The 54,914-nt window shown below is 38.0% G+C and carries 52 protein-coding genes and 1 pseudogene (1 of these 53 cut by a window edge); 15 read left to right on the top strand and 38 right to left on the bottom strand.

The features are described from left to right. Positions 1-174, top strand: a 174-nt coding sequence (locus NMM19_RS03430) for an LPXTG cell wall anchor domain-containing protein (protein WP_254730016.1), incomplete at its 5' end; no start/stop codon positions are given. A gap of 156 nt (positions 175-330) precedes the next feature. On the opposite strand, the gene NMM19_RS03425 is transcribed toward NMM19_RS03430, so the two are convergent. The 9 genes and pseudogenes from NMM19_RS03425 to NMM19_RS03385 form a co-directional block, all read right to left on the bottom strand. Beyond that, positions 331-2,238 carry a glucosaminidase domain-containing protein gene (locus NMM19_RS03425; RefSeq protein ID WP_254730009.1) on the bottom strand — a complete coding sequence of 636 codons (1,908 nt, stop codon included), beginning with the start codon at positions 2,236-2,238 and terminating at the stop codon, positions 331-333. A gap of 215 nt (positions 2,239-2,453) precedes the next feature. Next, the gene (locus NMM19_RS03420) at positions 2,454-2,879 is read right to left on the bottom strand and encodes a hypothetical protein (RefSeq protein WP_254730007.1); all 426 of its coding nucleotides are present in this window, start codon (positions 2,877-2,879) and stop codon (positions 2,454-2,456) included. Further along, positions 2,854-2,991, bottom strand: a complete 138-nt coding sequence (locus tag NMM19_RS08385; RefSeq protein ID WP_254730014.1) for a phosphodiester glycosidase family protein — start codon at positions 2,989-2,991, stop codon at positions 2,854-2,856. Before NMM19_RS08385 ends, NMM19_RS03420 begins: the two co-directional genes overlap by 26 nt. Continuing rightward, positions 2,977-3,564: pseudogene (locus NMM19_RS03410) on the bottom strand (glycosyltransferase family 2 protein); the annotation flags it as partial. The pseudogene NMM19_RS03410 and the gene NMM19_RS08385, both read right to left, overlap by 15 nt. A gap of 266 nt (positions 3,565-3,830) precedes the next feature. Further along, positions 3,831-5,573, bottom strand: a complete 1,743-nt coding sequence (locus tag NMM19_RS03405) for an LPXTG cell wall anchor domain-containing protein (protein WP_254730005.1) — start codon at positions 5,571-5,573, stop codon at positions 3,831-3,833. 124 nt (positions 5,574-5,697) lie between these two features. Further along, positions 5,698-6,195 (bottom strand): YkgJ family cysteine cluster protein, encoded by a 498-nt coding sequence (locus NMM19_RS03400; protein ID WP_254730003.1) that lies wholly within the window; start codon positions 6,193-6,195, stop codon positions 5,698-5,700. Positions 6,196-6,285: 90 nt separating this feature from the next. Then, positions 6,286-9,936 carry a helicase-exonuclease AddAB subunit AddA gene (addA, locus tag NMM19_RS03395; protein ID WP_254730001.1) on the bottom strand — a complete coding sequence of 1,217 codons (3,651 nt, stop codon included), beginning with the start codon at positions 9,934-9,936 and terminating at the stop codon, positions 6,286-6,288. Continuing rightward, on the bottom strand, positions 9,933-13,184 hold the full coding sequence (gene rexB, locus NMM19_RS03390; protein WP_254729999.1) for an ATP-dependent nuclease subunit B: 3,252 nt from the start codon (positions 13,182-13,184) through the stop codon (positions 9,933-9,935). Before rexB ends, addA begins: the two co-directional genes overlap by 4 nt. Positions 13,185-13,324: 140 nt before the next feature. Continuing rightward, positions 13,325-13,996: a CPBP family intramembrane glutamic endopeptidase gene (locus NMM19_RS03385; protein WP_254729997.1), complete on the bottom strand. Its 672-nt coding sequence runs from the start codon at positions 13,994-13,996 to the stop codon at positions 13,325-13,327. 181 nt (positions 13,997-14,177) lie between these two features. Here NMM19_RS03385 and NMM19_RS03380 point away from each other — a divergent pair, with 181 nt between their 5' ends. Beyond that, positions 14,178-14,987: a Cof-type HAD-IIB family hydrolase gene (locus tag NMM19_RS03380; RefSeq protein WP_254729995.1), complete on the top strand. Its 810-nt coding sequence runs from the start codon at positions 14,178-14,180 to the stop codon at positions 14,985-14,987. Between the two features lie 48 nt (positions 14,988-15,035). On the opposite strand, the gene NMM19_RS03375 is transcribed toward NMM19_RS03380, so the two are convergent. The 6 genes from NMM19_RS03375 to glmU all read right to left on the bottom strand — a co-directional run bounded on the left by NMM19_RS03375 (position 15,036) and on the right by glmU (position 20,718). Then, positions 15,036-15,296 carry a SemiSWEET family transporter gene (locus NMM19_RS03375; RefSeq protein WP_178894989.1) on the bottom strand — a complete coding sequence of 87 codons (261 nt, stop codon included), beginning with the start codon at positions 15,294-15,296 and terminating at the stop codon, positions 15,036-15,038. Between the two features lie 46 nt (positions 15,297-15,342). Beyond that, positions 15,343-17,634 carry a DNA helicase PcrA gene (gene pcrA, locus NMM19_RS03370; RefSeq protein WP_254729993.1) on the bottom strand — a complete coding sequence of 764 codons (2,292 nt, stop codon included), beginning with the start codon at positions 17,632-17,634 and terminating at the stop codon, positions 15,343-15,345. A gap of 120 nt (positions 17,635-17,754) precedes the next feature. Continuing rightward, positions 17,755-18,450, bottom strand: a complete 696-nt coding sequence (locus tag NMM19_RS03365) for a 5'-methylthioadenosine/adenosylhomocysteine nucleosidase (protein ID WP_254729991.1) — start codon at positions 18,448-18,450, stop codon at positions 17,755-17,757. A 10-nt stretch (positions 18,451-18,460) separates the two neighbouring features. Continuing rightward, positions 18,461-18,772 (bottom strand): cell wall synthase accessory phosphoprotein MacP, encoded by a 312-nt coding sequence (gene macP, locus NMM19_RS03360; protein ID WP_016465808.1) that lies wholly within the window; start codon positions 18,770-18,772, stop codon positions 18,461-18,463. A gap of 11 nt (positions 18,773-18,783) precedes the next feature. After that, entirely contained in the window at positions 18,784-19,329 is a 546-nt protein-coding gene (locus NMM19_RS03355; RefSeq protein WP_254729989.1) for an NUDIX hydrolase, read from the bottom strand. 9 nt (positions 19,330-19,338) lie between these two features. Then, positions 19,339-20,718 (bottom strand): bifunctional UDP-N-acetylglucosamine diphosphorylase/glucosamine-1-phosphate N-acetyltransferase GlmU, encoded by a 1,380-nt coding sequence (gene glmU, locus NMM19_RS03350; RefSeq protein WP_254729987.1) that lies wholly within the window; start codon positions 20,716-20,718, stop codon positions 19,339-19,341. Between the two features lie 157 nt (positions 20,719-20,875). Between glmU and NMM19_RS03345 the strand changes: the two genes are divergently transcribed. The 5 genes from NMM19_RS03345 to lysS all read left to right on the top strand — a co-directional run bounded on the left by NMM19_RS03345 (position 20,876) and on the right by lysS (position 25,357). Next, positions 20,876-21,676, top strand: coding sequence for a glycoside hydrolase family 25 protein (locus NMM19_RS03345; RefSeq protein ID WP_254729985.1), 801 nt, complete (start codon positions 20,876-20,878; stop codon positions 21,674-21,676). A 104-nt stretch (positions 21,677-21,780) separates the two neighbouring features. Then, a complete protein-coding gene (locus NMM19_RS03340; protein ID WP_254729983.1) occupies positions 21,781-22,623 on the top strand; it encodes a DUF368 domain-containing protein in 843 nt (280 codons plus the stop codon). Then, complete coding sequence (locus NMM19_RS03335) at positions 22,623-23,105, top strand: aminoacyl-tRNA deacylase (protein WP_254729981.1); 483 nt, start codon at positions 22,623-22,625, stop codon at positions 23,103-23,105. The genes NMM19_RS03340 and NMM19_RS03335 overlap by 1 nt, the downstream gene beginning before the upstream one ends. Then, complete coding sequence (locus NMM19_RS03330) at positions 23,105-23,731, top strand: histidine phosphatase family protein (RefSeq protein WP_254729979.1); 627 nt, start codon at positions 23,105-23,107, stop codon at positions 23,729-23,731. The genes NMM19_RS03335 and NMM19_RS03330 overlap by 1 nt, the downstream gene beginning before the upstream one ends. A gap of 135 nt (positions 23,732-23,866) precedes the next feature. Next, a complete protein-coding gene (gene lysS / locus NMM19_RS03325) occupies positions 23,867-25,357 on the top strand; it encodes a lysine--tRNA ligase (protein ID WP_254729977.1) in 1,491 nt (496 codons plus the stop codon). 84 nt (positions 25,358-25,441) lie between these two features. Here the strand turns inward: lysS and NMM19_RS03320 are convergent, their stop codons facing one another. After that, positions 25,442-27,112 carry a formate--tetrahydrofolate ligase gene (locus NMM19_RS03320; protein ID WP_254729975.1) on the bottom strand — a complete coding sequence of 557 codons (1,671 nt, stop codon included), beginning with the start codon at positions 27,110-27,112 and terminating at the stop codon, positions 25,442-25,444. Positions 27,113-27,345: 233 nt separating this feature from the next. Here NMM19_RS03320 and coaB point away from each other — a divergent pair, with 233 nt between their 5' ends. From coaB to NMM19_RS03305, 3 genes are read left to right on the top strand one after another with little or no spacing between them, the layout of a single operon-like run. Then, positions 27,346-28,032 (top strand): phosphopantothenate--cysteine ligase, encoded by a 687-nt coding sequence (gene coaB / locus NMM19_RS03315; protein ID WP_049496353.1) that lies wholly within the window; start codon positions 27,346-27,348, stop codon positions 28,030-28,032. 14 nt (positions 28,033-28,046) lie between these two features. Then, on the top strand, positions 28,047-28,598 hold the full coding sequence (coaC, locus tag NMM19_RS03310; RefSeq protein ID WP_049496355.1) for a phosphopantothenoylcysteine decarboxylase: 552 nt from the start codon (positions 28,047-28,049) through the stop codon (positions 28,596-28,598). Next, positions 28,582-29,145: an ECF transporter S component gene (locus NMM19_RS03305; RefSeq protein ID WP_049496359.1), complete on the top strand. Its 564-nt coding sequence runs from the start codon at positions 28,582-28,584 to the stop codon at positions 29,143-29,145. Before coaC ends, NMM19_RS03305 begins: the two co-directional genes overlap by 17 nt. Before the next feature lie 34 nt (positions 29,146-29,179). On the opposite strand, the gene udk is transcribed toward NMM19_RS03305, so the two are convergent. The 3 genes from udk to NMM19_RS03290 all read right to left on the bottom strand — a co-directional run bounded on the left by udk (position 29,180) and on the right by NMM19_RS03290 (position 31,941). Beyond that, complete coding sequence (gene udk, locus NMM19_RS03300; RefSeq protein WP_004253618.1) at positions 29,180-29,818, bottom strand: uridine kinase; 639 nt, start codon at positions 29,816-29,818, stop codon at positions 29,180-29,182. A gap of 121 nt (positions 29,819-29,939) precedes the next feature. After that, entirely contained in the window at positions 29,940-31,673 is a 1,734-nt protein-coding gene (ptsP, locus tag NMM19_RS03295) for a phosphoenolpyruvate--protein phosphotransferase (RefSeq protein WP_049496363.1), read from the bottom strand. 4 nt (positions 31,674-31,677) lie between these two features. Next, entirely contained in the window at positions 31,678-31,941 is a 264-nt protein-coding gene (locus tag NMM19_RS03290) for a phosphocarrier protein HPr (RefSeq protein ID WP_000146952.1), read from the bottom strand. 360 nt (positions 31,942-32,301) lie between these two features. On the opposite strand from NMM19_RS03290, the gene nrdH reads away from it, so the two are divergent. From nrdH to NMM19_RS03270, 4 genes are all read left to right on the top strand, one after another. Then, entirely contained in the window at positions 32,302-32,520 is a 219-nt protein-coding gene (nrdH, locus tag NMM19_RS03285) for a glutaredoxin-like protein NrdH (protein WP_006148571.1), read from the top strand. A gap of 69 nt (positions 32,521-32,589) precedes the next feature. Continuing rightward, on the top strand, positions 32,590-34,749 hold the full coding sequence (gene nrdE, locus NMM19_RS03280; RefSeq protein ID WP_254729973.1) for a class 1b ribonucleoside-diphosphate reductase subunit alpha: 2,160 nt from the start codon (positions 32,590-32,592) through the stop codon (positions 34,747-34,749). Between the two features lie 137 nt (positions 34,750-34,886). Further along, a complete protein-coding gene (nrdF, locus tag NMM19_RS03275) occupies positions 34,887-35,849 on the top strand; it encodes a class 1b ribonucleoside-diphosphate reductase subunit beta (protein WP_004253599.1) in 963 nt (320 codons plus the stop codon). Between the two features lie 130 nt (positions 35,850-35,979). Then, positions 35,980-36,747 (top strand): DeoR/GlpR family DNA-binding transcription regulator, encoded by a 768-nt coding sequence (locus NMM19_RS03270; RefSeq protein WP_254729971.1) that lies wholly within the window; start codon positions 35,980-35,982, stop codon positions 36,745-36,747. Between the two features lie 48 nt (positions 36,748-36,795). Here NMM19_RS03270 and lacD read toward each other — a convergent pair whose 3' ends face one another. The 18 genes from lacD to eno all read right to left on the bottom strand — a co-directional run bounded on the left by lacD (position 36,796) and on the right by eno (position 53,596). Then, entirely contained in the window at positions 36,796-37,776 is a 981-nt protein-coding gene (lacD, locus tag NMM19_RS03265) for a tagatose-bisphosphate aldolase (RefSeq protein WP_254729969.1), read from the bottom strand. Position 37,777: 1 nt separating this feature from the next. Further along, positions 37,778-38,707 carry a tagatose-6-phosphate kinase gene (locus NMM19_RS03260; RefSeq protein ID WP_254729967.1) on the bottom strand — a complete coding sequence of 310 codons (930 nt, stop codon included), beginning with the start codon at positions 38,705-38,707 and terminating at the stop codon, positions 37,778-37,780. Positions 38,708-38,717: 10 nt separating this feature from the next. Beyond that, positions 38,718-39,233, bottom strand: a complete 516-nt coding sequence (lacB, locus tag NMM19_RS03255) for a galactose-6-phosphate isomerase subunit LacB (protein ID WP_001216925.1) — start codon at positions 39,231-39,233, stop codon at positions 38,718-38,720. A gap of 30 nt (positions 39,234-39,263) precedes the next feature. Then, on the bottom strand, positions 39,264-39,689 hold the full coding sequence (gene lacA, locus NMM19_RS03250) for a galactose-6-phosphate isomerase subunit LacA (RefSeq protein WP_006148584.1): 426 nt from the start codon (positions 39,687-39,689) through the stop codon (positions 39,264-39,266). 263 nt (positions 39,690-39,952) lie between these two features. Beyond that, positions 39,953-40,846, bottom strand: a complete 894-nt coding sequence (locus NMM19_RS03245) for an aldose 1-epimerase family protein (protein WP_254729965.1) — start codon at positions 40,844-40,846, stop codon at positions 39,953-39,955. Positions 40,847-40,941: 95 nt separating this feature from the next. After that, complete coding sequence (locus NMM19_RS03240; protein WP_178894968.1) at positions 40,942-42,417, bottom strand: PTS galactitol transporter subunit IIC; 1,476 nt, start codon at positions 42,415-42,417, stop codon at positions 40,942-40,944. Between the two features lie 44 nt (positions 42,418-42,461). Next, positions 42,462-42,767 carry a PTS sugar transporter subunit IIB gene (locus NMM19_RS03235; protein WP_178894967.1) on the bottom strand — a complete coding sequence of 102 codons (306 nt, stop codon included), beginning with the start codon at positions 42,765-42,767 and terminating at the stop codon, positions 42,462-42,464. Positions 42,768-42,808: 41 nt separating this feature from the next. Further along, positions 42,809-43,285 (bottom strand): PTS sugar transporter subunit IIA, encoded by a 477-nt coding sequence (locus NMM19_RS03230; RefSeq protein WP_254729963.1) that lies wholly within the window; start codon positions 43,283-43,285, stop codon positions 42,809-42,811. A gap of 187 nt (positions 43,286-43,472) precedes the next feature. Beyond that, the gene (locus NMM19_RS03225) at positions 43,473-44,084 is read right to left on the bottom strand and encodes a hypothetical protein (RefSeq protein ID WP_254729961.1); all 612 of its coding nucleotides are present in this window, start codon (positions 44,082-44,084) and stop codon (positions 43,473-43,475) included. Positions 44,085-44,174: 90 nt separating this feature from the next. Beyond that, positions 44,175-45,998, bottom strand: coding sequence for a translation elongation factor 4 (gene lepA, locus NMM19_RS03220; protein WP_254729959.1), 1,824 nt, complete (start codon positions 45,996-45,998; stop codon positions 44,175-44,177). A gap of 78 nt (positions 45,999-46,076) precedes the next feature. Next, positions 46,077-46,805 (bottom strand): metallophosphoesterase family protein, encoded by a 729-nt coding sequence (locus NMM19_RS03215; protein ID WP_254729957.1) that lies wholly within the window; start codon positions 46,803-46,805, stop codon positions 46,077-46,079. Beyond that, complete coding sequence (gene recN, locus NMM19_RS03210) at positions 46,806-48,473, bottom strand: DNA repair protein RecN (protein WP_254729955.1); 1,668 nt, start codon at positions 48,471-48,473, stop codon at positions 46,806-46,808. It lies immediately after the preceding gene. 6 nt (positions 48,474-48,479) lie between these two features. Further along, positions 48,480-48,911: an arginine repressor gene (locus NMM19_RS03205; RefSeq protein ID WP_254729953.1), complete on the bottom strand. Its 432-nt coding sequence runs from the start codon at positions 48,909-48,911 to the stop codon at positions 48,480-48,482. Further along, entirely contained in the window at positions 48,904-49,719 is an 816-nt protein-coding gene (locus NMM19_RS03200) for a TlyA family RNA methyltransferase (protein ID WP_254729951.1), read from the bottom strand. Before NMM19_RS03200 ends, NMM19_RS03205 begins: the two co-directional genes overlap by 8 nt. Further along, on the bottom strand, positions 49,712-50,587 hold the full coding sequence (locus tag NMM19_RS03195; RefSeq protein ID WP_254729949.1) for a polyprenyl synthetase family protein: 876 nt from the start codon (positions 50,585-50,587) through the stop codon (positions 49,712-49,714). The genes NMM19_RS03200 and NMM19_RS03195 overlap by 8 nt, the downstream gene beginning before the upstream one ends. Continuing rightward, positions 50,584-50,796, bottom strand: a complete 213-nt coding sequence (locus NMM19_RS03190) for an exodeoxyribonuclease VII small subunit (protein WP_214261855.1) — start codon at positions 50,794-50,796, stop codon at positions 50,584-50,586. The genes NMM19_RS03195 and NMM19_RS03190 overlap by 4 nt, the downstream gene beginning before the upstream one ends. Beyond that, complete coding sequence (gene xseA, locus NMM19_RS03185) at positions 50,774-52,114, bottom strand: exodeoxyribonuclease VII large subunit (protein WP_254729947.1); 1,341 nt, start codon at positions 52,112-52,114, stop codon at positions 50,774-50,776. The genes NMM19_RS03190 and xseA overlap by 23 nt, the downstream gene beginning before the upstream one ends. 177 nt (positions 52,115-52,291) lie before the next feature. Further along, positions 52,292-53,596 (bottom strand): surface-displayed alpha-enolase, encoded by a 1,305-nt coding sequence (gene eno, locus NMM19_RS03180; protein ID WP_006151137.1) that lies wholly within the window; start codon positions 53,594-53,596, stop codon positions 52,292-52,294. A 163-nt stretch (positions 53,597-53,759) separates the two neighbouring features. Between eno and NMM19_RS03175 the strand changes: the two genes are divergently transcribed. Continuing rightward, complete coding sequence (locus NMM19_RS03175; RefSeq protein ID WP_254729945.1) at positions 53,760-54,203, top strand: DUF1694 domain-containing protein; 444 nt, start codon at positions 53,760-53,762, stop codon at positions 54,201-54,203. Positions 54,204-54,205: 2 nt separating this feature from the next. On the opposite strand, the gene NMM19_RS03170 is transcribed toward NMM19_RS03175, so the two are convergent. After that, positions 54,206-54,914, bottom strand: partial view of a glycerate kinase gene (locus tag NMM19_RS03170; RefSeq protein ID WP_254729943.1) — the 3' portion only. It continues 401 nt past the right edge of the window; the window shows 709 of its 1,110 coding nt (coding positions 402-1,110); its start codon lies beyond the right edge, outside the window — the gene reads right to left on this strand; it ends in the stop codon at positions 54,206-54,208.

Below are 54,914 nucleotides of genomic sequence, written 5' to 3'. Positions count from 1 at the left end.
ACTACAACTGTAGAACCTAAGGCTACTTCAAGTACAACAACTACAACTGAAGATAAACCAGGGCTTCCAGAAACTGGTGAAAGAAAAGGAACATTTGTAACAATTCTTGGTACTATCATCCTTGTTTCATCAATTCTAGTTGTTAGAAACTCACTTAAATCTAAAAATAACTAATTTTAATGAACATAATTAAAGAGGTCTAATTTTAGAGTATTTAAGTTCATAAACAAAAAAAGGGTTTACTAAAAGGTAAACCTTTTTTGTTACATGATCATTAAAGACAAACAAAAATCGATAACCATTTTATAGTCATCGATTATAAAGATTTTTTTAGTCTTTTTCACCTAGTTTACTGTTGATGGTCATCATGATACTTGCAATCTTTTCACCCCAATATGGATCGGAAGCGTAAAGAACGTTCATACCAGATGATTTGTTACCAAGATAGGTTCTACCTTCATCAATATAATTTTCTCGAATCCATTTAGCTGCACCCAAGATTCCCTTATCAACATTGTCAAAACTCTTTGCAGAATCATATGGAGTTGTATCATAGGCGGCAATACCAAAGAAGTTATTCTTATCTTTAGCAATTTGACTACGTCCCCATGCACTTTCCAGAGCACTGTGGGCCATGAGATAGAGTGCATTGACCTGATAACGTTTCTCCGCTTCTTTGAAGACCTCTCCTTTACCTGCAAGGCGGCTGCCCTGAATATTCATAAGAGAATAAACCTTATTCAATTCTTCTGCTGTATAATTTGTTGGCTTTCTTAGATCTCTATAGAGGAATGGGTTCTCAACTTTAAAGTTATCAAAGTTAACGCCATCTGATGAATAGTATTTTGTACCAATAGCCATAGATGAACTATGAGGTGCTACACGAATACTTGTATAAGGTGATAACTCGTGATAAAGATAACGACCATCGCTTGTGTAATGAGGGATAAACTCGTCACTAGAATTTACAGCTATAAGGTCACTCTTATTCATAAAGCCTGAAAGTCCAGAAATTTGGACTGGGAGTCTGTCACCTTGAGACTCTGTGTCAGAAACAGCAACTATAGTACCTTGAGAAATATAGCTAAGTCTAGCTCCAGAAGCACTATAAACATAGGCTGTTATTGGTTTTACTTTATAATAACTAGATGAATTAGAGATCCACTTCCCGTTATTTTCAAAGCTATAATTTTTACCATTGATTTTGAGTGTTCCAGTAGCATATAGTCCATCATCTTTTAGATAATACCAAGCATTGTAACTCTTATCAAAGATCCACTCATTCTTGGCCATATAACCATATGATTTGAGATAGTAGGACCCTTGCCATTGGTTTTCAGCATAAGAACCATCTGATTTTAGGTAGAACCAACTATTGTATTTTTTATCAAAGAACCATTCGTTTTGAGCCATGGCGCCACTATCTTTTAGGTAGTATTTATCTTTCCATTGACTACTCAACATGACCCCGTCTTTATCAAATAAGTACCAAGAGCTATTAATCTTTTCCCATTTATTACGAACGACTTTTCCTGAATCAGTAGCATAGTACCACTTTTCATCCATTTTTACCCAGTTCTTTTCAGCCATAGCACCGCTAGTCTGAAGAAGATAGTCATTATAAATGGTTTTGCTTAACATGATACCAGTTTCATCAAAACGATACCATGAACCGTTAATTTTTTCCCATTTGTTGCGGATAATCTTTCCTGATTCTGTGGCATAAAACCACTTCTCATCTATTTTTACCCAAGAAGTTTCAACCATAGCTCCGCTTTTATTAAAGAGATAGTCATCATAAACTGTATTGCTAAGCATGATACCGTCTTGGTTAAAATAATACCAATGGCCAGCTATTTTTTTCCAATTCGTAACAGCCTTTTTATTTTCATAATAACGCCATTGACCATTCTCTTTTTGCCAACCTTCTTTGTTGACCTCTTCAGTAATTTCTTCTGTTGAAGAGTTATCCTTGGTAAGGGCTGTTTCTTGTTTCTGTTCAGATTGAGAAGAATCCTTTTCTGCCTTGATTTGTGTTTCGTTTTGATTCTGCTTATCGTTCTGCTCTTGACCTTGAGCTTGCTTTTTCTCTTTAGCTTCCTTACTCGTTCCATTTGCTACAGTTTTGTCAGAACTTTCTATTTTATTTGTAGCTTGGTTTTCTTCAGCCAACACTGTTGTTTTTGAAATACCTGCCATGGAAAGAATAACAGTACTTGCTAGTAATATCTTTTTCATTTTTAACCTTTCAATTTTATATTCCCTAAATTTTTTACTTCTTACTTATCGTTTTAAAGACAACATTTATCCACTTTATTATACAATATAATTTTAATTATAAAAGTAAGGTCTTTAAGAAGAAAGAAAGTTGTAATATTGTTAAAACATTTTAGAAATGAAAGTCAACAAAAAGTAGTCGAACAGGATATGAACGACTACTTTTTATCATTTATCTAAACTTCAGCTGTTCTGAAATTCTTCTTCAGTCGAATAGGATTTATAAATATTGATAAAAGAGCTAGAACGACAAACCCGATACCTACATACCAGTATGGTGCATCAAGTGTGGTTGAACGACCAGAAAGATTGACAATTCCGCGGAAAAGTGTACCCGCTGTAATAATCGCTACTGCCGAATTCCATAGATTAAAACTAATACGAGAAAATTGTGGAAGAGCTTTGAGCAAGATTGCTAGTAGAAATCCTCCAATAAGAGGTACTACAAATAAATAGTGCATATGAACTGATGTCTCTCCAAAACTAAATGCTTCATAAATTCTAGAAAAAGCAAAGAAGAAAATAGTGATTAGTGTATAAGAACTGACTGTTTTTTTAAACCGTTTTTTGCCAAAATTAGTAACCGATGTAGACAATATCACTCACCGCCCTTTCTGAAATTTTGTTTCCTCCAGTCGTTGGCTTGTTAATAACCTGACCGTTGAAGTAAAGCGTAGATGATCCACCACCATCAAGGTTATAGACCGTTTCGATTGGTACTTCTAAGATTTCATATTCTTTGCTTGCTTCCAGAAGCATGTTCATTTCGTATTCATAACGTTGCCCTTCGATCTTTAGCATAAAAGGAATGAGATTTGTTGTAAAAGCGCGAAGGCCTGTTTGTGTATCTGTTACTCCTACTCCTGTTTGTAATTTAAAGAGTACTTTTGTCAAGCTATTCCCAAAACGACTACGGAGTGGAACCTTACCTGTAAAGGCACGCACACCCAAGATTAGCTTGTTAGGATTTTCAGAAGCTTTGTTAGCCGCACGGAATATATCCCAAATTTTGTGTTGACCATCTGCGTCTGCTGTGACTACTGTTCCATAAATGTTTTGGTCTTGGATATAAGAAAAGGCTGTTTTAAGCGCCTGCCCTTTACCTTGATTCACTTCGTGACGGAGTACCGTAGCATATTGCTCGGCTTTATCAAAGATTTTTTGGCACTTTGATGAACTTCCATCGTCAATGACAAGGATATGAAAATTACTCTTTTCATGAATTTTTTCGATAAGTTTGATAAGTTTATTATCAGGTTGATAAGCTGGAATTACTATATAGTTCATACCGGCACTCCTTTCTTAGTGATAGTATAACTATACAGAACATCGCTTAAAGATACCTTATATCAGTTTTCTTTAAGATAAAGTTTAAAAAAACTTTAAGCTTAAAAAATGGATTTATTGGCTAATAAGAATTATGATTTGAATTTTCAGATAAAAATAAATATACAAAAACTACAATCTGTTTGGTACAGACTCTAACTATAGAAATATAGGGGACTACACTAAAAAGCCATCCAATTTGGATGACTTTTTTTAAAACTATTTACTTAGTTCTCAGATTTTTTACTTTTTTTGAAAAGTGAAATACCAAAGATTCCAGCTAAAATAGCAAGAAGATTCATAGCTAATGGCGAATCAGTAGTACCTGTATTTGGTAACTGAGCTTTTTCATGAGCTACTTTTTGCTCAGAAGATTGAACTTTATCTTGTTGAATAGGTTTCGGTGTTTCTTCTGATTTGCTTCCTGGATCTGGTTCTTTCTCATACTCATAGATAACATGAGTTGTTCCTTCTTTTAACTGACCTGTTTCAGGTGCAGATGTTGAAGAAACACCAACTAGATTGTATTTTTTACCATCTACAGTGATAGAAGACGGACGCTCATCTGCATTTTCAGCAGCATTATAGGTCACAAGATTTCCATCAGATCCATAAATAGAAGTTAATGGTGTGTCTTTATATGTTTCCTTGATAGATTGATTTGTTCCCTTGATAACATAATCCACCACTACATCTCCATAGTGAAGCGTAGAAACATCCTGGTCAGCCATATCTTCAAATTCTGAAGCATAGTATTTAACAGCACGATTGGATTTCAAACTAAACATTTTAACATAATTAAAGAAGGTCTCAGGATTAATATTAACATCATGAGGAATAGTTTTCCAGTCACCGTTATTTGGTGTGATATGAGTAGCTGGGTTTGCAACTGACCTAACTAGATGGTCATTCTGAACATAAGTATCATCTACTAAACTTGGATTACCTAGAGCACCATAAGTCGTTTCCCCATTGTTGTCTTGATAATATACTCGATTTCCATTATATTCTTCTAGACTTTGGCAACCTTCTTCATATGAACCAGCCCCACCACCATCTTGAGAACATTTCCAAGCAAATCTCGCGTCGATTGGTAAGTACTTGATCTTCTTAGCTTCCTCCAAGGGTACGGTCACAGAAACTCGAAAAGCTGTTGATCTAAATGTATTTGAAACAACAGTATATAAATTAACTGCATCATCAGTAGAGGTTGGATCAGTGATATTACCGTCAACATCCTTCATATTAACAACGGAAGGTTTCTTACCAGCTGCTAGTTCCTCAGCAGTTGGAACATTCCCCCTTTTATCATCAACAGGTTCATTATACGAAATCTCTTTCATTGGAACATTAACATCTACAGGATTTCCATTGTCATCATATGTTCCGATCAAAGTGAAATTAGCTTTTGCACCTGAAATATTAGGAATACGGATACGAACACCGCGAACAGCTTGACCATGATCACTTGAGTGCAATTCTTTGAAGGCTACAGTGTAATTGTAGACTACACTTTTACCATCCTCAGTTAAATGTGCTGGAAGTCCTTCAACATTGACGTAACCACCTTCATCAATGATATTGCTACCAGTTGAATCTTCTTTCCCGCCAGTTGTAGCTTCGCTATTAGTTGAGATTTCCTCAGTTTTTGGTGAGGAAGCATTGGCACCCTCTTCGTCTGATTTCAGTGAGGTGTCACTAGTAGGGTCTGGTGCAACCATAGTTTTTGGTGAGGAAGCATTGGCACCCTCTTCGTCTGATTTTAGTGATGTGTCACTAGTAGGGTCTGGTGCAACCTTATTGTCTGCTGAAGAAGTGTTCTCAGCATCAGTTGAATTAGTAATACCTGGTGTCACTGAAACATTTGCTGGTTCGCTATTAGTTTCTTCAGCTTGAACTACTGACTGTGATACCAGATTTAAAGCAAAAACAGACATTGTAATAATGCCAAATTTAGTGAGTTTTTTCATTCACTTTTTCTCCTTATATGAATGGAATCATGCATAAGCAAAATCCTATTCATTGATAATATTTTTTATACATTATACCATGTAAGCGCTTAGTTTTTCAAACAATAACCTAATAAAGACTCCTTCATTCGGTTTTATCTCTTAATTTTTCAACGAAGAGATAGGCTGCGGGACAAGTTAAAGTGTTTTTGATAGTCAGATTATTGATTTGATAAATCTTTTTACGGTCGGTATGTGGAAATTCTCTACAAGCCTTGGGACGAACATCATAGATGGAACAGAGATTGTCACCACCAAGAAATGGACATGGCATTGTCTTAAAGATCTTATCACCGTCTTCATCTACCTGTAGAAATTCATCTTCGAAGGCTGGTAATTTCATTTTAAAGTATTTGGCAATGCGTGTGATATCTGCTTCCTTAAAATCCGGTCCAAGGCTCTTGCAACAGTTAGCACAGGCTGTACAATCAATTTCCTCAAAAACCTCTTGGTGAATTTGAAGGGCAATCTTATCTAGATTTTTTGGAGCTTTCTTTTTCAGGTTTCCAAGAAATTTACGATGCTCTTTTTGCTTTTGTAATGCTAATTGGTGATAGTATTCGATATCGATTTCTTTTGGCATAGATTCTTTTACATCCTTTTCTGAAACTAGTATACCATAACTGAAAATAAATAAAAACTACTGTCAAGTATGACAATAGTTTTTACAAGATTAGTTCACCTCGACCACTTCAACCATATCTTTGCCAAGCAAAATCAGATATTTTTCAACCTTGTCTATTTGATAAGAACGGGATAAGGCTTCTGCATATAGAGATAATTGACCTCTATAACGTTCAATCAGTTGACTTGGATATTCATAATGATCTGTCTTGTAGTCAAAAAGAACAATTTTATCCTCATAAACTAGATAACCATCTAAAATTCCACGGACAACAAAGTCTTCCTGACTCTTAGCATCTCTTTTTAACATAGAGAAGGGTTGTTCTCGATAAAGTTTATCTTGATTTTTAAGAATCTCTTGACCAAGAGCTGTATCAAAGAAAGACAAGATTTTATTAAGATTAACTTTATCTTTAACAGCAGGGCTTGCTTGCACTTGCTCTAAAGCCACCGTTAAAGTTTCTAATTTAGGTTCCTTATCAAGATTGATTCGCTGCATGAGTTCATGGGTAGCACTACCAATTTCAGCTCTAGTGACTTTTTCTGTCTTGGAGAAGTCTGGGAGTTCAAACTGAATAGTATTTTCTTTTGGTTTACTTTGACCAGCTACTACTACACCTTCCATATCCATGACTGGTTCATAAAACTTCTTAATCTGGCTTGGGGTCTGAACACTTGGGAGATTGATTGCTGCACGATGGATTTCATTATACACTTCCACTTCTTTCAGCATTTCTAAAGCTTCCTTAATGGTATCAGACTGACGGTTACTTGTCTGAGAAAGATCTTGGAGCTGGCTTTTAGTTTCCAATTTACCGATAGCTTCTTCTGTCAGTTGTTCTTCACCCTCGAAACGAACACTAAAGTGTAAGTCCTCTTTAGAAAAAGCTTGATAGATTGCCCAAATCCAGTCCTGGAAATTTTGAGCATCTAACCTGGTTTGACGTGTTAGGAGACCTTGCCCATTTGTCAGGTATTCTTTAGACTCCAACTTTTCCCTTGATCCCTTTCCGACTAGATAGAGTTTTTTCTCAGCACGAGTCATGGCTACATAAAGTAAACGCATCAACTCAGAATAGCTTGCTAATTGCAGCTCTTCCTCATTTTGAGTATAAGTCAAGCTTGGGATAGATAACTTAATCGATGATGGAAGATATTCCTCTTTTGCATTTGTAGCTACTCTAGCCACATACTTAAGGCCAAGCCCGTTTTTTCGACTGAGGATAACCTCAGACTTACTATCCTCCTTGTTAAATTGCTGATCAATATTGAGAATAAAGACATAAGGGAACTCAAGTCCCTTACTCTTATGAATACTCATAAGCTCCACAGCATCCTTAGGTGGAGCTACAGTGACGCTGGCAAGGTCATGCTTGGCTTCCAAGACTTGATCAATCATAGTTATGAAACGTGATAAGCCTTTAAAATTACTCTTTTCAAACTGGTCAGCTCGTAGGGCTAGGGCATAAAGGTTGGCCTGTCTAGCCTGACCATTTGGCAAAGCACCAACATAATCATAATAGAAACGTTCACTATAGATTTTCCAAATAAGGTCATAAAGCGAATGAGTTTTTGAGAACAAACGCCAAGAATTAACAGTTTCCAAGAAAAGGTTAAGCTTTTTATGGAGTTCAGATTTTATTAAATCCTTTTGGATACTAGTTTTTGCTTGAGCATTGACTAGTTTTTCATAAAAGTTCTCTTGAACCTTATCCTCAGAATTTTGAAGAGCTAGACGAGCCAATTCATCCTCATCGAAGCTAAACATCGGAGATTTCATTAGAGCAACCAAAGCAAAGTCTTGAAGAGGGTTGTGGATGACACGAAGAGTATCCAACATCACCTGGACTTCTAGGGATTGCAAATAGTTTGCTTGAGTACCGTCTGTCTTAACAGGAATACCATATTCAGACAAGGCGAGCAGAACTTGATCATTACGACTTCGACTAGCAGTTAAGAGAGCCATGTCCTTGAAAGGAACCCCTTTATCATTATGAAGATGCAATATCTCCTTAATGACCATTCGCATTTCACCAGTCAGTTTGTTGGTCGAAAACTCTTCCTCTTCCTTAGAATCACCGTCAACATCCTTATCATACAAGAGGACTTCTGCCTTGTTTTCTGAATCTGGCTGTAAATCAGTATTTCCGAAAACAAGTTGATGCATGCCGTCATAAGATATCTCTCCAACTTCCTCATCCATGAGATGCTTAAAGACATCATTAGCAGCATCAAGAACTTCAGAACTACTACGGAAGTTTTCCTTGAGCAGTATTAACTGACCTTCTTTGCCATCCTTAGCAAAACTATGGAATTTTTCATTGAAGATTTGGGGATCTGCCTGTCTAAAACGATAAATAGACTGCTTGATATCTCCCACCATAAAACGGTTATAGCCGTTAGAGAGGAGTTCTAACATCCTCTCCTGGATATGGTTGGTATCTTGGTACTCATCGACCATGACTTCGTGGAAACGTTCCTGATACTCTTGACGAACCTGAGGGAAGTTTTCCAATATCTCAATGGTATAGTGGCTAATATCCGCAAATTCAAAGGCATTTTCTTCGCGTTTACGCTTTCGATAAGTAGTTACAAAATCACTCATGAAAACTTGAAAAGTCTTTGCTAAGTCCCAAGACTCTTGATGATAATCTTCTTGGAATTTTAGTAAAGTGATTTGGTCATTTAGTGCAATTAGCTTTTCAAACTTGTCTTTTCTCTCTTGGTTGTACGCTTCTTTCAGTTCTAGGAGTTCAGCCTTGCGACTAGCATTTGTGAGAGCACGGCCACCCTTATCCTTAGAAATATTCACAACTCGCTCTAGAACTTCTTGATAGTGATTAGAGCTTGATTCATGGTTTAAAGCACCGATTTCATCAAGAACTTGTTGAACAGCCTCTAAATACGCTGCATTACCGAATTTCTTTGCATCATTATCCAAATGGTAACGGAAAAAGCTTTCTAAATCCCAGAGTTTCTCCTTTATATTGTCTACAAGGTTTTCTTTAGCAACTGTAAAATCAGCCTTTTCAAAACCTTTTAGGAATGAATCCTGTAGCCAATCCTGAGGATTACTTGTAGATTGCAAAAAGTCATAAATCATATAGACCTGTTTACGCAATCCACGTGCATCCTTACTTTTACCCGCAAAGTTCTTGACCAGCTGACCAAACTGTTCTTGTTCCTTACTTTGGTAGTGACTTTCGAAAACTTGTCGAAAAACATCATTCTTTAAGAGGAGTTGCTCACTTTCATTCTCAAGAATGCGGAAGTTTGGGGCGAGGTCAATCAGATAACCATGTTTAGCCAGGAACTTCTGAGTAAAAGAGTCCATAGTTCCGATGGCAGCGTTTGGTAAATCAGCTAATTGTCTTCCAAGATGCTTTTTTAGCTTCAAATCTTGAGTCTCTTGGATTTGTTGGCTGATTTTCTTTTCCAAGCGTTCTTTTAACTCGGTTGCTGCCTTGACTGTAAAAGTTGAGATAAAGAGTTGGCGAATTTCTACACCACGCGCTAACTGATCAAGAATGCGTTCAGCCATGACATAGGTTTTTCCTGAGCCAGCTGATGCTGAAACCAGAATGTTTTTTCCAGAACTGTAGATAGCTTGAATTTGCTCAGCGGTTTTCTTTAGTTTCTTGTCAGAATGAGCTTCTGCTACTTGCAACTCTTTAATCTCTTCTTGGGATAAAAATTTCATCGCTCCAACTCCTCTCTTATTTTATTAAACCATGCTTCCTTGTCATTACTCTTAGCTACCTTATCTAACAATCTAGCCTGACCTAGATGGTAATTGGCTTCAAATCCTGTAATAGCTTGATATTGTTGAACATATGGCGCAATACTTCTGCCGTCTTCTGTATAGGGATTGATAGCAAATCTACCAGATAAAATCTTCTCTGCTGCTTTCTTATAAATAAGGGCATTATAGTCTAGTAATAATTGGAATTCCTCATCAGACAACTGATAGGTCTTGTTTTTATTATATAGTTCACCAAGATTCTTTATCTCTTTTTCAAGAAATAGTCCTTGGTATTTCATACTCTTATTCGCTTCTGCTAAAGCTTTTGAAAGAGTTTTATTGGCTTGTAAGGACTGAATCGGTTCAGCCATCTCTAAATACATAGCTCCAAAGAAATCTCTATTTCCTTCTTTTTTAAGAGCAGCCAGATAGGTTGGTAATTGCGAGTTGAGACCGTTATAAAAGAGAGGAAAGTTAAACTGAGTTGCAGAAGATTTGTAATCTACAACACCAATAGCTTCACTAGTCTTTAATCGATCGATACGGTCCACTTTCCCACGGACATAGACATTTCTGCCGTTATCTAACTGAACAAAGGCTTGTTCCTTACCACCAAAGACTGCCTCTTCCTGAATTGTTTCAATCTCAGCATTGTGACGCAGAATATGTCCTGTAGCTCGAGCTACATCCAAAAGAACTTCCTTGGTGAATTGAGCTTCTAAGCTTTCCTGATAAATAGCTTGAAACTCTCGTTCCTGACTAGTTTCAGAAATGGCTTGTTCTAAACGTCGGTCAAAGGATTCATTAGTCGGAAGTTTCATTGCTCGTTCAAAAATACGATGCAAGAAATTCCCGTGACTTCGTGCATCAGGACGGAGACGCAATTCTTCCTGCAAGCCTAAGACATAACGAAGGTAATAACTATATTCATTTCGATAAAACTCCGTTAATCCCGAAGTTGATAAATAAAAATCTTGGTTTTGAGGATACAAGGCATCCAAAGTATCTGCTGCTAAAGTCTTACTTCGTGGACTTGTAGGCAGGACTGGATTTTCTAAACCTTGGTCTTCCAACTTTCTCCCCATAACACGAGCTAAAACTTTAACAAAGGTTAAGTCTTGTTCACTTGTCTCCATCTCACCTTGCTGATGATAGGCAACAAGACTAGACAAAAGACTGTGATAAGAACCAATATCATCCTTTGATAGGTTTTTTCGATCAGCTCTCTTTTCAATCTTGCTAAAACCAAAATCCTGTAATTCTTTCAGATAAACCGACTCTTTACTCTCATTTTCATTGAGTAAACTTGGTTCCGATAAGACTAATTGCTTCTTGGCAGAATTTACCAAAGAAAGCATGGTATAGCGATTCTTCTTAAGATTTTCATGGCTAGCAATCAATAATTGAGAGCCATCTTGGGTTGCTTGGTTCAGTACATCCCTTTCTTCATCGCTCAATAAACTAGTGTTTTGAGCAATTTTAGGCAAGTGATCTTGACTCAAACCAAGTGCATAGATGTAATCAGCTGTCAAAGGCGCAATTAAATCATAACTCTGCACCAGAACAGTATCTACCGTTGCTGGGATCGTACGATAATTTGATAAGGACATTCCTGAATGAAGAAGAGCCAAGAAATCATCCAAAGTGACCTGAGAACTTTCAAATACAGTTGCAAATTGCTCCATTACGTGGCAAAATGCTTTCCAGACCTCCTCTTGTCTTTCTTGTTCCGCCACTTCCATTGTTGCAGATAAGATATGCAGTTGCTTAGTCACAAAGGAATCCTTCAAAAAATTCTTCCATTTTTCAAGGATATTCTCTGCCTTTTGTTTACGACTGGATAATAGAGTTTCTAGTGGGCTTAGAACACGAACACGAAGCTCATTTAATTTGACCAAATCAAATTTTTCACGATGATTTTTTGTAAATTCTTGTTTAAAGTTTGAAAGACCATCAATACCTAAATAGCGGATATATTGTTCAAAGCTATCGATTTCTTCTTGACTAAGGTCGGTATATAAGCCGGTTCGTAAGAGATTAATCAAATCTTCTTGACGGAAATAGTAACGTTTGAGGCGTCCGATGGATTCTACAAATTGAGTCAAAGGATGATGAGCCATAGACTCACTCTTACCTAGATAAAAAGGAATCTGGTATTGATTAAAAATTGTCTGCAGGGACAGTTTATATGACTCTACATCTCCTAGTAAAATACGAAAATTCTTATAACTCAGTTCTGGTTCTTGGTGCAATTTCTGGCGAATACTGCGAGCAACTAACTCCAACTCTTCTTTTTGGGTCAAACAGGACCAGATTTGTAAATCTTCTCTATCCTCATCAGTCACTTCTAAACTGATTTCTGAATAATCATAGGCACTTTCAAGTAATATTGAAGCTTTAGCAAAAGCATCAAGTTTCTCATGTTCTTGACAAGTATTTTCTGCCTTGGTCTGGTATTTAAAGGCTAAATGATGCAAAAACTCAACACTGGCTTGATAGAGATTCCCTTCAGTAAATGGACTTGTATAAGCTTTTTTAGTTGCATAAGCCCCGATAACAATTTCAACACCCTTACGATAAAGTAGATCAACTAGGTGTTCCTCTTCTGCAGAAAAACGAGTAAAACCATCAATGACTAGGGCAATCTTACTAAAATCACTGCTTACCTTGTTTTCTTCGATAGCATCAATCAGATAGGTTAATGGACTCCCCTGTGAAATTTGTCCTTGGTTGAGATATGCTGTTACCTTTTCAAGAATCAAGAGTAAATCAGAACGTTTATCAGCGTCAGCTAGACTTTCCAAGTCTAAAAAACTCATCTTTGCAGTTGTCATTTCATGATAAATCTCAATCAGTTGTTGGATGAATTGCGGATCTTGCTTAATAGCCCCGTAAACATGCAAATCCTTAGCGTCTATCTCAGACAGACATTTATAAAAAGCCATGCCCAGACCAATATCATCGAGACTTGACTTCGCGGGTATATCGTTTAAAACCAGATAACGAGCCATTTGAGCAAAGCGCGTGACTGTAATCGCAAAAGAAGCCTGCTGACTCAAGCACTCCAGTACGGCACGTTCCTTTTCAAAAGAAAGAGAGTTAGGGGCGATATAAAAGACTCGTTTACCTTGGTCAACAAGTCCTTGAGCCTCCTTGGTTAGGATTTCTGTCAAAGAAGTCCGAGTATCGGTATAAAGTAGTTTCATCTCTGCCTCATTTGCTTTTTTTCATTACCTTTTATTATACCATTTTTAAGCTGAAACAGTTTGGTGCAAAGGACAAATTTCAACCTATGAAAGATATAAAAACAGAATAAAAAATCGGAATAACTCCGACTTTTTATTATTTACCTACCAGAAAACAAGAGTACCCATAATTCCCAAAATGCAACAATGTTGATCATGATGTGAAGTAAAATGGGATAATAGAGAGAGTGAGTTTTTCGGTATAGGAATGCTACAATCGCTCCTCCGCTTGCATAGGTGAAAAAGGCAAGTGGTGTTATACCATCAGAAACATGCACATAGCCAAAGACACAGGCTGATAGTAAAACATCTCCATACCAAGGTGAATCTTTCAAAAATGTATTCATGAGAACTCCTCGATAAACCAATTCTTCTGTAATTGGTCCTAGCAGACAAGTAATAAGCAATAAATATAGTAACTCTTGTCTCCCTGTCATCTCAACTAATTCATTTAAAGCCATTTGATTGGATGTTGCTGGGGTTAAAAAGGAAAACACAATACCTGAAAGATGATTGACTCCATAAGCAAGAAGCAAATAAACTGGATATCTCCATTTCCACTTCAACTCAAGAATTTTCCTACCTTCGAATACTAGTAAATAAAGAATAGCTATAAAAGTAACGATGAGCTCTAAAAAAGCAAGAATTTGAAAAAATTCTCTACTAGCAGGCACAAGTCTACCTGCAAAATGATTAAAAATCCACCAAAACCATGTCTTCCTATAAATAATTACTAACAAGGCTAGTAAAATCTGTACTGTTCTTCTTTTCATGATAAATCCTCTGCTTTTTTATACTTTACTCCATAATATTAAATGCATAGCAAATTTAGTATATCATATTTTTGTTATCTATCTACTAAAAGCCTAAATAGAAATGGCATTTCTCCTTACTTTAGTCTTATTTGTCTAAAATATGCTATAATATAAGCAAAACTCGTGAAAAGGAACTACTATGATTAAATTACTTGCCCTAGATATGGATGGTACTCTCCTCAACGAAGCCAAGGAAATCCCTCAGGCTCATATTGATACCATTCATAAGGCTATCGAAAAAGGTGTCAAACTGGTTCTATGTACTGGTCGTCCTCTCTTTGGAGTTCTTCCCTACTACAAGAAACTCGGGCTTGATTTGCAGAATGAATACGTTATTGTCAACAATGGTTGTTCTACCCACCAAACTAGTGACTGGAGCCTTGTTGACTGGCGAGAACTTAGCAAATCTGACATTGAATACCTGAATGACCTTGCTGAAAAGAGCGAGGTCCAGTTGACTCTCTTTGACGAGGAACACTACTTCGTTCTCGGAGGCAAACCAAATCCTATCGTTCAATATGATGCGACACTCGTCTTTGCTGACCTGACTGAAATCTCACTAGAGGAAGCCACTAGCGGTAAGTACCGTATGTTCCAAGGCATGTTCTTAGGTACAAAAGAACAAACAGATGATTTTGAACAACGATTTGCGGATGAACTTTGTCAGAGATTTAGCGGTGTTCGTTCTCAACCTGTTATCTATGAGGCGATGCCACTTGGCACAACCAAGGCTTCTGCTCTTTCTCGTTTGGCTGAGATTTTGGATATCCAACCTTCTGAAATCATGGCTATGGGTGATGCCAATAACGACATTGAGATGTTAGAGTTTGCTGGGCTGGGGATCGCCATGGGAAATGCCAGCGACCACGTCAAATCTCTCGCGGATGCCGTAACAACCAGCAATGAAGAAGATGGCGTTGCACGTGCTATTGAGAAATATATTTTCTAAACAAATAAAAAGCAACTAACAGATAACTCTGCTAATTGCTTTTTATTTTTAGAACAAAGCAGTCAATGCAGTTATAGTCCCTAAAATTATCCCAGGGATATTTGCTGCAACAATAGGGATATCTCTCTCTTCCTTAAAGAAGCCATAGTAACACCAGAGGCAACAGTTTAAAGCTGCAACTGCTGGTTGGATAAAATTCCCCTTATGACCTGCTAGATTATCTAAAATTTGTGGAATATAAGAAACATACATCATAATGGACATAAAAGTTGCAATCCAACCAACGATTTTCATTTGTTTTTCAGACATTTATTCTCCTTTTTCTGTCTAACTATATCTTTTTAACATATTTGACTTAAGCTTTTTTCTCAATCGGTGCTACACTAGCTAAAAGTTTTTTCAGACCGACTTCTGGGAAATTGATTTTCAATTCCTGTGTTGAGCCGCTACCTGATACCTCAAGGACAGTTCCTTCACCCCATTTTTTATGAAGAGCAATATCTCCGATAGACCAGCTAGTTTCACTAGATGACGATTTACTATTAGATGCAAATTGTCCAAATGGTAAACCACTTGATTGGATCGATGTAGGAGCAGCATTCCGCTTTCGTTCTTGAAGCGCCTGAGCCAAACTCATTCCTTTACCAAATGCTGTTCCTCTGCCACTATAAGACGCTTTAAAACTTGTATTAGTAGGACGTGCTAATCCTTGATAAGTCAACAAATCTGAACTAATTTCGTTGATAAAACGGGTCGGACGATTATAACTAGTACGCCCAAAAAGCAAACGTGAGTTAGCATTAGTCAGATAAAGAATTTTCTCGGCGCGCGTGATTCCTACATAGGCGAGACGACGTTCTTCTTCTAATTCATCTGGATCTTCAGAGGCACGACTAAGCGGAAAGACATTCTCCTCCATCCCGATGATAAAGACAACAGGAAACTCAAGCCCTTTGGCAGCGTGAAGAGTCATCAAGGTTACTTCAGATGTCTCCTGACTACCTGAGTCCGTATCTGCTATCAAAGCCAAGTCGTTCAGGAATCGACTAAGTTTATCTAGTCCTGTTTCCTCTTCGTCACTTTCAGGATTATCATCGAAGTTTTTTGTGACAGAAAGGAACTCCTCGATATTTTCAACCCGGGCCTTGCTCTCCAAGGTTGCTTGGGCATTCAGAATATCAACGTAGCCTGTTTTTTCTAATACTGCTTCTACCAACTCAGTGATTGTCAATCGGTCCAGTTGTTCACGCAAATCAAGAATCATATTGGCAAAATCCCAGATAGATTGGGCTGCTTTTCCTTTGATGCCAGACAGCATGATATTGGCTGAAGCATCCAGCATAGACATCTCTTGCATATTAGCAAAGTCACGAATTTTCTCAACAGTTCCTGGTCCAATACCACGCTTGGGTTCATTGATGATACGCTCAAAACTGATATTATCACTTAGGTTGGCAATGAGATTGAGATAAGCTATGATATCACGGATTTCTTTTCGGCTGTAGAATTTTGTTCCACCAACCATGGTATAAGGAATATTAGACTTGAGCAGAGCTTCCTCAATCGTACGTGACTGGGCATTGGTACGGTAAAGGACTGCAAAGTCTTTATGAAGGAAGTTATGAGTGCGACCAAGTTCATCAATGGTTTTGGCTACAAAGACAGCCTCATCCTGTTCGTCGTTTGCACGATAGTAAATAATCTGCTCCCCATCGGCATTTTGAGTCCATAGATTTTTTGGACGACGATTTTTATTGTTTTTAATGACGTCATTAGCTGCTTGGAGGATGGTTTTGGTAGAACGGTAATTTTCCTCCAGTAAAACAACCTTGGCCTCTGGATAATCTTTTTCAAAATCGAGGATATTCTGCATATCAGCGCCACGCCATCCGTAAATAGACTGGTCAGCATCCCCAACCACACAGATATTTTTGAAGCGTGAAGCCAAAAGTTTAACGAGTTGATATTGAGCGTGGTTGGTATCTTGGTACTCATCAACATGGATATATTGGAACTTTTGCTGGTAATAGGTCAAGACATCAGGATTTTGATCAAAGAGACGCAAGGTCAACATAATCAAATCATCAAAGTCAACAGATTCTGACTGACGAAGTTCTTTCTGATAGGCCGTATAACACTTAGCTACAATATCTGTATACAAGTCTCCTGCTTGAGAAGCGTAAGCCTCATCATCTATCAAATCATTCTTAGCATTAGAAATGGTCCCCAAAATAGAGCGTTCATTCCATTTTTTAGGATCCAAGTTTAACTGCTTGAGAATTCGTTTCATCAATGTTCGCTGCTCACCTGGATCGATGATGGTAAAGTTACGATTATAGCCGATATGGTCTGCATCACGACGTAAAATACGAACACACATAGAGTGAAAAGTCGCTATCAAACAATCCTGGGTAGCTGGATTGAGCCCATAAGCACGTTCCTTCATTTCACGCGCTGCTTTATTGGTAAAGGTAATGGCTAAAATATTCCATGGATTGACCATCTTTTCATCAATTAAGTAGGCAATACGATGGGTTAAAACTCGTGTTTTTCCAGAACCGGCCCCTGCCATGATCAGCAAAGGTTCTTCTGTAGTTTGAACAGCCTCGGCTTGACGGTCATTCATTCCCTTTAATAATTCGTTCATTTTCTCTTCCTATTCTACAAATCAATGTTTCTATTATATCAAAAAAGACAAAAAATAACTTTAACTGAGACAAGCTTCTATTTCCAATAAAAAAGAACACTTGCTAGTGTTCTTTAGATTTTAATTATGAATTGTTTCTAGGAGAGTTAGAAGGGCTTGTGCTGAGCGACGTCCAGCTTCTACGATAAATTCATCAAATGAAATAGAAGCTTCGTGATTCGCATTATCACTCATGGCACGGACAACTAAGAAAGGTAGATTCAGCGCGTGAGCTGCTTGAGCGATAGCCGCTCCTTCCATCTCAACCGCAAGCACCTGAGGAAAATGTTCTTTTATAGCTTTAATCTTATCTTCACCCGCAATAAAACTATCACCGGTCGCAATCAAACCTAAATGCCATTTTTGGTTAAGTTTAGACAAAGTTTCTTGAATCAAGCTAACAAACTTTTTATCTGTTTCAAAGTAGAGTGGTTGTTGAGCCATTTGACCGTATTCATAACCAAAAGCTGTCACATCAACATCGTGGTAGGCTAGTTTTTCAGCAATCACGACATCTCCTACTGAGATACCTTCAGCAAGAGCACCGGCCGAACCTGTATTGATGACAGCATCCACTCTAAAGTGATCAGCTAAGATTGCGACACTCATGGCAGCCATGACTTTACCAATTCCACTCTCGACCAAGACAAGCTCGATTGAACCAATATTGCCTGTATGATAGTGATTTCCTAATACCGTCTCTTCTTGAGCGTTTTCTAAATGTTGAACCAGGTAAACTAGCTCTTCAGGCATAGCTGCTATAATTCCAATTTTCATGACATTCCCCTTAAATAAATCTCATTGCTAAAACTAGCAAAATCAAGAGAAGAATAACAGCAAATAGAATCTTATTCAGTTTTGAGTTAAAGACATTTCTCTTAGTATTTTCAATTCGACGACTTTTATGGATTTGCGGTTCAACCTCAATCGTTAGGGTATCTTGACTAAATCCATGATCACTTGAACGTGAAGCTCTATAATGTTGGGATGAAGTAGATAATATCTTTGTCTCTTGATCATCCACTAAAGTGGGACCAGAGATATCTTCACCACGATTTGCACGCTCGATTATTTCGTCTGTTAATAAAGGTTTTCCCATAGGTTCCTCCCCTATTTTTCTTGTAATTCCCAGTACTGGATAGCCATGATAGTCTTGGCATCACAAATATCACCAGACTGGATTAGTTGTTTAGCTTCTTCAAGACTAACTTCAAGTAATTCTAAAGTTTCATCTTCATCCTGTGGACGTGGATTATTAACCTTTGTCAAATCACTTGCCAAATAAAGTTTTAATCGCTCATTACAGAAACCAATAGCAGAATAGAAATCATACAAAAGAGTCAGTTTCCCAGTGTAGGCAGCTTCTTCTTCCAATTCACGAAGGGCTGCTGCTTCAGGATCAGCGTTTTCTCCAATTTCTAGTTTTCCTGCAGGAATTTCAACAGAAACTTTTTCAATCGCCTTGCGATATTGCTTGACTAGAACAATCTTATTTTCTGGAGTAACTGCAAGAACACATACTGCACCATTATGGAAAATCAAATCACGTTGAGCTGTCCCTTTTCCATTAGGAAGTTTGACCTGGTCTTGTACCAATTGGAAAATAGGACCTTTATAGATTTCTTTACGGCTGAGTGTTTTCTCTTCAAATTCCATGCTTAGCTCCTATTTGTTTTTAGGATGATGTGGTAGATGAGTCGCATATTCGTCTTTGTTAACCTGGCGGCCACGACCGATGGCAATAGCATCTGCAGGTACATCTTTTGTAATGGTTGAACCTGCGCCAACAAGAGAGTTATCTCCTAGTTCTACAGGAGCAATGATGGTTGAATTAGAACCAACAAAAACATTGTTACCGATAACTGTCTTGTATTTATTTTTCCCATCATAGTTGACTGTTATAGTACCAGCACCAAAGTTGACGTCACTGCCAACTTCACAGTTACCAATGTATGTCAAATGACCCGCTTTGGTATTTTCGCCAATAAAAGAACCTTTCACCTCAACAAAGTTTCCGATATGAACATCCTTAGCTAAGCTAGATCCAGGACGAATATGAGCGTAAGGTCCAACTGTAACGCCATCTGCTACTGTGCTTTCTTCAATCATTGAGTTGGTAATTACAGCACCAGAACCTACCGTACTATCAACGATATAAGTTCCGTTGGTCAAAATAGTTTCTGCACCAATCTTACTAGAACCTTTAAGGGTTACATTCGCATCAATTTGAACGTCAGGGGCAATTTCGACATCCACATCAATATAAGTCGCATCTGGATTTACAAAACTTACCCCATTGACCATATGTACTTGATTAATACGACGACGCATTACAGCTTCAGCTGTAGCAAGTGCGACACGGTCATTTACACCGAGACTCTCATCAAAGTCTTTCAAAGTATAAGCTCCAACTTTCTCACCAGCTTCACGGAAAATACCAATCACATCTGTGATATAGTATTCACCTTGAGCGTTGTTGGTATTGATATTCTTAAGAGCCTCAAACAGACGAGCATTATCAAAAACATAAGTTCCTGTATTGATTTCTTTGATTTGTTTCTCAAAGTCAGTCGCGTCTTTTTGTTCAACAATACGGAGCACTTCAGCGTTGTCATTACGAACAATACGTCCATAACCAAATGGGTCATCAGCTTCTGCAGTTAAGATTGTAGCTACATTCTTGTGGTTTACATGGAAATCAATCAAGTTCTTTAAGCTTTCACCAGTGATTAAAGGTGTATCTCCAGCTATAACCAATGTTTGTCCAGAAAGACCTTCAAGAATTGGCTCAGCCATCATTACTGCATGACCAGTTCCCAATTGCTCAGACTGTCTCACAAAATCAGTTTGTCCGGCTAAAACTTGTTCAACTAGCTCTGCCTTATGCCCAACAACTGTAACAGTTTTTTTTGGGTTAATTGCACCTACACTACGAAAAACATGCTCAAGCATTGAAATTCCCGCAACCTTGTGCATAACCTTCGGTAAATCTGATTTCATACGGGTACCCTTACCCGCTGCTAAAATAATTGCATAATTTGCCATATTTTTCTCTTTTCTATAGAAATTCTTTATTATTATACCACATTTTAGTTCACGATACACAAATTTGATGAACTCAATACCACTCAAAAGACTGTCATTACTCAATTTTGAGTAAATATTTTGATTTTTTTCATTATTTACGATAAACTATAGAGGTATGAGAAAAAAAATTCATCCAGCTTTTATAGTTATTATATTTGCTGCTTTTATAGGACTCTTGATTCTCAATCGTCCACGATTCGAAGAACATCCTGTAAAAACCAAACAAAATCCAGTTCAAATAGAAACACAAGCTCTACATAACTTGGATAAGCCTATCATCGATATCTCTGGTTGGCAAAGACCGTCAGAGATCAACTATGATATTTTATCTAAAAACATCTCTGGTGCTATTGTTCGAGTCCACGGAGGAAACCAGATCACTACTGAGAACGATGCATCTTATACGAATGGAACAGATAAAGCTTATAAAAGTCATATCACAGAATTCCAAAAAAGGAATATTCCAGTTGCTGTCTATGCATATGTATCTGGAAAAAGTGTAGAGGAAATGGAAAAGGCTGCTGAAGCATTCTACAATTCAGCTTCCCCATACAACCCTAGCTACTATTGGTTAGATGTCGAAGAAAAAACCATGTCAGACATGAATAAAGGGGTTGAAGCTTTCCGTGCTAAACTAGAATCTCTAGGTGCTAAAAACATCGGTATCTACATCGGTGTTTACTTCATGGAGGAGCATAGCATTAGTACAGATAAGTTTTCAGCTATTTGGATTCCTTCCTATGGTGTAGATTCGGGCTATTTTGAAAGTTCACCAAATACAGACCTTGACTTTGATCTTCATCAATATACATCAAAAGGGAACCTGGTTGGATTTGAACATCATCTAGACTTAAATCTTATTTCTTTATCAAAAGATAAGGAAGAAACGTTTAGAAAACTATTCTTAAAACCTTAATTTCAATCAGCAAGCAGATATTCCTTCTGCTTGCTTTTTTATTTCTCTTACTTTGTGATATAATACAAGAAGAGAATTTTAGAGAATAAATATGGAGAGAGTTTATGTTATCTTGGATTTCAAAAATGATTAAAGGAATTGTTATTGCGCTAGGATTTATATTACCTGGTATATCTGGTGGTGTTCTGGCAGCTATTTTGGGTATCTATGAGAGAATGATTCGTTTCCTTGCCCATCCATTCAAAAACCTAAAAGAAGATATTCTTTATTTCTTACCTGTTGCTATTGGGATGTTACTAGGTATTGGGCTGTTTTCTTATCCAATTGAGTACCTCCTTGAGCACTATCAGGTTTATGTTTTATGGAGTTTTGCGGGTGCCATTATTGGTACAGTCCCAAGCCTTGTAAGGGAGGCTACTCAAGATTCAGAAAGAGACAAAGTCGATCTTATCTGGTTTTGGGTGACCTTTATTGTTTCTGGAATTGGTCTTTATGCTTTAAACTTTGTTGTTGGTTCACTCAGCGCAAGTTTCACAAGTTTTATCCTAGCTGGTGCTCTGCTTGCTCTAGGTATCTTGGTTCCAGGATTAAGCCCCTCAAATCTTCTTTTGATCTTAGGACTTTATACTCCAATGTTAACTGGATTTAAAACTTTTGATTTATTTGGTACCTTTCTTCCAATAGGAATTGGGGCTGCTGCCACTCTTATTATTCTTTCAAAATTGATGGACTACGCTCTTCGAGTGTATCACTCTCGTGTTTATCACTTCATCATTGCAATCGTTCTTTCAAGTACACTCTTGATATTGATTCCAAATGCGGGTAATGCCGAAAGCATTAACTACAGTGGTTTATCACTTGTTTCCTATGTCATCATCGCCTTCTTTTTTGCTCTTGGCATTTGGTTAGGGATCTGGATGAGTCAATTGGAGGATAAGTACAAATAATGGCAAAAAAAACTAAAGTAAAGAAGACCTTAGTCGAGCAAATATTAGCTAAGGCAGGTGTTGAACACCAAGGGATTCAAATCAATGCTTTAGAGGGAGAGCTTCCTTCTGAGTATGAGAGAAATCACATTTTTAAAACACTAGCTCTTTTAGGGGACAAGACTGGTCCAGTTATTGGGATTATTCCTATTACTGAACATCTTTCTGAAAAGAAATTAGCAAAGATTTCTGGTAACAAAAAAGTGAGTATGATTCCGCAAAAGGATTTAGAAAAAATAACTGGATATATTCATGGTGCAAATAACCCTGTCGGTATCCGACAAAAGCACAACTACCCTATTTACATTGATGAAACAGCTTTAGGATTAGAAAAAATGATTGTCTCTGCTGGAGAAGTCGGACACAGTATCATCATTGTGCCACAAGATCTGGCAAACTTTGTAAAAGCCAGCTTTGTAGATATCTTAGAGGAGATAAACTGATGAAACTTTACTTTGTCCGTCACGGTCGAACAGTCTGGAATCTAGAGGGTCGCTTTCAAGGCGCTGGTGGAGATTCCCCACTTCTTCCTGAGTCTATTGATACCTTAAAGAACTTGGGTCAATATCTGAAAGATATCCCTTTTGACAAGATCTATTCGAGTGATTTACCAAGAGCGGTAAATTCAGCTGAAATTATCCAAAGTCAGCTAACAAACCCGTGTCCGCTAGAAAGTGTACCTGAACTAAGAGAATGGCACCTTGGCAAACTAGAAGGGTTAAAAATTGCTACTTTAAACGCAATCTATCCGCAGCAAATTCAAGCCTTTAAAACAAACTTAGCCAAGTTTGATACGAGTATGTTCGAAGCCGAATCCCTCTACAGCACAACTCAACGAACCATTCAATTTATAAAATCTTTAAAGGATTCTAAGGCTGAACAACTCTTACTGGTTGGTCATGGAGCTAACCTTACTGCAAGTCTTCGTACTCTTTTAGGCTATAATGAAGCTCTTCTCCGCAAAGATGGCGGTTTGGCCAATTCTAGTCTGACAATTATAGAAACTGAAGACTTTAAAAAATTCATTCTAAAAATTTGGAACGATACTTCTTATCAAAAAAATAATTGAACTTGATCTATTACGTCAAGTTCTTTTTAGTTTTTATAGAATATCCGTGAATTTCTTGACTTTTTATGATAAAATGGAGTATCGTGAAAAATTGATTTATTATTTCAAAATTTGATTAAAAACTAGGAGGAACCAATGTCAACAGAACATATGGAAGAATTGAATGACCAACAGATCGTTCGCCGTGAAAAAATGGCTGCGCTCCGTGAACAAGGAATTGATCCTTTCGGTAAACGTTTTGAACGTACTGCTAACTCTCAAGAACTAAAAGATAAATTTGCTGACCTTGATAAAGAACAACTACACGAATTAAATGAAACTGCCACTATCGCTGGACGTTTGGTGACTAAACGAGGTAAAGGTAAAGTTGGCTTTGCTCACCTTCAAGATCGCGAAGGACAAATCCAAATCTACGTTCGTAAAGATGCTGTCGGTGAAGAAAACTACGAAATCTTTAAGAAAGCTGACCTTGGTGACTTCCTAGGTGTTGAGGGTGAAGTGATGCGTACGGATATGGGAGAACTCTCTATCAAGGCTACTCACATCACACACTTGTCTAAAGCCCTTCGTCCATTGCCTGAGAAATTCCACGGACTTTCAGACGTTGAAACAATCTACCGTAAACGTTACCTCGATTTGATTTCTAACCGTGAAAGCTTTGACCGCTTTGTCACACGTTCAAAAATCATTTCTGAAATCCGTCGCTACCTCGATGCTCAAGGTTTCCTTGAAGTCGAAACACCTGTTCTTCACAACGAAGCTGGTGGTGCTGCTGCTCGCCCATTCATCACACACCACAATGCACAAAACATCGACATGGTACTTCGTATCGCGACTGAGCTTCACTTGAAACGCCTTATCGTTGGTGGTATGGAACGTGTGTATGAGATTGGTCGTATCTTCCGTAACGAAGGAATGGATGCTACACATAACCCTGAGTTCACTTCTATCGAGGTTTATCAAGCTTATGCAGACTTCCACGATATCATGGACTTGACTGAAGGTATTATCCAACACGTAGCTAAAGCTGTTAAAGGTGACGGTCCAGTTATCTATCAAGGAACTGAAATCAAAATCAATGAACCATTTAAACGTGTACACATGGTTGATGCAATCAAGGAAATTACTGGTGTTGATTTCTGGAAAGATATGACTTTAGAAGAAGCTAAAGCTATCGCAGCTGAGAAGAAAGTTCCAGTTGAAAAACACTACACAGAAGTTGGTCACATCATCAATGCCTTCTTTGAAGAATTTGTTGAAGAAACATTGATTCAACCAACATTTGTATACGGTCACCCAGTAGCTGTATCACCACTTGCTAAGAAAAATCCTGAAGATGAGCGCTTTACAGATCGTTTCGAGCTCTTCATCATGACTAAAGAATACGGAAATGCCTTTACTGAGTTGAATGATCCAATCGATCAACTTAGCCGTTTCGAAGCCCAAGCTAAAGCTAAAGAACTTGGTGACGATGAAGCAACAGGAATTGACTATGACTACATCGAAGCACTTGAATACGGTATGCCGCCAACAGGTGGTTTGGGAATCGGTATCGACCGTCTCTGCATGCTCCTCACAGATACTACTACTATCCGTGATGTATTGCTCTTCCCAACTATGAAATAACAACAAAACTCCTAGAAATTTTCTAGGAGTTTTAAATAACTAGAAAGACAACCTTACATTTGGAGGTTGTCTTTTTTTGTTTACTTAGAATAAACCGAGAACTGTTCCATCGCTTTCAACATCCATATTGAGAGCAGCTGGTCGTTTTGGAAGTCCAGGCATGGTCATAACGTCACCAGTGAGCGCAACGATAAAGCCTGCCCCCAATTTTGGTACCAATTCACGAATAGTAATTTCAAAGTTTTCAGGTGCACCAAGAGCATTTGGATTATCTGAGAAACTGTATTGAGTTTTGGCCATACAGATCGGTAATTTGTCCCAACCGTTTTGTACGATTTGTGCGATTTGAGTTTGAGCTTTCTTCTCGAAGTTTACTTTGCTTCCACGATAGATTTCAGTGACAATCTTTTCAATCTTTTCTTGAACAGAAAGGTCGTTGTCATAGAGACGTGTGTAGTTTGCCGGGTTTTCGTCAATTGTTTTAACGAGAGTTTCAGCCAGAGCCACTCCTCCTTCAGCTCCATCAGCCCATACGCTAGCTAATTCGACTGGTACATCGATTGAAGCACAAAGTTCTTTCAAGGCTGCAATTTCTGCTTCTGTATCAGATACAAATTCGTTAATAGCAACAACCGCTGGAATACCAAACTTACGGATATTCTCAACGTGACGTTTCAAGTTTGCAAATCCTGTACGAACTGCTTCTACATTCTCTTCTGTCAATGCATCCTTAGCAACTCCACCATTCATTTTAAGGGCACGAAGAGTCGCTACAATAACTACTGCACTTGGAGCTGTTGGCAAGTTTGGTGTCTTGATATCCAGGAACTTTTCAGCACCAAGGTCTGCACCAAAGCCTGCTTCGGTTACTGTGTAATCAGCTAAACGAAGAGCTGTTTTCGTTGCCAATACAGAGTTACAACCATGGGCAATATTGGCAAATGGGCCACCATGTACAAAGGCAGGTGTACCATAGATCGTCTGAACCAAGTTTGGCTTAATAGCATCTTTCAAAATCAATGCCAAGGCACCCTCAACCTGTAAATCACCAACTGAAACTGGTGTGCGGTCATAACGGTAACCGATAACAATATTGGCCAAACGACGTTTTAAATCTTCAATATCAGTTGCCAAGCAAAGAATAGCCATGATCTCGGAAGCAACTGTGATATCAAAACCATCTTCACGTGGAATACCATTAAGAGGACCACCGAGACCAACAGTTACGTGACGAAGAGCACGGTCGTTCAAGTCAACAACGCGTTTCCACAGAATACGACGTTGATCGATTCCTAGCTCATTTCCTTGATGTAAGTGATTGTCAATCAAGGCAGAGAGAGCATTGTTTGCTGTTGTAATAGCATGCATATCTCCAGTAAAGTGAAGGTTGATGTCTTCCATTGGTAACACTTGGGCATAACCACCACCAGCTGCACCACCTTTAATCCCCATGACAGGACCAAGAGAAGGTTCGCGGATGGCAATCATAGTTTTCTTACCAATCTTATTCAAAGCATCAGCAAGACCAATGGTAATAGTTGATTTCCCTTCACCTGCTGGTGTTGGGTTGATAGCTGTAACAAGAATCAACTTACCTACTGGGTTGCTCTCAACCTCACGGATTTTATCAAAGCTTAGTTTAGCCTTGTACTTTCCATACAACTCCAAATCATCGTATGAAATACCAAGTTTCTCAACAACATCAACGATTGGTTTTAACTCAATACTCTGTGCAATTTCAATATCTGTTTTCATAAAAAACTCCTCTAGCCTCTAATGTGTTAATTCATTATATCATAAAACAAGATTTTTAACAGTCATTATGATTAGTAACGTTCGTGAATATGGCTAAATAACAGGCTTTCTTTATCTCTATTTAAATTTTTATATGCCTTTATAGATTTTAACTATGGATTAACATCCTATTTTCGACCCTTGTTATATCGCTTTCATTTTACTTAATGCTCATTTTTTTGTACAATAGTTCTATGAAAATTTTAGTTACTTCTGGTGGTACAAGTGAAAAAATTGATAGAGTTCGTTCTATTACCAATCACTCTTCCGGTAAACTTGGAAAAATTATCACCGAGACTCTTCTAAAGGCTGGCCATGAAGTTTGTTTGATTACCACTCTTCAGGCAGTTAAGCCAGTTAGTCATCCAAACTTGACCATCATCGAAATTAAAAATACAGCTGATTTGCAACAAGTCATGAAAGATAAGGTTATGGACTACCAGGTCTTAATCCATTCTATGGCTGTATCAGATTACACTCCTGTCTATATGGCTGGTTTTGATGAGGTTGAAGCTAGTCAAGATTTAACAGAGTTTTTAGATAAGAAAAATCAGGAAACAAAAATCTCTTCTAAGGAAGATGTTCAGGTTCTATTTCTTAAGAAGAATCCAAAAATCATATCTCTTGTTAAAGAATGGAACCCTAACATTCACCTGATTGGATTTAAATTACTGGTTGATGTCAGCCAGGAACATCTGATTCAAATTGCGAGGGAAAGTCTTGAAAAGAACCAAGCTGATTTAATTGTCGCAAACGACCTTACTCAGATTAGTAGCGAGCAACATAAGGCTTACTTAGTTGAAAAAAATTCTTTCCAAACTGCTATGAGTAAATATGAAATTGCTGATTTACTCCTCGAGAAAATCAAAAGTTATGACTAAATGAAAGGAATTTTATGGCCCGTATTACACTCGCTATTACAGGATCTATTGCTGCATACAAGACAGTTGACCTAGTTAGTTCTTTAAAAAAACAGGGGCATTCTGTTACTGTTCTTATGACTCAGTCAGCAACAGAATTCATTCAGCCATTAACTTTACAAGTACTATCACAAAATACTGTACATCTCGATGTCATGCAGGAACCTTTTCCAGATCAAGTGAATCACATTCAAATAGGAAAAGAAACAGATTTATTTATCGTAGTTCCTGCGACAGCCAATACAATCGCTAAATTAGCTCACGGTTTTGCTGACAATATGGTGACTGCTACTGCTCTTGCTTTGCCACACTTTGTACCTAAACTATTGGCTCCAGCTATGAACACAAAGATGTATGACCACCCTGCGACCCAAGCTAATCTTAAAACTTTAGAAGATTATGGTTATACTATTATTTCTCCCAAAGATTCTCTACTGGCCTGTGGGGATACAGGTCGTGGTGCTCTCGCTGATCTCGAAACTATTTTACAAGAAATAAAGGATAAAATTCATGAACAAACGCTCTAATATTGCTCCAATCGCTATCTTTTTTGCTATTATGATTGTTATTCATTTACTAAGCTCGATTTTATTTAATGTACTTCCCTTTCCAATCAAACCAACCATCGTTCACATTCCAGTAATTATTGCAAGTATTATCTACGGACCAAGAATCGGCGCAACCTTAGGTTTCTTGATGGGAATGCTTAGCTTAACGGTTAATACTCTCACAATCCTGCCAACAAGCTATCTCTTCTCACCATTTGTACCAAATGGTAACTTCTATTCAGTTGTGATCGCAATTGTTCCTCGTATCTTAATCGGTTTGACCCCTTATTTCGTCTATAAACTACTAAAGGGAAGAGCTGGACTCATCTTTGCAGGTGCACTTGGTTCACTCACGAATACAGTTTTTGTCTTAGGCGGTATCTTCTTTCTCTTTGGTAATGTTTTTGATGGAAATATTCAAAAACTATTAGCGACTGTTATCTCAACAAATTCAATCGCAGAATTAATTATCTCAGCCCTCTTAACTCTCGTCATTGTTCCGAGACTTGAAAAAATTAAACAATAAAAACTGTATCAAGAGATACAGTTTTTTATTTCTATTACTGGGCTAAACGAGCTTCTTCTAAAATCTTTTCAATCTTTGTTGTCAATAAATCAATAGCTACGGTATTGGTTACACCTTCAGGTATCACAATATCAGCATAACGCTTTGTTGGCTCGATAAATTGATGATACATAGGTTTTACGACGCCAAGATACTGATCAATAACGCTATCCAAACTACGACCACGCTCTTCCATATCACGCTTAATACGACGAATGATACGGACATCATCATCTGTATCAACGAAAATCTTGATATCCATCAAATCACGAAGACGTTTGTCTTCCAAAACCAAAATTCCTTCAACAATAAAGACATCTTGAGGTTCTTGACGATAGGTTTTCGAGCTTCTTGTATGGGCAGCATAATCATATGTAGGAATATCAACAGGACGCCCCGCCAACAATTCTTTGATTTGCGCAATCATCAAGTCAGTATCAAAAGCAAAAGGATGGTCATAATTAGTCTTAATACGTTCTTCAAAGGTTAAATGAGATTGATCTTTATAGTAGGAATCATGCTCAATCATGGCAATTTTTTCATTTGGGAAATGGGATAAGATTGCTTTAGAAACACTGGTTTTTCCTCCACCAGATCCCCCTGTTACTCCGATAATGATTGGTCTGTTTTGCATAGTTGCCTCCGTATTTTTCCTTTGTCTATTTTACCATATTTTTAGAAAATTTTACAGGTGGACTTTTTAAATAATAGTACAAAAAAACCTTGTAGTTTAGTTCTACAAGGTTTTAATGTTTTTAATCAAAGTTAACGTATTCTTTAGAGAGTTCAAGAACTTCTTCCATTGTTGAACATTCAGTAAGAGCACGGTTAGCGTATTCTTGCATCTTAGCTGTGTCAAGTTTCTTCATCAAGCTACGTGTACGAAGTACTGAAGTAGCTGACATTGAGAACTCATCCAATCCCATTCCGACAAGTAGTGGAACAGCTGTTTGGTCACCAGCCATCTCACCACACATACCAGCCCATTTACCTTCAGCGTGAGCTGCTTTGATAACATTGTTGATCAAGCGAAGGATTGATGGATTGTATGGTTGGTAAAGGTATGAAACTTGTTCGTTCATACGGTCAGCAGCCATTGTGTATTGGATCAAGTCGTTTGTACCGATTGAGAAGAAATCAACTTCTTTGGCAAATTGGTCTGCAAGCATAGCTGCTGCAGGAATTTCAATCATGATACCAACTTGGATATCATCCGCAACAGCAACACCTTCAGCAACCAATTTTGCTTTTTCTTCTTCAAGAATAGCTTTAGCAGTACGGAACTCTTTCAACAAAGCAACCATTGGGAACATGATACGCAATTTACCGTGAACAGATGCACGAAGCAAAGCACGCAATTGTGTACGGAACATTTGGTTACCAGTTTCAGAGATTGAGATACGTAAAGCACGGTAGCCCAAGAATGGGTTCATTTCTTTAGGAAGATCGAAGTAAGGAAGTTCTTTATCCCCACCGATATCCATTGTACGAACAACAACAGGTTTACCGTTCATACCTTCAAGAACTGCTTTGTAAGCTTCGTATTGATCGTCTTCCGTTGGGAAATCTTGAGAATCCATGTACAAGAATTCTGTACGGTAGAGACCAACAGCTTCGGCACCATTTTCGTTCACACCTTCAACGTCTTTAGGTGTACCGATATTAGCTGCCAACTCGAAGTGTTTACCATCAGCAGTAACAGTTTTAGCATCTTTCAAAAGAGCCCATTCGGCTTTTTGTTTAGCGTAAGCTTCACCAGCTGCTTTGAATTTTGCAATTTGTTCTTCAGTTGGGTTGATAACCACTTCACCTGAAATACCTGAAACAGCCAAAATGTCACCATCTTTTACAAGTTCAGTGATGTTGTTTGTACCCAATACAGCTGCAATTTCAAGTGTACGAGCCATGATAGCTGAGTGACTTGTACGTCCACCAATGTTTGTTACAAAAGCTTTTACAAAGTTTTTATCTAATTGAGCAGTATCAGACGGAGTCAAGTCATGTGCAATCACAATTACTTCTTCATTAATAGAAGCTGGGTTTGGCAATTTCTTGCCAAGAAGATTTGCCAAAACACGTTTGGTAACGTCACGAATATCCGCTGCACGTTCCTGCATGTACGGGTTGTCTTCCATGCCTTCAAAGATTGTGATAAACATGTCTGTAACTTCTTTCAGACCTGCTTCCGCATTTACTTTCTTAGCACGAATTGTTTCTTTAATCTGACCGATCAATTCAGGGTCAGCAAGAACCATCAAGTGAGCGTCAAATACTTGCGCCGCTTCTTCACCAAGCGTACCTACAGCCTTCTCGCGGATAAGAGAAAGCTCGTTTTGAGAAGCTTCAAGAGCAACATCCAAACGAGCCTCTTCTGCATTTGTATCTTCGACTGTAATAGTCTCGAATGATAAATCCGGTTGAACGAGTAGATATGCTTTAGCAACTGCAACACCATCAGATGCTGCGATTCCTTTAAGCATTTCTGTCATATCCTTATGCCAATCCTTCTTTTTCCATTGTTTCTGAGATAGCAGCGATAGCGTCATCAGCGTCTGCACCTTCAGCAGTGATTGTAACGTCAGCACCTTGACCAACACCAAGGCTCATAACACCCATGATAGATTTAAGGTTAACTGATTTACCTTTGTACTCAAGAGTAATATCTGAAGCAAATTTGCTAGCAGTTTGTACCAACAATGTTGCTGGACGTGCGTGAATACCTGTTTCTGCCACTACGTGGAAATCTTTAGAAGCCATAATTTGACTCTCCTTTAAATGTTTTCTTTTTGAGTTATATCTGATAACCCTTACAATTTGATATTATATCACCTTCTAGGAATTTTTTCAAGTATTTTATGGGATTTCTTCTTTTTCCTTTCAGATAACTTGCTGAAAATCTTCTATTTTATGTATCAAAATACATCATATAGTTTTTTAAAATTTTAACATTTAGAAAACGCTGTTATTTATGGGTTTTATTTTTTGCAATCACTATATATTGTGTTTAGATAACTCTCATCTAAAAAAATTCTACAATATTTAGTTTTTCTTCGTTGACAAAGATTTTTTTTCTGATATACTTAAGAAGTAATTAAATTTTGAAAGAGGAGTTACAGAATGGTAACCGTTTATTCTAAAAACAATTGTGTTCAATGTAAAATGACCAAACGATTCTTAGATAGTAACAACATCGCATATCGCGAAATCAATCTTGATGAACAACCTGAATTTATTGAACAAGTTAAAGAGCTAGGCTTCAACGCTGCTCCTATCATTCAAACACCAACTGAAGTTTTCTCTGGTTTCCAACCAGCAAAACTTAAAGAACTTGCTTAAGTATCAGGATTAAAAGCTTCTATGTCAATCTTAGAAGCCTTTCTTTTGTAATAAATTAAAGGAAATTTTATGGGATTAAAACAACTTGAGGATGTAACTTACTTCCGTCTAAATAATGAAATCAACCGTCCTGTTAATGGACAAATCATGCTCCACAAAGATAAAGAAGCCTTGGACGCTTTCTTTAAAGAAAACGTTGTACCAAATTCTATGGTTTTTGATTCTATCACTGATAAAATTGATTACCTTATTAAACAAGACTATATCGAAACAGCGTTTATCAAGAAATATCGTCCAGAATTCTTAGAAGAGCTTTACCTATTTATTAAGGATCAAAACTTCCAATTCAAGTCTTTCATGGCAGCATACAAGTTTTACAATCAATATGCCTTGAAAACTAATGACGGAGAGTACTATCTTGAAAGCATGGAAGACCGTGTCTTCTTTAACGCTCTTTACTTTGCTGATGGTGACGAAGCTATCGCAATTGATATTGCCAATGAAATCATCCACCAGCGTTACCAGCCTGCTACACCTTCTTTCTTGAATGCGGGCCGTGCACGTCGTGGTGAATTGGTATCATGTTTTTTGATTCAGGTAACAGATGATATGAACTCTATTGGACGTTCTATCAACTCAGCTCTTCAACTTTCACGTATCGGTGGTGGTGTCGGAATTTCCCTCAGCAACCTTCGTGAAGCTGGAGCGCCTATCAAAGGGTATGAAGGTGCTGCTTCTGGTGTCGTACCCGTTATGAAGCTTTTCGAAGACAGCTTCTCTTACTCTAACCAACTTGGTCAACGTCAAGGTGCTGGGGTTGTTTACCTTAACGTCTTCCACCCAGATATTATCGCTTTCCTTTCTACTAAGAAAGAAAATGCTGATGAAAAAGTTCGTGTCAAGACTCTTTCACTTGGTGTTGTGGTACCAGATAAATTCTACGAATTAGCACGTAAGAATGAGGAAATGTACCTCTTCAGTCCTTATTCTGTTGAAAAAGAGTATGGTGTACCTTTTAACTACATCGATATCACAGAAAAATACGATGAATTGGTGGCAAATCCAAACATCCGTAAGACAAAAATTAAGGCCCGTGATTTGGAAACAGAAATTTCTAAATTGCAACAAGAATCTGGCTATCCTTATGTTGTCAATATCGATACTGCTAACCGTGCAAATCCTGTCGATGGTAAGATTATCATGAGTAACTTGTGTTCAGAAATTCTTCAAGTCCAAGAACCAAGTCTTATCAACGATGCGCAAGAATTTCTTCAAATGGGTACCGACGTTTCATGTAACCTTGGTTCAACCAACGTTGTAAATATGATGACATCACCTGACTTTGGACGTTCTATTCGTGCAATGGTTCGAGCTTTGACCTTTGTAACAGATAGCTCTCACATCGTTGCTGTTCCAACTATCGACCACGGAAATAGCCAAGCTCATACATTTGGACTTGGTGCTATGGGGCTTCACAGCTATCTTGCTCAGCAATTAATCGAATATGGATCTCCTGAGTCTGTTGAATTTACAAGCATCTACTTTATGCTTTTGAATTACTGGACTTTGGTAGAATCAAACAATATTGCGCGTGAACGTGGCATTACCTTCCACAACTTTGAGAAATCAGACTATGCAAATGGTACTTATTTCGATAAGTATACGTCTGGTCAATTTGTTCCAAAATCTGATCGTGTTAAAGAACTCTTTGAAGGAATCTTTATCCCGTCTGCAGCTGATTGGGCTGAACTTCGAGATAAAGTTAAAGCAGATGGACTTTACCACCAAAACCGTCTTGCTGTAGCGCCGAATGGTTCTATCAGCTACATCAATGACGTGTCTGCTTCTATCCACCCAATTACTCAACGTATTGAAGAACGTCAAGAGAAGAAAATTGGTAAGATTTACTATCCTGCTGCAGGGTTATCAACTGAAACTATTCCTTACTACACTTCTGCCTATGACATGGATATGCGTAAAGTTATCGATGTCTATGCTGCTGCAACTGAGCACGTAGACCAAGGGCTTTCACTTACTCTCTTCATGCGTAGTGATATCCCAACAGGTCTTTATGAATGGAAGAAAGAGAACAAACAAACAACACGTGACCTATCTATCCTTCGTAACTACGCCTTTAACAAGGGCATTAAGTCTATCTACTACGTTCGTACCTACACAGATGACGGCGGTGAAGTTGGTGCTAACCAATGTGAAAGCTGTGTGATTTAAAATCTCACTAAAATCTTGTTTACAAAGATAAGGTAACATCAAAAAGTCGGAGTACCGACTTTTTGTGCGGTAACCCAATCACATAAGGCTAGAACATTCATCACTATTTTAATTAAATCAAAAGAAAGAGATTTGTAATGGAAACTTACTACAAAGCCATTAACTGGAATGCCATCGAAGATGTCATCGATAAATCAACATGGGAAAAACTAACTGAACAATTTTGGTTGGATACACGTATTCCCTTATCTAATGACTTAGATGACTGGAGAAAGTTATCAAATAAAGAAAAAGACTTGGTAGGAAAGGTCTTTGGCGGTTTGACACTTTTGGATACCATGCAGTCTGAAACAGGGGTTCAAGCGTTACGTGCAGATATCCGTACACCACATGAGGAAGCTGTGTTTAACAACATTCAATTTATGGAATCTGTCCACGCTAAATCTTATTCTTCTATTTTCTCAACCTTGAATACCAAGACTGAGATTGAAGAAATCTTTGAATGGACTGATACAAACCCATATCTTCAGAAAAAGGCACAAATCATCAATGAGATTTACCTTAACGGAACACCACTTGAAAAGAAAGTGGCTAGTGTATTCCTTGAAACCTTCCTCTTCTACTCTGGTTTCTTTACTCCACTCTACTATCTAGGAAATAACAAGTTGGCAAACGTTGCTGAAATCATCAAACTCATCATTCGTGACGAGTCTGTACACGGAACCTATATTGGATACAAGTTCCAGCTTGGATTCAACGAATTACCAGAAGAAGAGCAAGAAAAGTTAAAAGACTGGATGTACGACCTGCTCTACACTCTTTATGAAAATGAGGAAGGTTATACAGAAAGCCTTTATGATGGTGTTGGTTGGACTGAAGAAGTGAAAACATTCCTTCGCTACAACGCCAATAAAGCTCTTATGAACCTAGGACAAGATCCGCTCTTCCCTGACTCAGCTGACGATGTCAATCCAATCGTTATGAACGGGATCTCTACTGGTACATCCAACCACGACTTCTTCTCTCAAGTTGGTAACGGATATCTACTTGGTGAAGTTGAAGCTATGCAGGACGATGATTATAACTACGGATTAGACTAATTAAAAAAAATAAAAACGTCTGAGTTAAAAACAAACACAGATGTTTTTTGTTTTTGTTTATTTTTGTTTTATTTAAGTTGCTTAGATGTTTAAAATGTGATAAAATGATATTGGAAACGGGGGTGATTCAATGCTAAAACAAGAAAAACTAGATGTGATTTTAGAGATTGTCAATACAAGAGGAACCATCACAGTCAAAGAAATAATGAATCGTTTAGATATTTCTGATATGACTGCTCGACGTTATCTTCAAGAGTTAGCTGACAAGGATCTACTTGTTCGAGTGCATGGAGGCGCTGAAAAACTTCGTTCTGGTTCTCTATTAGCAAATGAACGCTCGAATATCGAAAAACAAGGTCTTCAGATTGCTGAAAAACAAGAAATCGCAAAGTTTGCTGGTCATTTAGTCGAAGAAAGAGAAACGATTTTTATCGGTCCAGGTACTACTCTTGAGTTCTTTGCGCGTGAACTTCCGATAGATAATATTCGTGTAGTAACAAATAGCCTTCCTGTTTTCATTATCTTGAATGAACGAAAACTGACTGATTTAATTTTGATTGGTGGAAATTATCGAGAAATCACTGGTGCTTTTGTCGGAACCTTAACGCTTCAAGATATCGAAAGTCTTCAATTCTCTAAAGCTTTTGTTAGTTGTAATGGTATAAAAGATCATGCGATTGCTACTTTTAGTGAAGATGAAGGTGACGTTCAAAAACTAGCATTAAATAATGCTAATAAGAAGATTCTTCTTGCTGACCATAGTAAATTTGATAAGTTTGATTTTTATACTTTTTATAATATTGCAGATATCGATACTATTATCTCCGATTCAAAACTTAGCGATGAAACCCTAAAAGCTTTATCCAAACAAACAAAAATTATTAAATCAACACCTTAAAAAGTCTCACCAATGGTGAGACTTTTTTTATTATATTTTTTATAAAATTTACACACGTTCTGTCCATGAAGTAGCTGTTTTTTGAAGTACTTTATTAAGTTCATCGATGTTTTCAAAACCAGTTGTACGAAGCCATTCACGTGCCGCTGCTTCACCATCTTTGATGTAAGCTTCAACTGATCCAGCCCATGTTGCACGTCCACAAAGAACACCGTTGAAGTTTGCGCCTGATTCGTGGGCAAATACAAGTGTTTCTTGGAAGAGTTTAGCGGATACACCTGCACTTAAGTAGATGTAAGGAAGATTTGTTGCTTCATCTTGTGCTTTGAAGAATGCTGCTGCTTCTTCACGAGTGTGAACAACTTCGCCTTCAGCGAAACCTTCAACGTATTTAACGTTAACTGGAACTTCCACTTTCAAAACATCAATGTTAAAGCGTGGGTCTGAGAAGACTTTCATAGCACCAATAACTTTGTGTGGTTTTACTTTAGCGTATTCAGCAGAACCTGCATCAGCAATCTTTTCATCGTAAGCAAGGATTTCAAGAAAGAATGGAATGTCTTCTGCTACACACTCAGAACCAATACGTTCGATGTAGGCTTGTTTTTGTTGGTTAAGTTCGTCAGAGCTATCTACATCATAGTAAAGCAAGAACTTAACAGCATCTGCACCTTGTTCTTTAATGCGTTTTGCAGACCAAACATCCAAGCAGTCTGGCAAACGTTTTGTACTTGTTGTGTCATATCCTGTTTTTTCATAAGCAAGGAGAAGACCTGCATTTGGAGCAAGTGCTTTTGTAGCTGGAAGACCATATTCAGGGTCAAGAAGCATTGATGAAGCGTATTTAGTCAATTCATCTGCTACCAAAACTTTGAGTTCTTCCATTTGAGCTACTGTAGGCTCTTCTGTTTGGTATTGAGCCATCAAACGTTTCAAAGCACCACGTTGGTCAAAAGCAAGAGCTGAGATGATTCCATTTTCATCTGAGAGTTTTTTCAAACAAGCACGTTTATTTTCTGTTAAAGTCATTTTATACCTCTTTCACAATTAATTGGTCAAATAAATTTTGATAGTTAGCCATATTGACATGACCAGTCATTTTTTCTTGAGCATTTAGCATACCAAGAACATTCGCCTTAGTCAACAATTCTTGATCAGATTCTTTATGGAAAAGACCTGATGTAATACCTGCTACAGTAGAATCACCAGAACCAACTGGATTTACTACTTGAATTATTGGAATATCTACTTTATAGAAAGTATCCCCGTGTTTTGCAAAGGCACCGTTAGCACCTAGAGAAACGATAATCCACTCAATTCCATCAAATAAAGGTTCTCGAAGAACTTCTTTTAATTCATCCAAATCTTTAGAAATTTCTCTTCCCAAAAGTTGAGACAATTCTTCATTATTTGGTTTAATTACCGTTGGTTTATGTGGAGAATCAAGAACTGCCTGAAGTGCAGCGCCTGAACAGTCCAATACAACAGGTTTCCCAGCATGATTCGCAATTTCAACTAAACTAGCATAGTAATCAACTGGAAGTCCTGCAGGTAGACTACCTGAAATGGCCACTACCTCTACAGTCTCTAAAAGTTCTTTGAAATGAGCCAAGAAATCTTGACCTTCTTTTTCTTGAACTTCAGGACCTTTTTCTAGGATTTCTGTTTGGTTTTCTCCATGTAGAATTGCGATACAGTTACGGGTTTCTCCTTGGATTGAGAAGAAACGTTTGCTTACTTTATCATCAATTTTTTCTACTAAAAATTCACCAAGTTTTCCACCGACAAGTCCTGTTGCGACTACGGAGTCACCAAATTCTGATAGGACACGAGTAACGTTAAGACCTTTACCACCAGCCGTTTTAGTGACATCCACCACACGATTGACAGTGTCAATTTTCAATTCATCCAAAGGATAGGAAATATCAATGGATGGGTTCATTGTGACTGTTAAAATCATAAGTCACCTCTTAGTCGTGGTATTCACCACGATCCCATTTTTCAAGGAACTCTGTAAAGAAGTTGGCATCAGTTTGATGATCGTTATGAGTTTCAACGTGTTGGATTTTAGCGATCAATTTTTTGTTTTCTTCTGATGGTTTGTATTCAGCATTGATGAAAGCTTCAATGATATCACACATGAGCAATTCACCAGTGATTTTACCACCAAATCCGATTACGTTGGCATTCAATTGTTCTTTTGCATATAGAGCTGTTGTCATATCGCGAACCAAAGCAGAACGAACACCAGGAACCTTGTTAACAGCATTATTAATACCTACACCAGTACCACAGATACATACACCAAGATCTGCTTGGCCACTAACTACTGCTTCACCAACTTTTTTACCAAAGATTGGATAGTGGGTACGAGCGTGGTCATAAGTACCAAAGTCGATAACTTCATGTCCTTTTGATTTCAAAAATTCTGAAACAGCCATTTTTTCATTTGTTACGATGTGGTCACATCCAATTGCAATTCTCATTTTTATCTTACCTTTCTTTCGTTATAAAAATTAGCACATTTTGTTCAACATGTCGACACGGATTTGGTGACGACCGCCGTCGTACTTACCGTTTACAAAGCCTTTAGCAATGTTTTTAGCTAATTCATCACCAACAAGTTGAGCACCCATAGTAATCATACGTGAGTTGTTGTGACCGCGAGTCATATAAGCTGAACGTTCATCAGAAACTTCTGCAGCAACCATTCCTTTGATTTTAGTAGCAACCATAAACGGACCTGCACCATAAGCATCAATGACGATACCAAGGTTTTGTTCTTCTTTCTTGACTTCTTCCGCAACTGCTAGAGTTACATCAACAAAGTCTTGACCTTCTGCTGTAACATCCACTACGTGGAAGTTTTCTTTTTCCAAGAAGTCTTTTACAACTTCTTTCAATCTTAAACCTGCAGCATCTGCACCAATAACAATAGCCATATTGTATACTCCTTTTTTATAATAGACCAGTAAAACTTTCTGATTCTAGCCTAAAATAGACTTTTCTCAAATAGTTACTAGTAGTTTTGTTGACAATAATTTAAATTAAGAACAAATATCTTATTCGTTTCTTAATAAGCTTTCTTCAGAGAAAAGCCAGAACATTAATCTTGTTAAAATAAACACAAATTGTTCTTTATAAACATAATATACTACTATTAGTTGGAAAAGTCAACAATTTATGTTTGTTTTTGTTTATTTTTTCATAAAATCTCGATATCGAAACTAAGTTGTTCAAAACGACCAGGTTTCAAAATTTTAACATTTTTCTTATCTTCCAGTCTATCTCCTTCTTCTATTGAAGTAGACAAACCTGACCATGGTTCCAAGGCAATAAAAGGCCCTTTATTAAGAGTTGACCATACGATTAAGTTAGAAAATTCTTCAAAGTGAAGTTTCAAACCTTTATCATGTTTTCGTGAACGCAAAGCTACACTGCGAGATTCCAACTCATCTAATGTCACAGCATCGTAGCTAAAGAAGTCATAATTTAAATCTAATTCTTTTTGATTATTTAACCAAGGACTTCTATCTTTGAAATCTAACATTCCTGTTTCTGGGAATGGTTTTGGAACTGAACAAGTCTCTGGCTTTTCAAATTCCAAATAGTAGTCTTCATATGTCTCGTCATCTAATAAGGGACAGTTAAAACCAGGATGCCCACCAATAAAGTATGGCATCGATTTTTCAGCTTCTTTATTATATATTTTATACTGTGTACGTACGGTTTTCCCAGTCACTGTATAAATAATTTCTAAACGAAAATGATAAGGGTAATTTGCATACATTTCTTCGTCATCTTCAATAGCAAAAGTCACAGAATGTTCTGTTTGTTCTACTAATGTAAATTCTTTTTTCCTTACCAAGCCATGTCGAGGAATTTTTCCTTCTTTTTGACTACCATCTTCTTTATCATAGACTACGCTATCATTTCTAACTGATCCACAAATTGGAAATAAAACAGGTGCTTGACCACTCCAATAAGCTGGATCTCCTTGCCATAAATACTCTACACCATCTTTATCTTTTATAGAAGATAGCGCTCCTCCTAAACTCTGAAACTCTACTTGTAAATAATCTGATTTTAATTCAATCACAACTTATACCTCCATTTTTTCAAAAAAACTAGGCTGACTGCTCCATAGTGGAAACTGACAACCTAGTTTTTACAATTTACATTTTTAGGAGCAAATTATTTTGCGTTTGCTGCGTATTCTTCGTTACGTTTAATCATTTGTTTTCTGTACCATGCAAAGATACCAACGTAGAATACAAGGAATACTACTGCTCCAAGGATAGCTTTGATATCACCAGTTGTAGCGTTACCAATTGCCCAACCAAATAGTTTTTCAATTGGTCCTTCAAGAGTTGAGTGAGTAATCAATTGAGTTTGGCTCACACCTTCTGGGAAGGCACCTACACCTTTAGCAAGTTCAGTTGCGAATGGTGCGATAAGTGTACCTGAAAGAAGGAAGAGTGGCAACAAGAGAGTTCCGAAGATAATCATACGGAGCAATTTACCACGAGTAACTACCAAGAGAGCTGGAGTCACACCCATAGCGATGATACCAGCAAGTGGCAAGATACCATTTCCGACTTTTGAAAGAAGCACAGCTTCAACCAACATGATTGGTGCAAGTACGTTAGCACAAGCCCAGATTTCAGCACGACCAGCGATAAATGGCCAGTCAAGACCGATGTTGAATTTACGTCCTTGAAGACGTTTAGTAGCAACGTTTGTAATACCTTGTGAAAGTGGTTCTACGGCTGCGATGAACCATGAACCGATAAGTGAGAAGAGCTCCAAGCAGACACCGGCAGTCAAACCAAGTGACAACCAGCCTTTAATAACAAGTTCCCATGAAGATGCATCTTCTACTCCAGCAACTGGATGTGGAGTTCCCATCAAACCGATAACGATACCAAGAATGAAACCGATGAAGAATTTAGATCCCCAGAAACCGATTCGTTTGTTCAATTTCGCAGCGTCAAAGTCATATTTATCAAGACCTGGGAAGAATTTATCAAAAATCTTATCCAAAACCATGATAACTGGGTTCATCATGTAGTTCATGTGAGTTGAAGTCATTGGTGATGAACTTGGTGCATTAAGAAGGTCATCAAATGTTGGTTTCATCAAGTCAGAGTTGATGATTTTAAGAACTCCAACAAGTACAACTGCTGCAGTCGCGATGAAGAGTGAAACTCCTTGGCTAACTCCATTGTTGTCTGCATACCATTTAATCAAAAGACCTGTGATAGACAAGTGCCAGATATCGAAGATATCAACGTCAAGTGTATCAGTTTTCTTCATTGCAAGCATCACAACGTTGACAATCAACATGATGAGCAAGAAGTAAAGTGTCCAAGCAGAACCCCAAGTGATTGTAGCAAGTGGTGCCCAACCAACGTCGGTAATGTTCAATTGAATACCAGTATTTTCAACGAATTTTGCAAGAGAAGCTGAGAAAGCTCCGTTAAGCATTCCGATGATAGCACCGATACCAGTAAGTGCGATGGCAAGTTTGATACCACCTTCAAGTGCTTTGGAGAATTTAACTCCGAAAAGCAAGGCCAATACTGTCAAAATGATCAGCATGATGATAGGGCCACCCATAGCCAAGATAGGTTTAAAGATATCGTTGGCTAAATTGATAATGAAATCCATAATTTTTCCTCCCTTTATTTTTATGGAAAATTACAAAATAATAATTAACTTAATCCGTGTTCTTTGATTGCTGCTTCAATATTGTCATAAACTGGAGCGCTCATTGCTGGAATACGGAACAAGATTGGTCCAGCTTCAACTACTGGGATACCAGGGTCAAAACCTAAGTCAGTTGCAGCGATTGGTGTGAAGATATCATAACTTTTAATCAAGTCTTCATTGACATCTTTTACCATAACTGCGTCACACTGTACATCGTATCCACGACTTGAAAGCTCTTCTTCTAGAGCACTTTTAATTTGGTGGCTTGAGTTAACACCTGCACCACAAGCAGCAAGAATTTTAATCATTTGGATTTCCTCCGTTTTATATTTACTATTTATTAATGAATTTAAGCAGTTGCTTCTGAGATATACTGGAACAAGGCTTCTGGTTCTGTAATCTTAGAAAGTGCTTCTAGATGACCATTACCTGTAAAGAAGTCCATCAATTGAGCAAGAATGTTTGTTTGACTTGAACTTGAATTATTGATGATAAAGAAGAGTAATGATACTTCTACTTTCTTGTCAGGAGCAATCATATTGTGGAATGTTACTGGTTTTGCTAAGCGAACCACAACAACATTTTCAGTTAAATTATGAATCGTATCAGTGTGAGGGATTGCTACATTTGGCAAGTCCTTCCCTAGAAATTCCATATCTAAACCGGTTGGAAACATTTTTTCACGTTCAATCAATGCCGATCGATAGGTATCCGTAACAACTTTCTTTTCTTCCAATAGGGTTGCAACTTGATCAAATAGTTGCTCTTGATTATCTGCTTCTAGACAAAAAACTAAGTCTTTGCTGAAGAAATGATCTAATCCCATGACCTACTCCCTTCATATTTAACTTTTATGACACAAGTATAACACTATATGAAACCGTTGTCAATATTTTTTGTTGTATTTTGTTTGATTTTTATTTTTTTTTGTTTGATTTTAAACAACAAATAATTTCAAATAGTTTTGAAAAAAGATAGAAAAAAACAGGATATACATCCTGTTTTCTTATTTATTAATCTTTTTTCGTAGTCCAACTTTGTTCAATCAATGGAAGCATATCCTTTAACACTTCAGGTGTTCCTTCTAGAGAAACGTATCTAAACTTACCATCGTCTGATTTAAAGACCCAGATCACTAGATATTTACCATTTTTAGCAATACAGTTTACGACATAGGCGTCATAACCACCAATTTTTGACTTAGATCCCCAAACTTTAGAGAAATCCTTGCTTTGTTGTTTAGTTTGATAAACGCTAGTAGAAACTTGAACAGCATCAAGAGTAGCATATTCACTTTCACTAACACCAAGGTGCTCTGGTTTAAAAGTATTTAGGGTTACGATATTGATGTCCGTTCCATCACAGTACTGAATATCATCACCACCCTCAACTTCTGTAAAATGTATCCATGATTTTGGCACTTTTACGTAGCCATAAGCATCTGACCCGATTACCTGGGTATCTTTAATCGTTGATTCGGCTACAGTTGTTGTTTCTTGTGCTGTGGTAGTTTCCTGGACTGTTGTTGTATCTGAGGTTGCTTCTTTCTTAGCTTTTGAAGTATTACAAGCAACAAGAGTTAAGCAACACACTAAAAGCGTAGATAAGCTGATGATTTTTTTCATAATCCTTCTCCTTTCACCCCTATTTTAATGAATGTAAATAAAAGTGTCAAAAGATAACTGTAATTCATTCTAAATAATAATAGAAATTAATTATTCTTCATCCATACTCAAGACACTTAGGAAGGCTTCTTGAGGAACTTCTACTGATCCAATAGCTTTCATACGCTTTTTACCAGCTTTTTGTTTTTCAAGAAGTTTACGTTTACGAGAAACATCACCTCCATAACACTTGGCAAGAACATTCTTACGAAGAGCTTTGATATCTGTACGAGCTACAATCTTGTGTCCAATTGCAGCTTGAATAGGCACTTCAAATTGTTGACGAGGAATGATTTTCTTAAGTTTATCTACGATAAGTTTCCCACGTTCATAAGCAAAATCTTTGTGAACGATAAAGCTGAGGGCATCGACCTTGTCTCCATTGAGAAGGATATCCATTTTGACCAGTTTAGATGGGCGGTACTCTGACAATTCGTAGTCAAAGCTTGCATAACCACGTGTCGAAGACTTAAGTTTATCAAAGAAGTCAAAGACAATCTCAGCTAGTGGAATTTGATAGATAACATTGACACGATTATCATCAATATAATCCATGGTCACAAAGTCACCACGTTTGCGCTGAGCAAGCTCCATAACTGCTCCAACAAACTCTTGTGGTACCATGATTTGTGCCTTAACATATGGCTCTTCAATAGTCGCAATTTTGGTTGGGTCGGGAAACTCAGATGGGTTAGACACATCCATAGACTCGCCATCAGTCTGATTTACCTTGTAGATAACAGATGGTGCAGTCATGATAAGATCGATGTTAAACTCACGCTCCAAGCGTTCCTGAATAACATCCATATGAAGGAGACCTAAGAATCCACAACGGAAACCAAATCCAAGAGCCTGGGATGTTTCTGGTTCAAACTGCAAACTAGCATCATTTAGTTGCAATTTTTCAAGAGCTTCACGAAGGTCATTGTATTTATTTGACTCGATTGGATAGAGACCTGCGAAGACCATCGGATTCATCTGCTTGTATCCAGATAGTGGCTCTGATGCAGGGTTTGTCGCCAAGGTTACTGTATCACCGACACGAGTATCCTGAACAGTCTTAATAGATGCTGCAATATATCCAACATCACCTGTTGCTAGGAAATCACGTCCTACAGCTTTAGGTGTGAATATTCCCACTTCGGTAACATCAAAGGTTTTACCATTGCTCATAAGCTGAATCTTATCACCTGGTTTGACAACCCCGTCCATAACACGAACCTGGAGGATAACTCCACGATAGGCATCATAAACTGAGTCGAAAATCAAGGCTTTCAATGGTGCTGACACGTCTCCTGTTGGGGCAGGGACTTTTTCGACAATTTGCTCTAAAATATCTTCGATACCGATACCAGCTTTTGCTGAAGCTAAGACTGCTTCGCTAGCATCCAGACCAATGACATCTTCGATTTCTGTACGCACGCGCTCCGGATCTGCAGCAGGTAAGTCAATCTTATTGATAACTGGAAGAATTTCCAAATCATTATCCAAAGCAAGATAGACGTTTGCCAGAGTTTGAGCCTCAATTCCTTGGGCGGCATCGACAACCAAAATGGCTCCCTCACAAGCGGCAAGAGAACGTGATACCTCATAAGTGAAGTCCACGTGTCCTGGTGTATCAATCAAGTGGAAAATATATGTCTCGCCATCTTTTGCAGTATAATTCAGCTCGATGGCATTGAGTTTAATGGTAATCCCACGTTCACGTTCAAGGTCCATACTATCCAGAAGTTGAGCTTGCATTTCACGGCTAGAAACTGTTTCTGTCTTTTCTAAAATACGGTCTGCTAGCGTTGATTTCCCGTGGTCAATATGAGCAATAATAGAGAAGTTTCGAATCTTCTCCTGTCGTTTTTTCAATTCTTCTACGTTCATGATTCTCTTCCTTTCAGGGTATCTATTAATTATAAAATGTTTTTAATATTTTGACAAGACCATACCCTGCTAGGAGTACTAATCTTCGGCGACAAAGCCGTCATTTTCGATGAAATAGCGTTCAGTCATACCTTGGTCAGTAAAGACAATACCGTGAAGGACACCGCCGTAAACAGCTCCTCCATCCATTCCAATCTTACCGTCTTCTGTCATCCAAAGTTCTGCAGTTCCTGGTTCTTGATCCAAAAGTCCATAGACTGGTGTATGTCCAAAGACAATTGTTTTCCCTGTATGATTAGCTGCTTCGTGGAATGGTTTTCTGAGCCAGACTTTCTTGTAATCAGTCGTTTCATGCCAATCATCCAAACTTAAATCAATTCCAGCATGAACAAAGATATACTTATCCGTTTCAATCACAAAAGGCATTTGACGGATAAACTCCACTAAGTCAGCTGCTTCCGTTTCAACACGCTTAGCATCTGCTACTCCATCTACTGGCGCATCCAGTGGGCGCCCCAAAATAGAATTTATAGTTGTATCTCCACCATTACGACGATAGTGGTCATAGCTTTCTTCAGGATTATCGAGCCAAGTCAGAAACATATACTCATGGTTTCCTGATAGACAGATAGCTCCATGATTGTCGACCAAGTCCTTAACCATTTCTAGAACACGGCGACTGTCTTCACCACGGTCAATCAAATCCCCTAGAAAGAGTAATTGAGTCTTACCATCCCATGTTTTTAGAAGGTCCTCGAGCATACCTGCTTTTCCATGGACATCTCCAATTACATAATAGTCTGTCATTTATTTCTCCTTACTTTGCAACAATTCTCTCGCTTGACTAAGTGCTGCTTCAGTCACATTCTCACCAGCCAACATTTTAGCAACTTCTTCCACCCTTTCTTCAACTGTCAACATGCGAACTATTGAAACGGTTGAATGCTCATTGCTAATCTTTTCAATAAAGAACTGATAATCTGCGATCGCAATGACTTGAGGAAGATGAGATATAGCTAATACTTGGCCGTGCTGACCAATTTTATGAATTTTCTGTGCGATTGCCTGAGCTACGCGACCTGAAACTCCTGTATCCACCTCATCAAATACAATGCTCGTCTTACCTTCCTTACGAGAAAAGGCAGACTTAATAGCCAACATGAGACGAGATAACTCTCCACCAGACGCTACTTTAACCAATGGTTTAAAGTCTTCTCCAGGGTTGGTGGAGATGTAAAATTCAACACTTTCATTTCCTTCACGACTGAATTTTCCTTTAGTAAACTGAACCTGAAACTGAGCTTTCTCCATATAGAGGTCTTTTAGTTCTTGCTGAATTTCAATCTCTAATCGTTGGGCTAGGTTGTGGCGAGCAGATGCTAGCTGACTTGCTAAGTCAACAAGACTTACTTCCAACTTTTTAAGTTCTGCTTCCATATCATCTGAAGATAAATTATTACCAGTCAGAAGATTGTATTCTTCTGTGATTTTAGCAAAGTACAACAAGACATCGTCAACATTCCCACCATACTTACGTGTAATGGCGTGAATGAGATCCAAACGGCTTTCAATCTGCATTAGATGATTACCGTCGAAATCAAGATCTTCAATAATATCCTCTAAACGTTTGGTAACATCTTCTAGAACATAATAAGATTCAGATAAGGAAGTAGAAATTTCACGATATTCTACATCATACTCTTCTAAACTTTCCATATCATTCATAGCTGAACGCACGTTAGCTAGACTTGAAAATTCTTCATTATCAAGCATGGTATAAGCATTCATCAGCGTATCGGCAATATTTTTATGATTGAGAAGTTTATCGCGTTCTTGATTGAGTTTGATGTCTTCACCTGGCTGTAAGGCTGCAGATTCAATCTCTGCCATCTGAAATTCCAACATCTCAATACGAGCCTTGTGCTCTTCTTGATTTTTCTTAATCTCAAGAAGTTGCTTGCGCATTTTACGATAAGCATCAAAGTTTGTCTGGTAGGCCTGCTTCAGTTCCAGAAAATCTGCATCACCAAACCCATCCAGCATCTGAATATGTAATTGGGGACGCATTAACTCTTCTTGATCATGTTGGCCATGGATATCAACAAGGTACTGTCCTATTGAGCGAAGAACAGATAGATTAACCATCTGTCCATTGACACGACTAACACTACGCCCGTTTTGTAAAATTTCACGACGGATGATGATTTCATCGCCTAACTCGATTCCTTGCTCATCAAAAAGCTCTTGTAAAGCACGACTGTTTTCAACCGAGAAAAGACCTTCAATTTCTGCTTTGGATGCGCCATGACGGATAACGTCCGTTGTAGCTCTGGCTCCCAGCATCATATTCATAGCATCGATGATGATAGACTTCCCAGCACCGGTTTCCCCAGTCAGAACTGTCATTCCCTTCTCAAAATTAAGTGAAATAGCCTCAATGATGGCAAAGTTTTTAATTGAAATTTCAAGTAACATAAGGTCCTACCACTTTTTAACTTGCTCAACAATCTTTACAGCTGCTTCTTCAGTTCGCGCCACAATTAATATTGAATTATCATCTGCTAAACAGCTAAAAATCTTATCTGAAAATGTTTGGATTAATTGACTTTTAACGAAAATTGAATTTCCAGGAATGACATCCAAATTGATGAGATTTCCCATTCTCTCAAAACTTTCAATATTGTTCTCAGCTAACTGTAAACTTTTAACTACTGACTTTGGTAATTCATAGACATATGTATTGTCTTTCAAAGGAATTTTTACAATCCCTAATTCTTTGATATCACGTGAAACAGTTGCTTGAGTGGCAGAGATCCCTGCTTCTCTCAAGTGTTCAACGATTTCTTCTTGTGTTCCGATTTGATAATCAGTCACAAATCTTCTAATCTTTTCAAGTCTTTCTTTTTTATTCATCTTTAAACTCTCTATGTGCTTTTTCTACTACTTGTTCTATTTCAGAAACTACTTGATTGCTTGCTGGTTCTTCTTTACGTAAATAAGCAAGAAACTCAATGTTTCCGTGTCCACCTTGAATAGGAGAGAAATCCAATCCTAAGACTGAGAATCCTTCATCAACTGCCATTTTAGTAACTGATTCTAAAACATTTTGGTGAACTTTAGCATCTCTGATAATTCCATTTTTACCAATCTGTTCTCGCCCTGCTTCAAACTGTGGTTTTATAAGTGCAACAACTTGTCCTTGGTCTGCCAAAACTCTATGTAGAGCTGGTAAAATGAGACTCAAAGAAATAAAACTCACATCGATACTTGCAAAAGATGGTTCTTCTTCAAAGTCATTTTTTTCAGCATAACGAAAGTTAAATTGTTCCATGCTGATAACACGTGAATCTTGGCGTAATTTCCAAGCAAGCTGATTGGTCCCGACATCAACGGCATAAACTAATTTAGCCCCGTTTTGAAGCATGACATCCGTAAAACCTCCTGTTGAAGCGCCGATGTCAATGGTCGTTTTGCCTTCAACTGATATGTCAAATTTTTCTAAGGCTTTCTCAAGTTTCAATCCACCTCGGCTAACATACTTTAGTTTCTCACCCTTGAGTTTTAATTCAGTATCATCAGGAATTTTTTCTCCTGGTTTATCAAAACGCTCACCATTTAGAACTGCAATTACTAATCCAGCCATTACGCCCCGCTTAGCCTGTTCTCTTGTTTCAAATAAACCTTGCTTGTAGGCAAGTACATCTACTCTTTCTTTAGGCATTGATTCTCAAACTTTCTACTATTTTTACAATTGGTTCTTTATCAAAGTCTACTAATTGACTAATCTCGTCTAATTTTTCATTTGCCTGATCCAAAGTTCGGTTACAAAAAACTTTCGCCTCATCCAATCCTAACAATGCAGGATAGGTTGATTTCTCAGCTTGCAAATCTTTTTGTGGTGTTTTACCAATTTCCTCAAAACTAGCAGTAACATCAAGGATATCATCCCTCACTTGAAAAGCAAGTCCAATCAGCTCTCCAACTGTTTTAAGAGCTATCTGAATAGTTGTATCCAATCCAGCAATGATTCCAGCCGCTTGAAAAGGAAAGGCTAATAGTTTACCAGTCTTATTAGCATGGATAGTCTGAAGTTCTTCTAGATTTAAATGTTTACCTTCACCTTCCATATCCAAAACTTGGCCAGCGACCATCCCCATACTTCCAGAAGAAAGGGACAAAGAAGCTATTAAATCTACCTTAATTTCGTTTGGTAAGTCTGACAGAGCTATGAGAGCATACGGGTCTAGAAAGAGAGCATCACCTGCCAAGATAGCTAAATCCTCTCCATATACTTTATGATTAGTCAACCGCCCTCGACGATAATCATCATTATCCATAGCAGGTAAATCATCATGAATCAAACTACCTGTGTGAATCATCTCAAGCGCTGCTGCAACCTGAGCATGAGCTAGTGTGATTGGCACCTGCAAAGAGTCCAAAACTTCTAAGAGAAGATAAGGACGAATCCGCTTGCCACCAGCATGAATGGAATATAGAACCGCTTCTCTTAGATTTGAAGCTATTTGTTGCTTACCATAAAACTCCTCAAGCGCTGACTCAACCAAGTCTAGTTTTTCTTGCTTGTTCATACGAGTTCGCTCTCTGTTCCATCTTCTTGCATGACTTTAACTAAGGTCTTTTCTGCTTTATCAAGTGTTGCCTGCAATTCCTTTGATAAGATCATCCCTTTTTGAAAAGCTGCAATGGCATCTTCTAAAGCAATTTCTCCATTTTCTAAGCTCTGAACAATAGTCTCAAGTTCTGCTAAATTTTCCTCAAATTTCTTCTGTTTTGACATCTTTAACCTCTAATTCTACCTGACCATCTCGCATCAATAACGTTACTTGATCAGTTTTTTTCAAATCTTTTGCTGACGATACTACGGCATCCTCTTTTTTCACAATCGCATAACCTCTGGCTACGATACGACTAGTATCTAACATGAGTAGCGCTTCTGACAAACGTTTGACTTCGGCGACCTTGGCATCATAAACTACTGCCATTTGACTACGAAGTAACTTTTCAAATTGGAGTAGACGGTCCTGATAACGATGAACCTTATTGATTGGTGATAACTGCTCTAATCGATGAACTAGTTCTAATACTCTTTGCTCCTGTCTAATAAGTTCTGAATTTACACTTTGTTTGAGACGAAGTTGTAACTGATCCAAGCGTTGCAGATATCCATCATATAAACGCTCTGGTTGCCTGAAGAGGACTGATTGACTAAGCCCTCTAAAGGATTCTTTTTTCTTTGATAAAGTATTTTGTACAGCAGTAGCCATTCGTTTCTCTTGATTTTTAAGGTAGGTCAGTAGATCTAACTTAGTCACAGGTGTAGCTAACTCTGCTGCAGCAGTTGGTGTTGCGGCTCTCTTATCAGCCACAAAGTCTGATAAGGTTACATCTGTTTCGTGGCCAACACTTGAAATAATAGGAAGGCGCGATTCAAAGATAGAACGCACTACAATCTCTTCGTTAAAAGCCCAAAGATCTTCAATTGATCCACCACCTCGACCAATGATAAGAACATCCAAGTCTTCTCGTTCATTAGCTCTAGCAATGTTACGGGCAATCTCCTCTGCTGCCCCTTCGCCTTGAACCTTGGTAGGATATAAAACAATCTCTACCCCTGGAAAACGTCTGCTAACGGTAGTAATAATATCCTGTATAACAGCACCACTACGACTAGTCACAACCCCGATGCGTTTTGCAAACTGAGGGATTGCTTGTTTAAAGCGTTCTTGAAAAAGGCCTTCTTCTGATAATTTCTTTTTTAATTGTTCGAACTGAATCGCAAGAGCCCCTACACCATCAGGCTCTGCCTTTTCAATAATGATAGAGTAGCTCCCACTTGGTTCATAGACTTGGACACGACCGATCACATTGATCTTCATCCCTTCTTCCAAATCAAAACCTAATTTCTGATAAACACCCGACCAAATGGTTGCTTGTATAACAGCACGATCATCTTTTAGAGAAAAGTATTGGTGAGTTGGACGCTTTCGAAAGTTAGAAACCTGACCAGTTAAATAGACCCTCTCCAAGTATGGGTCTTTATCGAATTTCATTTTCAAATACTTGGTCAAAGTTGTTACCGACAAATACTTTTCCATCTCAACCTCCTTCTTTCTCTAGTTTTTCCTGGGTATTATTATACCAAAAAACCGTTTAAAAATCTCTTTTTTCACCTCTAGAATACGAAAACGAAATTGAATTCTTTTAACCTTCTCTTATAATATACAAAAGCCCTTGGAAAACTCCAAGGGCTTTAATTAGTTCACTGAACTATTTTATTTTTTAAGGTTGTAGAATGATTTCAATCCACGGTATTCAGCTACTTCACCAAGTTGATCTTCGATGCGAAGCAATTGGTTGTATTTAGCGATACGGTCAGTACGTGAAAGTGAACCAGTCTTGATTTGTCCTGCGTTTGTTGCAACTGCGATGTCAGCGATTGTTGAATCTTCAGTTTCACCTGAACGGTGTGATACAACAGCAGTGTAACCAGCTTCTTTCGCCATTTCGATAGCGTCGAATGTTTCAGTAAGAGTACCGATTTGGTTAACTTTGATAAGGATTGAGTTAGCAGCACCTTCTGCGATACCTTTTTCAAGGTATGAAGTGTTTGTTACGAAGAAGTCGTCACCAACCAATTGAACTTTACCACCAAGACGTTCAGTAAGAGCTTTCCAACCGTCCCAGTCGTTTTCGTCCATACCATCTTCGATAGTGATGATTGGGTATTTGTTTACCAATTCTTCAAGGTAGTCGATTTGTTCTGCAGCAGTACGTACAGCAGCTCCTTCACCTTCGAATTTAGTGTAGTCGTATACTTGACGTTCTTTATCGTAGAATTCTGATGAAGCACAGTCAAATCCGATAAATACGTCTTTACCTGGAACATAACCAGCAGCTTCGATAGCAGCAAGGATAGTTTCAACACCATCTTCAGTTCCTTCGAAACGAGGAGCAAATCCACCTTCGTCACCTACAGCTGTTTCAAGACCACGAGATTTAAGGATTTTCTTAAGAGCGTGGAAGATTTCAGCACCCCAACGAAGAGCTTCTTTGAATGTAGGTGCACCAGCAGGTACGATCATGAATTCTTGGAAAGCGATTGGAGCATCTGAGTGAGAACCACCATTGATGATGTTCATCATTGGAGTTGGAAGAACTTTAGTGTTGAATCCACCAAGGTAGCTGTAAAGTGGGATTTCAAGGTAGTCAGCAGCAGCACGAGCTACAGCGATAGACACACCAAGGATTGCGTTTGCACCCAATTTACCTTTATTAGGAGTACCGTCAAGAGCGATCATAGCACGGTCGATAGCTTGTTGGTCACGTACATCGTAGCCGATAATAGCTTCAGCAATGATGTTATTTACGTTGTCAACAGCTTTTTGTGTACCAAGACCACCGTAACGAGATTTGTCACCGTCGCGAAGTTCAACTGCTTCGTGTTCACCAGTAGAAGCTCCTGATGGAACCATACCACGTCCGAAAGCACCTGATTCAGTGTAAACTTCTACTTCAAGTGTTGGGTTACCGCGTGAGTCTAGGACTTCGCGAGCGTAAACATCAGTAATAATTGACATTTTTTACTCTCCTTTGAGTTAAATTATTTTACACCTCTATGATACATCAAAAAGATACCTTTTTCAAGAAAAAACGTTATCTTTGTGCAAATTTTCCTTAAGTTCATTAAGTAATCGCTTTCTTTTCCGCCTTATCTATAGACTTTTATGATATACTATATTTATGACTGATGTATCAAAAAAAATATTAGAAAAAGCCAATGGTGGACTTAAGTTAAATCCAGACGAACAAAGACGTTTTCTTGGTACCTTTGAAGAACGTGTTCTTGGCTACGCTGAACTCGCTACTGCGAATGATGACAAATTTCAAAAGGCATTTTTAACAATACTAGAGACCCTAAAGAAAGAAACTGAACCTCTATTTGTCAAAATTTCTCCTCAAGTTGAATTTGACAAACAAGTCTTTTATCTAAAACATGCCAAAGATGACAATTGCCAAGCAACTATCGTTTCTGAAGATCATAACTCTTCTCCTTTCGGCATGGTCATACACAGTGATAGTCCTGTTCAAACCCAAGAAAAAGACCTTAAAAAGGCCTTTTCTGACTTATGGCAAGAGAAAGAGACGAAAGCTCCTACTTCTTTTTGGAAAAAATGGTTTTGTTAACTCTATCTCAAAGACATGATCCGAGCAATACTTGCAGCTGTATTTTCTAAATAAACAGCTGCTTTTTTTAAACTATCTGCTAACGGTTCACTTTTTTCAAGTATGGAAAAAGCTGCGACTATATTCTCAAATGGTAAAGGTGGTAAATCCTCTGATAAACTACCACAAATAGCAAGAACTGGAACACCCCTAGGTGTTCTTTTTGCTACTCCAATTGGCGCCTTTCCAGCTAGACTTTGCGAGTCCAGTCTACCTTCGCCAACAATCACTAGGTCAGCATTTACAACTTTTTGATCGAAGTTTATCAAATCCAAACAAGTTTGAATACCAGATACAATCTCTGCTTCAGCGAAGGCACACAAGCCAGCTGCAATACCACCACCAGCTCCTGCACCATCTAATTTTAATATTTCAGGTCCAATTTTACTATAGAAGTCTTTAATAGCAGCATCAACTTCTTGAAATTTAGATGGATCCAATCCCTTTTGTTTTCCAAATGTGAAGGTAGCACCATGAGGTCCACAAAGCGGATTGGTCACATCTGCAAGTATTTTTATATGTACGTCAGAAGGAATTTGAAGCACACCCTCCTTCGAAATTTTCCTGATATCAAATAGAGATTGACCATTTGCTTGAAGTACAATTCCGTTTTTGTCATAAAACTGATAACCAAGTCCTGAAGCAATGCCAATTCCACCATCATTACTAGCC

The organism is Streptococcus sp. CF8_St5-17, assembly GCF_024295665.1.
Taxonomy (GTDB): Bacteria; Bacillota; Bacilli; order Lactobacillales; family Streptococcaceae; genus Streptococcus.
Note: the sequence above shows the minus strand (reverse complement) of the source record. Positions and strands in the feature narration are given on the sequence as shown.

Excerpts from the sequence above, each read along its gene's own strand:
- NMM19_RS03425 (WP_254730009.1), bottom strand. The coding sequence starts at position 2,238 with ATGAAAAAGATATTACTAGCAAGTACTGTTATTCTTTCCATGGCAGGT.
- NMM19_RS03405 (WP_254730005.1), bottom strand. The coding sequence starts at position 5,573 with ATGAAAAAACTCACTAAATTTGGCATTATTACAATGTCTGTTTTTGCT.
- NMM19_RS03400 (WP_254730003.1), bottom strand. The coding sequence starts at position 6,195 with ATGCCAAAAGAAATCGATATCGAATACTATCACCAATTAGCATTACAA.
- addA (WP_254730001.1), bottom strand. The coding sequence starts at position 9,936 with ATGAAATTTTTATCCCAAGAAGAGATTAAAGAGTTGCAAGTAGCAGAA.
- rexB (WP_254729999.1), bottom strand. The coding sequence starts at position 13,184 with ATGAAACTACTTTATACCGATACTCGGACTTCTTTGACAGAAATCCTA.
- NMM19_RS03385 (WP_254729997.1), bottom strand. The coding sequence starts at position 13,996 with ATGAAAAGAAGAACAGTACAGATTTTACTAGCCTTGTTAGTAATTATT.
- NMM19_RS03380 (WP_254729995.1), top strand. The coding sequence starts at position 14,178 with ATGATTAAATTACTTGCCCTAGATATGGATGGTACTCTCCTCAACGAA.
- NMM19_RS03375 (WP_178894989.1), bottom strand. The coding sequence starts at position 15,296 with ATGTCTGAAAAACAAATGAAAATCGTTGGTTGGATTGCAACTTTTATG.
- pcrA (WP_254729993.1), bottom strand. The coding sequence starts at position 17,634 with ATGAACGAATTATTAAAGGGAATGAATGACCGTCAAGCCGAGGCTGTT.
- NMM19_RS03365 (WP_254729991.1), bottom strand. The coding sequence starts at position 18,450 with ATGAAAATTGGAATTATAGCAGCTATGCCTGAAGAGCTAGTTTACCTG.
- macP (WP_016465808.1), bottom strand. The coding sequence starts at position 18,772 with ATGGGAAAACCTTTATTAACAGACGAAATAATCGAGCGTGCAAATCGT.
- NMM19_RS03355 (WP_254729989.1), bottom strand. The coding sequence starts at position 19,329 with ATGGAATTTGAAGAGAAAACACTCAGCCGTAAAGAAATCTATAAAGGT.
- glmU (WP_254729987.1), bottom strand. The coding sequence starts at position 20,718 with ATGGCAAATTATGCAATTATTTTAGCAGCGGGTAAGGGTACCCGTATG.
- NMM19_RS03345 (WP_254729985.1), top strand. The coding sequence starts at position 20,876 with ATGAGAAAAAAAATTCATCCAGCTTTTATAGTTATTATATTTGCTGCT.
- NMM19_RS03340 (WP_254729983.1), top strand. The coding sequence starts at position 21,781 with ATGTTATCTTGGATTTCAAAAATGATTAAAGGAATTGTTATTGCGCTA.
- NMM19_RS03335 (WP_254729981.1), top strand. The coding sequence starts at position 22,623 with ATGGCAAAAAAAACTAAAGTAAAGAAGACCTTAGTCGAGCAAATATTA.
- NMM19_RS03330 (WP_254729979.1), top strand. The coding sequence starts at position 23,105 with ATGAAACTTTACTTTGTCCGTCACGGTCGAACAGTCTGGAATCTAGAG.
- lysS (WP_254729977.1), top strand. The coding sequence starts at position 23,867 with ATGTCAACAGAACATATGGAAGAATTGAATGACCAACAGATCGTTCGC.
- NMM19_RS03320 (WP_254729975.1), bottom strand. The coding sequence starts at position 27,112 with ATGAAAACAGATATTGAAATTGCACAGAGTATTGAGTTAAAACCAATC.
- coaB (WP_049496353.1), top strand. The coding sequence starts at position 27,346 with ATGAAAATTTTAGTTACTTCTGGTGGTACAAGTGAAAAAATTGATAGA.
- coaC (WP_049496355.1), top strand. The coding sequence starts at position 28,047 with ATGGCCCGTATTACACTCGCTATTACAGGATCTATTGCTGCATACAAG.
- NMM19_RS03305 (WP_049496359.1), top strand. The coding sequence starts at position 28,582 with ATGAACAAACGCTCTAATATTGCTCCAATCGCTATCTTTTTTGCTATT.
- udk (WP_004253618.1), bottom strand. The coding sequence starts at position 29,818 with ATGCAAAACAGACCAATCATTATCGGAGTAACAGGGGGATCTGGTGGA.
- ptsP (WP_049496363.1), bottom strand. The coding sequence starts at position 31,673 with ATGACAGAAATGCTTAAAGGAATCGCAGCATCTGATGGTGTTGCAGTT.
- NMM19_RS03290 (WP_000146952.1), bottom strand. The coding sequence starts at position 31,941 with ATGGCTTCTAAAGATTTCCACGTAGTGGCAGAAACAGGTATTCACGCA.
- nrdH (WP_006148571.1), top strand. The coding sequence starts at position 32,302 with ATGGTAACCGTTTATTCTAAAAACAATTGTGTTCAATGTAAAATGACC.
- nrdE (WP_254729973.1), top strand. The coding sequence starts at position 32,590 with ATGGGATTAAAACAACTTGAGGATGTAACTTACTTCCGTCTAAATAAT.
- nrdF (WP_004253599.1), top strand. The coding sequence starts at position 34,887 with ATGGAAACTTACTACAAAGCCATTAACTGGAATGCCATCGAAGATGTC.
- NMM19_RS03270 (WP_254729971.1), top strand. The coding sequence starts at position 35,980 with ATGCTAAAACAAGAAAAACTAGATGTGATTTTAGAGATTGTCAATACA.
- lacD (WP_254729969.1), bottom strand. The coding sequence starts at position 37,776 with ATGACTTTAACAGAAAATAAACGTGCTTGTTTGAAAAAACTCTCAGAT.
- NMM19_RS03260 (WP_254729967.1), bottom strand. The coding sequence starts at position 38,707 with ATGATTTTAACAGTCACAATGAACCCATCCATTGATATTTCCTATCCT.
- lacB (WP_001216925.1), bottom strand. The coding sequence starts at position 39,233 with ATGAGAATTGCAATTGGATGTGACCACATCGTAACAAATGAAAAAATG.
- lacA (WP_006148584.1), bottom strand. The coding sequence starts at position 39,689 with ATGGCTATTGTTATTGGTGCAGATGCTGCAGGTTTAAGATTGAAAGAA.
- NMM19_RS03240 (WP_178894968.1), bottom strand. The coding sequence starts at position 42,417 with ATGGATTTCATTATCAATTTAGCCAACGATATCTTTAAACCTATCTTG.
- NMM19_RS03235 (WP_178894967.1), bottom strand. The coding sequence starts at position 42,767 with ATGATTAAAATTCTTGCTGCTTGTGGTGCAGGTGTTAACTCAAGCCAC.
- NMM19_RS03230 (WP_254729963.1), bottom strand. The coding sequence starts at position 43,285 with ATGGGATTAGATCATTTCTTCAGCAAAGACTTAGTTTTTTGTCTAGAA.
- NMM19_RS03225 (WP_254729961.1), bottom strand. The coding sequence starts at position 44,084 with ATGAAAAAAATCATCAGCTTATCTACGCTTTTAGTGTGTTGCTTAACT.
- lepA (WP_254729959.1), bottom strand. The coding sequence starts at position 45,998 with ATGAACGTAGAAGAATTGAAAAAACGACAGGAGAAGATTCGAAACTTC.
- NMM19_RS03215 (WP_254729957.1), bottom strand. The coding sequence starts at position 46,805 with ATGACAGACTATTATGTAATTGGAGATGTCCATGGAAAAGCAGGTATG.
- recN (WP_254729955.1), bottom strand. The coding sequence starts at position 48,473 with ATGTTACTTGAAATTTCAATTAAAAACTTTGCCATCATTGAGGCTATT.
- NMM19_RS03205 (WP_254729953.1), bottom strand. The coding sequence starts at position 48,911 with ATGAATAAAAAAGAAAGACTTGAAAAGATTAGAAGATTTGTGACTGAT.
- NMM19_RS03200 (WP_254729951.1), bottom strand. The coding sequence starts at position 49,719 with ATGCCTAAAGAAAGAGTAGATGTACTTGCCTACAAGCAAGGTTTATTT.
- NMM19_RS03195 (WP_254729949.1), bottom strand. The coding sequence starts at position 50,587 with ATGAACAAGCAAGAAAAACTAGACTTGGTTGAGTCAGCGCTTGAGGAG.
- NMM19_RS03190 (WP_214261855.1), bottom strand. The coding sequence starts at position 50,796 with ATGTCAAAACAGAAGAAATTTGAGGAAAATTTAGCAGAACTTGAGACT.
- xseA (WP_254729947.1), bottom strand. The coding sequence starts at position 52,114 with ATGGAAAAGTATTTGTCGGTAACAACTTTGACCAAGTATTTGAAAATG.
- eno (WP_006151137.1), bottom strand. The coding sequence starts at position 53,596 with ATGTCAATTATTACTGATGTTTACGCTCGCGAAGTCCTAGACTCACGC.
- NMM19_RS03175 (WP_254729945.1), top strand. The coding sequence starts at position 53,760 with ATGACTGATGTATCAAAAAAAATATTAGAAAAAGCCAATGGTGGACTT.